We start from the raw sequence: 56,146 nt of genomic DNA on the forward strand, positions 1-56,146 counted from the left end.
CTGGAGGCGGATTGCCAGCACCTTGAAGCCGCCGGCTGCGATATCGTATTCGCCCCCAAAGAGTCTGAGCTGTACCCGCAGGCACAAACCTTCAAGGTGCACCCGCCTACGGAGTTGGCCGACATTCTCGAAGGCCACTTCCGGCCCGGCTTTTTCATTGGCGTCTGTACCGTCGTCATGAAGCTGCTGGCCGTGACCCAAGCGCGTACGGCGCTGTTCGGTAAAAAAGATTACCAGCAACTCATGGTGATCCGCAATATGGTCAAGCAGTTCGCCCTCCCGATCGACGTGGTGGGTGGCGAGACCCAACGCAACGAGGCGGGATTGGCACTGTCCAGCCGCAACGGTTACCTCACCCCCGCGCAACGCGAAGAGGCTCTGTTGCTATCGGCCACCCTGCGCGGAATCGTGCAAGCCGTGCGCTCCGGTGAAACAGACTTGGCCCGCCTGGAGCACGAGGGCATGCAAGCGCTGCGCGCCGCCGGGTGGATGCCTGACTATGTGGCCGTACGCCGTCAAGCAGACTTGCAAACCCCTCAGGTTGGCGATGCCAAAGTGGTGCTGGCCGCAGCCAGGTTGGCGAGCACGCGCCTGATCGACAACTTGGAAATCTGAATAGCGCCCCATGAACGGAAACATGGACATGCAGCGCCGCCGTTATCTTGCCAGTGGCGTGGGCTTGGCCACACTGGCAACGACCGGCAGCTTGACGGCATGCGCCGCCGGCCAGAACCGGGCCTTGCAGTTCAGCACCTTGGAACAAGCGGCCCAAGAGCTCCAGAGGCTCAGCGCAGCCCCTTTGGACTCGCAGGCCGTGTGGTCCTGGAGTCAGACGCTGGAGCACTGCGCCCAGAGTATTGAGTTTTCCATGACCGGCTATCCTGAATCCAAATCAGCGCTGTTTCAAAAAACTGCAGGCGCAGCGGCCTTTGGCTTTTTCCAGTGGCGCGGCCGCATGTCGCACAACCTGGCTGAACCTATCCCGGGTGCACCAGCGCTCACAGTCGACACGCCCGCCGCCTCAGCCTTGGCCAGACTGCAAAATGCGATGGTCGCCTTTGCGGACTGGACCGCGCCGCTGCAACCGCACTTTGCCTACGGAGCACTCGGCAAACCAGACTACGAACAAGCCCACGCCATGCACCTGGCGCAGCATTTGTCCGGGTTCACTCTCAAACTTTGACCCACCCGGGCAAGCGCAAAGGCTGCTTGGCTGAACCTGTAGCGCTACAAAAAGCGGTCCAGGATTTTTTTGCTGTGGCTGTCCATCGCAAACTGGTCGCGCACGAGGTACTGAATTCCATGCGCATCCGCGATGAGCAAAGCGTTGCCTTTGCCGATGCGACGGATGTCTTCATCTCCGCGCAAAACGAATTCGGTCTGCCCGCGGTTGGTTTCTACGGTCCAGGTGCTGGGCGTTGAATAGCTTGTGACCGCCACAATGCGCTCGACAACCGGCATGAACTCACGGGTGGCGAGCTCGGCGCGGATCAGTTCTTGCGCCGGCTGCGGAACATCCGCCAATTGGTCGACCCACGCCACTTCCTTGCCATCCATACTAACGAGCGAAATTCCATCGTCCGGCGACTGAATCGGAAATGCCCGAACGGGTACGACCCCTTCAAAGCGATCTCCGGCTGCATTGGTGAGCACCAGTTTCCCGAAGGCGGTGCGCTCCAACGCAAAGCGACTTGCTGTCACGGTGTAAAGCGCGCTCATGCGGCCTCCTCGATCATGTTGTTGCGGGCCTGGGCCTGGTAGAGGTTGAAATAGGCGCCCTCTGTGGCCATCAGCGCATCGTGGGTGCCCTCTTCCACCACCCGGCCGCGGTCCAGCACGACCAGGCGATCAGCACGATGCAAGGTGGAGAGGCGGTGGGCAATTGCGATGGTGGTGCGGCCTTGCACCAGGTTCTCCAGCGCCTTCTGAATTTCTTTCTCAGTTTCCGAGTCCACCGAAGAAGTGGCTTCATCGAGTATCAAAATGCGCGGGTCAATCAACAGGGCCCGCGCAATCGAGATGCGCTGACGCTCGCCGCCCGACAGCCCCTGCCCCCGCTCTCCCACCATGGAGTCGTAGCCCTGGGGAAGCCGCAGAATGAATTCATGGGCATGGGCGGCCCGCGCCGCGGCAATGATCTCAGTCCGGGTCGCATCCGGCTTGCCGTAGGCGATGTTGTCGGCAATGGTGCCGAAAAACAAAAACGGCTCTTGCAACACCAGCCCGATGTTCTGCCGGTAATCCGAAATGGCGTAGGAGCGGATGTCCACACCATCCACCAGAATCGCGCCTTCGGAGACGTCGTAAAAGCGGCAAATCAGGTTCACCAAGGTACTCTTGCCCGAGCCGCTGTGGCCCACGAGCCCGACCATTTCGCCGGGTGCGATTTTCAGACTGATTCCACGATTCACCTCGCGGTTGCCATAGCGGAAACCGACATCACGCACTTCGATACTGCCTTGAACCTTGCCCATCGGAATGGGGTTGACCGGCTCCGGCACGCTGGAGACATGGTCCAGAATGTCAAAAATCCGTTTGGCAGCGGAAGCGGATTTCTGGGTCACCGACACAATGCGGCTCATGGAGTCCAGGCGGCCATAGAAGCGACTGATGTAGGCAATAAACGCCGTCAACACGCCCACCGTGATTTCGCCTTGGGAGACCTGCCAGATACCGAAGGCCCAGACCACTAGCAAACCCAGCTCGGTCAAAAAAGACACACTGGGCGAAAACAGCGACCAGATTTTGTTGATGCGGTCGTTCACGACCAGGTTGTGCTTGTTAGCCTCGCGAAAACGACTGGCTTCACGGGTCTCTTGGGCAAAAGCCTTGACCACCCGGATACCGGGAATGGTGTCTGCCAGCACGTTAGTGACCTCGCCCCAGACACGGTCGATTTTCTCGAACCCCGTGCGCAGTCGGTCGCGCACAAAGTGAATCATCCAGGCGATGAATGGCAGGGGAACCAAGGTCACCACCGCCAGCCACGGATTGATAGAAAACAAAATGATGGCGGTCATGGTGAGCATGATCACGTCGGTCGCGAAGTCCAGCAAATGCAAGGACAGGAATACACAAATCCGGTCACTTTCACTGCCAATGCGCGACATCAAGTCGCCCGTCCGCTTGCCACCAAAATACTCCAAGGAAAGGCGCAATAGGTGTTCGTAGGTGGTAGTGCGCAAATCGGCACCGATACGCTCAGACACCAGGGCAAGGATGTAGGTCTTGGCCCAGCTGAGCACCCAGGCCAGCAAAGAAGACCCCAGCAACCCGCCCATGTACATGCCTACCACCATCGGATCAATTTTCTGACCGTTCTGGAAGGGGATGAGTACGTTGTCCATCAAAGGCATCGTCAGGTACGGCGGCACCAGATTGGCCGCAGTGCCCAGCAATGTCAGCACGAACCCCAAGAGCAATTGCCCACGGTAAGGTCGGGCGAACCGCCAGAGACGGAACAAGGTCCAGGTGCTGGGAGGCGTGTGAACGACTTTGGTACACACCGGGCACTCTTCTTGTTCCGGCTCCAAAGGCGCCTTGCAGCTTGGGCACACCTGGGTGAGCGCTTGGGCGAGGGGCTTGCCGGATACGGTGCTCTCGAGCTGGGACTGGAACTGGTCAACCAAGCGGATCGCCTGGAGGTTTTGCCCGAGCGTAAATCTCCAGCTACCGAGCAAGGCGCTGGCGTCCAGCAAGTTCAAATGCCCCACTCCCGCGTGGTCGTGGTGGTGCAAAGTCTGTCCGGCCTGCAATTCCCACGTGGACCAGACTTGCGATTTGCCTTCGCAGGCCAGTAGTCTCTGGTTAGTGAGTAAGACCAGGCCCTTCACAAAATGCAGTTGCAGGTCTAGGTCAACCTCCAGAACCGCCAGAACGTTCTCATGGGGATGGAGCTGTTTCTGAACCGCCTCGCGCCAGAGAGTCGGCAGATCGCCGGAAGGCGCGGGAAATGCAGGAGCTTCAGAAGTCATGGATCGCAAAAAAGGGTGAATTTGATTCAGTTTTTCAAAGTGGCGGGCCTACGGCGCCCCAACTTCAGGCCGACGATACTACGCGCAAGCGCACACATGTCGTTCGGATCTTCATCTGTGAGCGAAAATACACAACGCACTACGCGTAACAATGGTGGACCGCTCCTTTCCAACAAGCCATGACAGCCAAGAAAAATATTGAAATCCTGCGGGTCACCCACCTTCGTGGCCCCAATATCTGGACCTATCGCCCGGTGATCGAAGCGTGGGTTGACATTGGTGAGTTGGAAGATTTTCCTTCCAACACGCTGCCCGGCTTTTACGACCGACTCACGACCTGGCTTCCCGGCTTGATTGAGCACAAGTGCAGTCCTGGGGTGAGAGGCGGCTTCCTGGAGCGCTTGCGGGAGGGCACCTGGGCTGCGCACATCATGGAGCATGTGGCTTTGGAGATTCAAAATCTCAGCGGCATGCAAACGAGTTTCGGCAAGGCCCGCCAGATGTCCAAGCCTGGCATCTACAAAATAGCGTTCCGTACCCGGCAAGAGCAGATCGGCCGCAAAGCACTCGTCGTTGCACGAGACCTGATCATGGCCGCGATCAATGACACGGCTTATCCGCTGGAAGCCCAGCTGCTTGAGTTGCGCGACATGGTGGACTCCCTGTGCTTGGGGCCCAGCACTTCTAACATTGTGGATGCAGCCACCGATCGCGGTATCCCCTCCATACGCCTGACCGATGGCAACCTGGTCCAGCTCGGCTACGGTATTGCCCAGCGCCGCATATGGACCGCAGAAACCGACCAGACTTCAGCGATTGCCGAAGAAATCGCCAGCGACAAAGATTTGACCAAGAGCCTGCTCAAGGCGTGCGGGGTGCCCGTGCCGGAAGGCACTTTGGTGAACTCCCCCGAAAAAGCTTGGGAAGCTGCACAAGACATCGGCTTGCCGGTTGCAGTCAAACCCTACGACGGCAACCATGGCCGGGGAGTGACGCTCGACCTGTCGGACCAGGCCAGTGTGGAAACAGCTTTTCATGTGGCCAAAGAGCAAAGTGGCGGCAGTGTCATTGTCGAGAAATTCATTCCGGGGAATGAGCACCGCTTACTGGTGGTAGGCAAGCGGGTCGTGGCTGCGGCGCGCGGCGAGTCGGCCTGGGTCACCGGCGATGGTCAGTCCACCGTGACGCAGTTGGTGAACACCCAGATCAATAGCGACCCGCGTCGCGGAGAAGCCGAGGAGTTGCCACTCTCCCCTATCGAACCCGAAAAAAGCCCTGAGGTGCAGCTCGTGCTACGCCGGGCCGGGCTCACACCCGAATCCGTTCCCGCCCTTGGGCAGCGCGTTTTGATCCAGCGCAATGGCAACGTGGCATGGGACGTTACCGACGAAGTGCACCCCACCGTTGCAGCTGCGGCTGCCTTGGCGGCACGTGTCGTGGGATTGGATATCGCCGGCATCGACATGGTTCTGGAAGACTGCTCCAAACCCCTCAAGAGCCAGCGCGGAGCAGTGATCGAGGTCAACGCCAGTCCGGGCTTGCTGTTCCACATCAAACCCGCCGTGGGTACGCCGCGCAATGTCGGCAAGGCCATTGTGGAGCACCTGTTTGCGCCGGATGCCGAAGCGCGCATTCCCGTCATTGGTGTCACAGGTACCCAGCACACCGGCCGCCTGGCGCGCCTGATTGCCTGGTTGGTTCACATCAGTGGCAAGCATGTCGGGCTGGCTTGTACTGAAGGGCTGTACCTGGATGGACGCCAGATTGATTCTCGCGCCAGCGCACACTGGGAAGCCAGTCAGCGCATCCTGATCAATCGCTCCGTGCAAGCGGCCGTGTTTGAAAACAGCAGCAAGATGATTCTGGCGGAAGGCCTGGCCTATGACCGTTGTGCCGTGGGCGTGGTGACCGACATCTGCAACACACCTGGGCTCGCTGAGTTCGACATTCTGGATGCAGAGCAAACCTTCAAGGTCGCTCGAACCCAGGTCGATGTGGTGCTGCCCAGCGGCACCGCCGTGCTCAACGCCGCAGACGCCCAAGTGGTCGAGCTTGCGGAGCTCTGCGACGGCCGGGTCATTTTCTATGCTTTGGATGCTGACACGCCGGCCCTTCAGGCACACCGCCAAAAGGGTGGCCGGGCCGTGTTCCTGCGCGGTGCAGACATTGTGCTCGCAGGGGGCGATCAGGACATTTCAATGATCCCGCTCTCGACCCTGAAGCCCGCCAAAGCCGAGAAACCCGAAATGGTCATGGCCGCTATCGGGGCGGCATGGGCGCTCGATATTCCGGTGGAATTGATTGGTGCCGGTTTGCGCACCTTCGAATCCAACCCCAAGAAAACACCTTACTGAGCTCAGATATGGAAGTCTCCCGCATTCGCGCACTACGCGGCCCCAATCTGTGGAGCCATCACACCGCCATCCAGTCGGTCGTGACATGCACCCCCGAAGAAGCTGCCGTAACCTCCATTCCGGGCTTTGAAGCCAAACTCCGGGCCCGCTTTCCCGAGATCAGCCCGTTCCAACCGGTGGGGCACGCAGAGAGCGTGTCCTTAGCCCAGGTTCTGGAGCTGGCCGCATTGGGCTTGCAGGCGCAGGCCGGTTGCCCCGTAACCTTCAGCTGCACCACACCTACGGTAGACGCCAACATCTACCAAGTGGTAGTGGAGTACAGCGAAGAAGAGGTCGGACTCCTGGCCATGGAGTGGGCCGAGAAGCTCTGCAACTCTGCACTGAATGACACAGCGTTCGACCTGCAAGCCGCTCTAGACGCTTTGCGCGAGCTCGATGAAGATGTCCGCTTAGGGCCCAGCACCGGCTCTATTGTCGATGCGGCCGTGGCAAGGGGCATCCCCTACAGCCGCATGACAGAGGGCAGCATGGTGCGCCTCGGCTGGGGCAGCAAACAACGCCGTATTCAGGCAGCTGAAATGGACATCACCAGCGCCATCGCAGAAGCCATTGCCCAAGACAAAGAGCTCACTAAAAAATTGCTTTCCGCAGCTGGCGTGCCGGTTCCCGGAGGGCGGTCCGTCGTCGATGCCGATGACGCTTGGGCGGCCGCCATGGAAATTGGCTTGCCCGTTGTGGTCAAGCCCAATGATGGCAACCAGGGCAAAGGGGTGACCGTCAACATCACCAGCCGCGAGCAGCTGAACCGCGCCTTTGAGGCTGCTAAAAATTTCCGTGACGACGTTCTGGTGGAACGCTTCATGCCCGGCAACGACTTCCGCCTGCTGGTTGTCGGCGACAAGCTGGTGGCAGCCGCCCGCCGCGACCCACCCAAAGTGGTGGGCGATGGCGTGCACACCATTGCCGAGTTGGTGGCGCAAGTCAACGCCGACCCGCGACGTGGCTCGGGTCACGCCACCTCACTCACCAAAATTCGTTTTGACGACATCGCCAAAACGACTCTCGCCAACCAGGGCTTTGAAGCGGACTCGGTCCCCGCCAAAGGCCAGCGGGTCAACTTGCGGAACAATGCCAACCTGTCGACTGGGGGCTCTGCCACCGACGTTACAGATGATGTGCACCCCGACGTGGCTGCGCGCGCCATTGCCGCTGCCCACATGGTGGGACTCGATATCTGCGGAGTGGATGTGGTGTGCGACACCATCTTGCGCCCGTTGGAAGAGCAAGGCGGCGGTATTGTGGAAGTCAATGCCGCACCCGGATTGCGCATGCATTTGTCTCCATCTTTCGGCAAAGGCCGGGCGGTGGGCGAAGCAATCATCGGCAGCATGTTCAAAAAGGGCCAGAACGGGCGCATCCCCATCATTGCAGTGACCGGTACCAACGGCAAGACAACGACGGTGCGTTTGATTTCCCATTTGCTGAACCAGAACGGCTTGCGCGTCGGAATGACCAACACCGATGGTGTTTATGTCAACGGAGATTGCATTGACACCGGTGACTGCAGCGGGCCCAAGAGTGCCAAGAGCGTTTTGTTGCACCCCGATGTGGATGCGGCTGTGCTGGAGACCGCGCGGGGAGGCATTCTTCGTGAAGGTTTGGCTTTTGACCATTGCGACGTAGCCGTGGTGACCAACATCGGTAGCGGTGATCACCTTGGCTTGAACTTCATCACCACGGTCAATGAGCTCGCTGTACTCAAGCGCGTCATTGTGCAAAACGTGGCTCCCACAGGCGCTGCTGTTCTCAACGCAACGGACCCGATCGTGGCAAAAATGGCGGCCAAATGCAAAGGTGAAGTCATCTTCTTCGCAGCCGACATTACGCACCCCGTCATGGCCACGCATCGCGCCCAAGGGCAAGCTGTGGTTTATGTCGAAGGAGGAACCCTCATTGCCAGCAAGGGGGATGTGCAGCAGTCCATTCCACTGTCCGAGGTGCCGATCACCCTTGGCGGGGCGATTGGTTTTCAGGTAGACAACGTGATGGCGAGCGTAGCGGCTGCATGGTCACTCGGCGTGCCTTGGAGTGTGATTCGCCAAGGTCTGGCGAATTTTTCCAACGACAGCCACAACGCCGCTGGGCGATTCAATCTATTCAAGTACCGGGGCGCCACCGTCATTGCGGATTACGGGCACAACCCGGATGCGATGCTGGCCCTGGTGCAGGCCGTGCAAGCCTTGCCGGCGTCCCGTCGCTCAGTCGTGATCAGCGGTGCCGGCGACCGCCGTGACCAGGACATCCGCCAACAAACCGAAATCCTAGGCGATGCCTTTGATGAAGTGGTGATGTTCGAGGACCAATGCCAGCGTGGCCGCAGCGACGGCGAGGTACTGGCCCTGCTCCGCCAGGGCCTGGCGAATGCCAAGCGCACCACCCAGCAGTCGGAAGTTTTCGGAGAGTTTCTGGCCATTGACGCCGCGATGGACAAACTCCAGCCCGGCGAGCTGTGCTTGGTACTGGTGGATCAGGTCGAAGAGGCCATGGCCCACATTGCTGCCAAAGTGGCCTCGGCCACCTGACGCTAGTACACCTCGGAAGCAGGCCCCCGTCCCATCAGTGCAGCGACTGCCTGATGGGCTTTTAACTGCCCGTCAAGCAAACCCACCACTGCCTGGGTAATCGGCATAGGCACACCCAAACTCACGGCACGCTGCCACACCGTGCGGGCGCTGTAGACACCCTCAGCTACATGCCCCAGCTCAGCAACCGCCTGTTCCAGTGTTTTACCGGAGGCGAGTGCCAGCCCTACCTTGCGGTTGCGGGACAAGTCCCCTGTCGCGGTAAGCACCAAGTCCCCGAGGCCACTCAAGCCCATAAAGGTTTCGGCCTTTGCCCCCATGGCCATGCCAAGGCGGGTCATCTCTGCCAAGCCACGGGTTATCAGTGCGGCTCGGGCATTCATTCCCAAGTCCAAGCCGTCACACAAACCGGTGGCAATCGCGAGCACGTTTTTGACGGCACCGCCGACTTCCACGCCAGCGACATCCTCATTCGCATACACCCGCAGATCCGGGCTGTGAAAGGCGTCCACCAACAGAAGGCGCACTGACTCATGAGGGCTGGCTGCTACCAAGGCAGTAGGCTGCCCCGCGGCAACCTCCTGGGCAAAGCTGGGGCCGCTCAAAACGCCAGCCTGCACACAGGGGGCCACCGACTGCAGGACCTCGTGGCCCAGCAAACCCGGCGCACCCTGCACCAGAGGCGCCTCGAACCCCTTACACAGCCACGCCACAGGGCAGGCAGCGGCGGCCACCTGAAGCAAGGTTTCGCGCAATCCGGCCATCGGAGTCGCAATGATGATGAGGTCGAAACCGCCTCCATCACTCGAAGCGAGCAGAGAAGACAAATCGCTGGCGCTCACACGCAGCGAGGGCGGAAACCCACAGCCCGGCAGGTAGCGGCTATTGCATCGCTCCGACTCCATGCGGTCCACCGCCGAGGCATCGCGAGCCCACAGAGTGACCGCATGGGCTTGCCGGGTATTGCGGGCTGCGCTGATGGCCAGCGCTGTACCCCAGGCACCAGCGCCTATTACTATGATTTTCATAGCTACTCGCGCTTATAAAACGTGGGCTGGAGGCCAAAACCTCCTGCAACCAGCTTACTGGGGCAGCGTGCCTGCCGCTGCGCCGGCAGCTTCCAGTTGCTGCTGCTCGTACATGGCTTGGAAGTTGATTTCCGACAAGTGCACCGGAGGGAACCCGCCGCGCTGAATCAGATCCGCCACGTTGCCGCGCAGGTAGGGGTACACGATTTGCGGGCAAGCAATGCCCATAATCTGGCCCAGTTGCTCCTGGCCTAGGTTGCGAATCTCAAAGATGCCTGCCTGCTTGGCTTCGACCAGGAACACGGTTTTGTCTTTGATTTTGGTTTGCACAGTGGCAGTCACACAGACTTCGTACACGCCTTCCGCCACGGGAGCGGCTTCGACGCCGAGCTGAATGTCCACAGACGGCTGCTCTTGCTCCAACAGAATGGCAGGAGAGTTGGGTTGCTCCAACGAAGCCTCTTTGAGGTACACGCGTTGAATTTGGAAAACGGGATCTTGGTCAGCCATGGCAAAAGTCTCTTTAGATAAACAGAAGCCCGCCGGCACAACACCGACGGGCTACGAAAACGGAATTCGCTGACGGGAATTATGTCAGGCTGTAGCGCCCAACAAAGGCAGCAACCCACCGTTGCTGTCCAGCGCCATCAAATCATCACAACCGCCGACATGGGTGTCGCCAATGAAAATCTGAGGCACGGTGCGCCGGCCGGTGAGCTCCATCATCTTCATGCGCTCCTCGGGATTGGCATCCACCCGGATTTCTTCAATCACGTCAACGCCCTTGGATTTAAGAATGCGCTTGGCCTGCACACAGTAGGGGCAGACAGCGGTGGTGTACATCTTGACAGCTTGCATAACGCAGATTCCTTATGTTCAGCAGCCCGGATCAGGCTTTCTCAACAGGGAGATTAGCTGCTTTCCAAGCTTTGAGTCCGCCCTGCATCGATTGGGCCTGCTCGTAACCCAGTTTCTTGGCCAACTCAACCGCTTTGGCGGAGCGGGCACCGCTTTGGCACACCAGCACCAATGGCAAGCCCTTGTTTTTGACCGCACCCGCGAGCTTGGCTTCCAAATCCGCGAAGGGCAGATTTTTGGATCCCACAATGTGACCGGCAGCAAACTCGGACGCATCGGAAACATCCACCACATTGGCTTTTTCGCGGTTGATCAACTGAATAGCCCTCGCTGAGTCAATTCCCACTGCGGTTGCGCCCTGGAAGACCGGCCAGAGCAGCAAGCCGCCGGACGACAGTGCAATGGCAATCAACATCCAGTTATCCATAATAAATTTCACTTTGTTCCTTCTTGGTTACTTGACTCGAAGCTGCCATTTTAGAATGGTGAGTCTCCAGCCGCTGCACAGACCGGCCGGTTTTCTCAACGATCGAACGCATCCTCATGTACAAATTAGTTCTCGTACGCCACGGCGAATCCACCTGGAATCTTGAAAACCGCTTCACCGGCTGGACCGATGTAGACCTCACACCTACCGGGGTTGAACAAGCCAAAAACGCCGGCCGACTCCTCAAAGCAGAAGGTTTTGAATTCGATGTGGCCTATACCAGCGTACTCAAGCGGGCGATTCGCACCCTGTGGCACACCCTGGACGAAATGGACCGCACCTGGCTGCCGGTCGTCCACAGCTGGCGTCTCAATGAGCGTCACTATGGCTCGCTTCAGGGCCTGAACAAGGCGGACATGGCCAAACAATACGGCGACGCACAAGTCCTGGTTTGGCGCCGCAGCTACGACACACCACCACCCGCGCTGGAAGCGACTGACCCCCGTAGTGAACGCGCAGACATCCGCTATGCCAAGCTTCCTGTCGAACAAGTCCCGCTCACCGAATGCCTGAAAGACACCGTAGACCGTGTCATTCCTTTCTGGAACGAATCTATTGCGCCGGCTATCAAAGCGGGCAAGCGCATCGTTCTGGCAGCGCACGGCAACTCGATCCGCGCATTGATCAAGTACCTGGACGAGATTTCGGACGATGACATCGTGGGCGTTAACATCCCCAACGGCATCCCTTTGGTTTACGAGCTGGACGAAAACCTCAAACCGATCCGTCACTACTACCTCGGTGATGCAGAGGCTGCCGCCAAGGCCGCCGCCGCGGTGGCTTCCCAAGGCAAGGCATAACTACAAACCCGCCCTTCTAAACGCCCGCAATTGCGGGCGTTTTTGCAGGACTTCGGGGAACCGGGCAAACCAGCCGCACTCCAAGGTGTATATTGGTGCGGCACAGGAAGAACTATGGGTCACAAACTGAAAATCACCGGCTGGATTGCTTTGGGCGTCGTTGCAGGGGCACTCACCACCGTATCGTTGCAAACCGTTGCACGGAACTCCTTGGCCCCGTTGCCATTGGAAGAGTTGCAACAGCTCGCCACGGTTTTCGGTATGGTCAAGAGTGACTATGTGGAGCCTGTCGATGAGAAAAAACTGATCACCGATGCCATCACCGGCATGGTGGCCAGCCTCGACCCCCACTCACAGTACTTTGACAAAAAGTCGTTCAAGGAATTCCGTGAAGGCACCTCCGGCAAGTTTGTCGGTGTGGGCATTGAGATCACCCAAGAAGATGGCCTCGTCAAAGTGGTTTCACCGATTGAGGGCTCCCCTGCCTTCCGTGCGGGCCTGAAAACCAACGACCTGATCACCAAAATTGACGACACCGCGGTCAAAGGCCTGACGCTCAACGAAGCCGTCAAGCGCATGCGCGGTGAGCCCAACACCAAAGTGTTGTTGACGATTTATCGCAAAGATGAGAATCGCACTTTCCCGGTCACCATTACCCGGGAAGAAATCAAACAACAATCTGTGCGCGGAAAAGTCGTGGAGCCGGGATACGCATGGATCCGCGTCAGCCAGTTCCAGGAACGCAGCTTTGAAGACTTTGCCAAAAAAGTCGAAGATATTTACAAGCAAGACCCCAAAATTAAAGGCTTGGTTTTGGATTTGCGTAACGACCCGGGCGGCCTGCTGACCTCTGCGGTAGCGATGTCAGCAGCCTTCCTGCCCGAGAACGTCACCGTGGTGTCCACTAACGGGCAGACGCCTGAAAGCAAGCAGGTGTTGCGTGCCTCCGCCAGCGACATCCGGGGCTTGTCCGGTGCAGAGGCACTGAAAACATTGCCTGCAGCACTGAAAAAGGTGCCCATGGTAGTGCTGGTCAACGAGGGATCTGCTTCAGCCAGTGAAATCGTGGCAGGCGCATTGCAGGACCACAAACGCGCCACCATCATGGGTAGCCAATCGTTTGGCAAAGGCTCGGTGCAGACTTTCCGCCCGCTCGGACCGGATACCGGTTTGAAAATCACCACCTCCCGCTACTACACCCCGAGCGGACGCTCGATCCAAGCCAAGGGCATCGTTCCCGACGTGATGGTGGATGAAACCGAAGAAGGCAGCCCCTACGCAGCACTGCGCATGCGGGAAGCCGACCTTGAAAAGCATCTATCCAGTGGCCAAGGCGAAGAAAAGAAGGACGCTGTCCGCGAAAAGGCACGGGAAGATGCGCTCAAGCGCTTGGAAGAGGAGTCACGTAAGCCCGCATCCGAACGCAAAGTGCCCGAGTTCGGCTCGGACAAAGACTTCCAACTGATTCAGGCGATCAACCACCTCAAAGGCAAGCCCGTACTGGTCAGCAAAACCCAGATGGAACGCAAAGAAGAGGCCAAGGACAACTGATCCGCTGATGCATGACGATGCTTTGCTGCGCTATTCGCGGCACATTTTGCTCAACGAGATCGGTATTGAAGGCCAAGAGCGAATCTGTAATAGCCATGTACTGATCGTAGGTGCCGGAGGACTTGGAGCGCCTGCAGCGCTGTACCTGGCGGCTGCGGGCGTAGGGCAAATCACGCTGGTGGACCCGGACGTGGTTGACCTGACCAATCTGCAGCGGCAAATAATTCATTCGACAGCAAACATTGGCCAGCCCAAAGTGGAGTCTGCCGGCTTGCGACTGGCCGCTATGAATCCACTCACCCGTGTCCATGCCTTCCAGACAGCTGCAGATGCCCCTTGGCTCGCGGAGCATTTGGAGAGCGTGGATGTCGTTCTTGATTGCAGCGACAACTTCCCCACCCGGCAACTCATCAACCACGCCTGCGTGGCCCAGTGCAAACCGCTGGTCTCCGGCGCCGCCCTTCGTTTTGATGGGCAAGTCTCGGTGTTTGACCCGACCCGGCCCGAGGGTCCTTGTTACGCCTGCCTGTTCCCGCCCGACGCAGCGCCCCCGGCCACCCAGTGCTCGACGATGGGCGTTTTCTCTCCCTTAGTCGGCATCATTGGCGCCACACAAGCCGCAGAGGCACTGAAGCTGATTCTCCGGCTACCGGGCATCTTGAGCGGGCGCATGCTGCTGCTCGATGCACTGAGTATGGAATGGAGCAGCTTGACCCTTCGCCGCAACCCGACCTGCACCGTATGCGGCCCCCACCATGGTTAGAAATAAACTGTGAAGCACCGCCTTTTTACGCCCACCGGGGCTGGTTCGCTTCCCAAGCAATGCATGCTTCCTGTTAGACTTTGAAGGACTAAACGACCTCACCGTGGCACAACCGCACCCTTCGCCCCTCGTTGACCTGCAGCGCTTACGCTTGGACGATGCCCGGGCGCTGCTGGAGCACGACGCCACTGTCTCACTCCCCTCCAGCACAGAGTCCCCCACGGCGTATTTGCAAGCCGTGATCGACGGTTTGTGCGAGCTCTCCCTGAAGGATCCCCTCACCGGCTTGGCCAATCGTCGCCATTTCAGGGGAGTTTTAGGGCGTTCCATTGACATGGTGGCCCGCTCTGGAGAGCCGGCCCTGCTACTGATGCTCGATATCGACCACTTCAAAAAAGTGAACGATACCTACGGGCACCAAGCTGGCGACCAGGTTCTGCAAGCCATCGCAAAAACACTCACTGGCTGCGTGCGCCCTATGGACACAGTGGCACGCTTCGGAGGCGAAGAGTTTTCCGTCATGCTTCCCAGCTGCCACACTGGCTATGGAACCGTCGTGGCTGAACGTATTCGGACCCAAATTGAGGCACTGTCGATCCAGATTGCGCCGGGCTTGAGTATTCAAGTGACGGTCAGTATCGGTGGCGCGTTTGCGCCGGAGTGGGTTCGGTCCACTGCCACCTTGTGGACCGAGCGCGCTGACATGCAGCTCTACCGGGCGAAAAAAGAGGGCCGCAACCGCGTCTTTCTAGACCAACAACAAGAAATCTATGTCAGTGCAGAGGAGAAAAATCTCTTGTTTGGCCACCTCTCTTTGGGTGATCCCGCATGGATCGAAAGTGTTTCCAGCGATGCGGCCGGTAGCCCTGCTTCCGGCGCCATGCAGAGGGTATTTTGATGTCTGACGTGTTAAACCCACCCGAATCGGTCGAAGGCAGCGCGGGAGTCCCCTTGAAGCCGTCCGGCAAAGTGATTGCCGTGACAAGCGGTAAAGGTGGCGTGGGCAAGACCTTTGTATCTGCCAATCTTGCAGCCGCGATGGCAAAACGGGGACAGCGGGTGCTGGTGCTGGATGCCGATCTCGGACTCGCCAACCTCGATGTGGTGCTCAACCTATATCCCAAAATCACCCTGCATGATGTCTTTACCGGCAAGGCGAAGCTGGAAGAAGCCATCATCCGCGCCCCTGGTGGCTTTTCTGTCCTGCTAGCTGGCTCAGGCATGGTGGAATATTCACGCCTGACACCGGAAGTTCGCGGTGATTTTTTGCGCATCATGAACGGCTTGGTCCCGCATTACGATGTGGTCATCCTGGATACCGGTGCCGGTATTTCCGACGTGGTGCTCTTTGCAGTGTCTCTAGCTTCTGAAGTGCTGGTCGTTGCCACACCAGAACCCACCTCGTTGACCGACGCCTACGCCACGATCAAAGTATTGGTAGGCCAACAAAAACGCCAGACGATCCGGCTGGTGATCAACCAAACCGCACGTTTGGGCGACGGCCGCGCCATTACAACGCAACTCCAACAGGTGCTGGACCGTTTTGTCACGACCGATACCGGTAAGCCGGTGCGCTTGGTGCACATGGGGGATATTCCGGCGGATCAAGCTGTCCGCCAGGCGGTCATGCGCCGTCAGCTCCTATTGCAAGCCATGCCTGGTAGCCCAGCTGCACTCGCGATTTCTCAGTTAGCCGCCAAAGTCGAAGAAACGATCAAGCTCAAAACGAGCTGAATATCACCCGGGCACCGGCTCCCGATCAAATGCTGCGCGTCTGCCGGGTTTCAAGCAGACACTATCCAACCTTCCAGAGGATCTACCTTCTGAGGAAGTCCGTACCGCAGATCACCACCTTGGTGCTGCACTTCGGCCCACGCCGCCAGGGTCAGGCAAAGAGCAGCATCCAAGGAATCACCACTCGGGTCATCCACCAGAGCGTCACGCTGGGCGTGAGTTAACTTCAGCCGTATCCCCCAGCGGGTTTGGCCCATTTCTAACGCATGGACCAAGTCTTTTCGGGCAATGAGTCGCTCGGGGGTCTGCTTGGCTTTGTCGTCACTTTTGTAACTCCGGCTCCCCAGCACCGCTTTGGAAATCAACCCCGGGTAACCCTCCAAGGCAATGCGGCCCAGTGCTGCATGGCCGCTTGTTGGCGATTGCAGACCGGGGAAATGCGCACCCGCGTCCAACAAGCGGGGCACACCGGCGTGCAGCATCCAGGCCACCGGCGGATTCACCCACTTCATCGAGGAACTGGACTGGGCCGGACCATCGGTGGCACGATGCGCAAACTTGCTTCCTACGGGCCGGGCATTGCAAAACGAGACGAACTCCGACCGGATTTCCTCACGACTCAGGGACGCGAAGTGCCGGATACACGGCTCCCACTCCACCGGCCACCCCAACGCAGTGACGAGCTCCCTGGGCAAGCCGAACGGCAGATCAAACGCGCCAATCCAAGAAGGCTCGCGCACGAGGTAGTCTGAAAACTCTTTCAATGATGCGAGCCGCTCTATCCCTTGAAGTACCAGGCGGCCACCCACCTGCTCCCCCTTTGCGCACACTATGTTTTTTCGCCGGGTCGGGCTACTGGAAAAATCACACCCTATCAATAAGCTCATAGTCACCCCAACGCCAACGCTACAACGCCTGTGGCAATACAGACCGCGCCAGCCAGACGCGCCAGCCGATCCCCCTCGCCCAACAATTGGCCACCTAACAAGGCCGCAAAAAGCATAGACACCTCACGGGCAGGCGCCACATGACCCATGGGCGCAGACTGCATTGCGTAAAGCACCAACACATAAGAAACCGGGCTGATGATCCCCCCCAGCAGGGCGAACTTCCATTGCTGTTGCCATAGCACCCGCGCAGTCGGTATGTCACGCACTACGGCCGGCATCAGCAAAGCTACTCGCACAAAATTGCCCATGTAATCCACCAGAATTGGGGACAAAAGCAGCACCTTGACCGCATAACCGTCCACCACGGTGTAGCTTGCAATGCACACCCCGGTCAAAAGGCCATAGACCAGCCCTTTGCGCACGCGAGCATGGCGCTGTGCATCGTCCAGTGTGCGAAAAAGGGTGGGGCCTCCCGCCACCATGAATACCCCTGCAACCACGGCCACAATCCCCGCAACGCCCAATGCAGAAATTTGCTCGCCCAGCACCAGAATGGCAAACAGGGAAGACATCAGAGGCCCGGAACCTCGCGCCAGCGGGTACACCACAGTCAAATCTGATTTCCGGTAACCGCGAAGAAGCACCGTGTGATACAGCACGTGGATGACGCCGCTCGCAGCCACAAATGCCCAGGGCCGCGCTCCCCACCCCGGAATTTGTTGCCAACCCAGCCACAGGCCCACCGGAGCCCAGAAGACCATGATGACCACAGCGGTAAAAAAAGCAAAGCGGGAGTCACCCCCCGCTTTCTTGGCTGCAATATTCCAACTCGCGTGGATCAGCCCTGCAAAAATGACTAGCCCTAAGGCCGTCAGTGTCATGTGCGTCCGTCAAGCACGCCCGATGATGGAAGCGGTCGCCATGAGTTCTTCCAACAGCGCCAGAGACACCTTCCCGGACACAGAGTAAGGGTCCAACTCAGGGCGCTCTGCGTACTTCAGCAAAATGTTGGTGTTGATTTTGGACATGTTGACCTGGCCCATCGTCCAACCGCCGAAACGACGCTCTGTGATTTCTTCGTAGTGCAACAGCACGACATCTTTGTGCCGAGCGTCTTTTTGAATGTGCCCGTAGAGCTCACTGACGGCCATGCGGCCACCCTCTATGGCTTGCAAAAAGATACCTCCGCCGTAGCACAGAATTCCGGTAATGCCACAGGTCGGGTTATAGTTGCGTGATTGGGAGAGGATGGCCTCAATCGCTTCGGGATTGGAGTCAAGCGCGCGGCTGGCATAAAGCAAACGAACCAACATGGCATTAGCCTTTCTGGGGAATGAGGGATAGGAATTCACGGCGAAGATTAGGGTCTTTCAAGAAAACACCCCGCATCACCGAGTTAATCATCTTGCTGTCCATGTCTTTGACGCCGCGCCAAGCCATGCAATAGTGGCTGGCCTCCATGACAATGGCCAAGCCATCGGGCTGGGTCTTTTCCTGAATCAGATCGGCTAGCTGCACCACCGCCTCTTCCTGAATTTGAGGGCGGCCCATGATCCACTCGGCCAGTCGCGCGTACTTGGAGAGCCCGATCACATTGGTGTGTTCATTGGGCATCACGCCAATCCAGATCTTTCCGATCACCGGGCAAAAGTGGTGGCTGCAAGCACTGCGTACCGTAATGGGGCCTACGATCATCAGCTCGTTCAGGTGGCCAACATTGGGGAACTCTGTGATGGTTGGCGCTGGCACGTAGCGGCCGCGGAACACCTCGTTGAGGTACATCTTGGCAACCCGGCGCGCAGTGTTGTCCGTGTTGTGATCGTTCTCAATGTCAATCACCAGACTATTCAACACACCGCGCATCTGCACTTCAACTTCATCCAACAGTGTCTCCAGCTCACCGGGCTGGATGAACTCGGAAATGTTGTCATTGGCATGGAAGCGCTTGCGTGCCGCCTTCAATCGGTTGCGGATTTGAACGGAAAGCGGTGTTCCTTCCAAGGCGTCTGTAGAGCTCATATCGGATATTAGTTTCATGAAAGTCGGACGATGTTACCAGCGATTGGAATTTAGGGTTTTTGGAAATTAGCCCCGGTAAACACTAACCAAAGCGCTATGAAATTAATAGCGACGGCCGCTTATAAGCAGGATCAGACGCATTGCGCCGTAAGCAATCCGGTCAAACAAGCGCTGGAACCACGGTCTTCGTAGATCTGCCGCCACATCCCACGGACGGGTATGGGCCCGGATGACGCCTTCCAAGGCACCACCCAACCGGGCCGCAAAACCGGCGTCGTGCACCACCACGTTGGCTTCTCTGGCCAGGAGAAGACTGAGCGGGTCGAGATTGGAGGAGCCTACGGTGGCCCACACTCCGTCCATCACCGCCACTTTGGCATGCAAGAACCCGGGCATGTACTCGCAAACCTCGACTCCATGTGCGGCGAGCTGCCCCAACACCGGACGGGACGCGTGGTACTGCATGAAATATTCGTACTGCCCTTGCACTACAACCTGCACATGAACACCCCGACGAACCGCATGAATCAAAGCCCGCCGCAAGCGACCACCGGGCAAAAAGTAGGCATTTGCCAGAACAATATGCTGCCGCGCTTCGCCTATGGCTTTGAGATAGCTTCTCTCAATGCGAGTCCGGTTCCGGACGTTATCGCGCAGCAAAAGCGCCGCCAACACGCCCTCCTCTAATTCAGATGCAAGGGTTCCCGCCTCTTTACGCGACGGCAACCAGCGCAGAGCCCCCCAGTTTTTACGCACAGCAGCCCACTGCAAGGTTTCCAGCTGGCGCGTCGCCTGCAAACGGGCCCAAAACTGAGCGAGTACTTCATGGCATTGACTCACCAGCGGCCCCGTCACCACCACGGCATAGTCCAGGCGGGCCACGGCAAGGGCTCCGAAGTGCGGGTCTATCCAGTCGTCCAGAATATTGATGCCACCACAAAATGCCCGGCTACCGTCCACTACGCAAAGCTTGCGGTGAAGACGACGCCAGCGCCCCGGGATAAGCAGCCCCGCGTAGCCGAATGGCGCATAACGGTGCCACTGCACACCACTGTGGTTCCAGCGCGAAATCCATTCAGCAGGCACTTCGGGGGTGCCCACCCCGTCCATAACCACAAAGACCGCAACATCACGCAGAGCAGCGCGGGCCAGCGCTTCGGCGATAGCCGCGCCTTGGCCACGAAAATCAAAAATGTAGGTTTCCAGCCGGATTTCATGACGGGCGGAGTCCATCGCACCCAGTAACGCGGGGAAAAACTCTGCACCACCGCTCAACAGCTGCACGGTGTGTCCCGGTGCGACCTCAGTGGGCTTCAGCATGCTTGAGCCTCGGGCGGCAAATTCCAGTCAGTGAACAAAGGCAAATGGTCTGACATGCGCGCCCACAAACGGCCGCGCGGTACCTGCGAAGCAAGGGGGACCAAGCCACGTCCGAGCACATGATCGAGTTGCACAAGAGGCAGCCGCGAAGGGAAGGTCGCGCACCTTTGCGCGGCTGGGGCTACCAGCGCTGGCCCCACCAACTGGCGGGCCACCCACGGCCCAAGGTCATTGAAGTCACCCGCAACCAACAAGGGGGACAAGGGAGGAATTTCGCGGGCAACATAGCGCGCCAGTTGTTTCAGCTGACGCTCCCTGCTGGCTCGGATCAGACCCAGATGGACGACCAACACATGCACACTCCGACCATGCACATCCAGCTCCACATGCAACAGGCCCCGTTGCTCCAATCGATGGTCTGACATGTCTTCATGGCCGTGCATGAGCACTGGCCAACGACTCAGCAGTGCGTTGCCGTGTTCGCCATGACGAGTCACCGCATTGGTGCGGTACACCGCGTGATAGCCCTCCGGTGCCAGGAAATCGGCCTGCGGAGAGTCCGGCCAATGCGGAAAATGCCGGGACTCAACGTGATGCATTTTCCGGACCTCTTGCAAGCAGATCACGTCTGCCTCCATATCAGCTATCGCCTGGCTGAGGTTGTGAATTTCCAAGCGGCGCAACGGACCCAAGCCTTGCACCCCTTTGTGGATGTTGTAGGTGACCACGCGCAAGGGAGTCATGCGTCCACCCCGCTGGCGTTCACCCTGCCTCGGTGCATAAGCTGCAGGATTGCCTCTGCATTGGAGGGGGAAAAACAAAGGTCTGCCGCCTCCGCCATGGGCAACCAGCACCAATCCGTGTGCTCGGCGGGGCTCAGCCGGACCTCCATCCTGCCGGGAACGCTGAGTCCAAACACCCGCTCGACGTTGTGGGTCACACCTGCAGCGTAGCGGTGCAACCAACGCGGATAGATGGCATAGATATTCTCAAGGCCCCAATCGTCCAGGCCCTGAGCGCACATGCCGCCCGGGCGGCAATCAATACCTGTTTCTTCCCACACTTCGCGGGCGGCCGTCACGGCCCACGGTTCACCCTCAGTATCTTTGGCGCCTGTCACGGATTGCCAGAATGCGGGCGCTGCAGCATCTGCCTCGACGCGGCGTATCAGCAGCACCTCGTGGTCGGGGGTGTAAATGACCACCAACACGGACTGGGGAATTTTGTATTGCAAGGTCATGGGCCCCGTCATGAAAAAGGGCGCTCTGAGAGCGCCCTTTCATTGTGCATGACCCACTAAGGGGTACGCGAGGTATCAGGCCGATTTCGCCAGATCCACATTGCGCAGGCGAATGTGCAATTCGCGCAGCTGCTTTTCGTCCACAGGGCTCGGGGCCTGGGTCAACAAGCACTGGGCACGTTGGGTCTTGGGGAATGCAATCACATCACGAATCGACTCAGCGCCGGTCATCAGGGTCACAATACGGTCCAAGCCGAAGGCCAGACCACCGTGGGGTGGTGCGCCGTACTGCAACGCATCCAGCAGGAAGCCGAATTTCAACTGCGCCTCTTCCGGTGTGATCTTCAAGGCATCGAACACCTTTTGCTGCACGTCAGCACGGTGAATACGGACGGAGCCGCCACCCATTTCCCAACCGTTCAAGACCATGTCATAGCCCTGGGAAATGCACTTCTCAGGTGCGGAGACCATCCAGTCCTCATGACCGGCCTTGGGCGCAGTGAAGGGGTGGTGCACGGCGGTGTAACGCTCATTTTCTTCATCGAACTCGAACATCGGGAAGTCGACCACCCACATCGGGCGCCAGCCAGCTGTGAACAAGCCGTTCTTCTTACCGAACTCGCTGTGACCGACTTTCAGGCGCAAAGCACCGATGGCGTCGTTCACGATCTTTTCTTTGTCTGCCCCGAAGAAAATCAGGTCACCGTTTTGGGCGCCGGTGCGCTCCAGGACGGCCGCCAATGCTGCATCGTGAATGTTCTTCACGATCGGGCTTTGCAAGCCGTCACGCCCCTTGGACAAGTCGTTGACACGGATATACGCCAAGCCTTTTGCGCCGTAGATCTTGACGAACTCGGTGTACGCGTCGATTTCGCCACGGCTGATGCCGCCACCTTCGACCGAACCGCCGGGGATACGCAGCGCCACTACGCGGCCACCCTTCATAGCGGCGGCGCCGGAGAACACCTTGAAGTCCACGTCCTTCATCACGTCGGTGAGTTCTGCGAACTCGAGGTTCACGCGCAAATCCGGCTTGTCGGAACCGTACAGGCGGGCTGCGTCCTGGTAGGTCATGACGGGGAACTCTCCGAGGTCCACACCGATGGTGTTCTTGAACACGGTGGTGATCATGCCCTGGAACATGTCACGGATGTCTTCTTCGCTCAGGAACGAAGTTTCGATATCGATCTGGGTGAACTCAGGCTGGCGGTCAGCGCGCAAGTCTTCGTCGCGGAAGCACTTGGTGATCTGGTAGTAACGGTCGAAACCGGCCACCATCAGCAGCTGCTTGAACAGCTGGGGCGACTGGGGCAGCGCGAAGAACTGGCCATCGTGCACACGGCTGGGCACCAGATAGTCGCGCGCGCCTTCGGGCGTGCTCTTGGTCAGCATCGGAGTTTCGATATCGACAAAACCGTTGGCGTCCAGGAACTTGCGCACTTCCATGGCCACGCGGTAGCGCAGCATGAGGTTGTTTTGCATGTAAGGTCGACGCAGATCCAACACGCGGTGGGTCAGACGGGTCGTCTCAGACAGGTTGTCTTCATCAATCTGAAACGGAGGGGTCACCGAGGCGTTCAAGACCGTCAGTTCATGGCACAGCACTTCAATCTTGCCGCTCTTGAGGCCGTCGTTGGTGGTGCCTTCAGGGCGGGCGCGCACCAGGCCTTTGATTTGCACGCAATACTCGTTGCGGATTTCTTCTGCCACTTTGAACATGTCGGCGCGGTCAGGGTCGCACACCACCTGCACATAACCTTCGCGGTCACGCACATCGACAAAAATCACGCCGCCATGGTCGCGGCGACGGTTCACCCAGCCGCACAAGGTAACAGTTTGGCCCAGCAGGGCTTCGGTCACAAGACCGCAATAGTGAGTACGCATAGCCATAGAGTGCTTTCAATTCGCCGCAAGACCTGCGACGGGTTAGTAATAGGGGTTATTGCGTTTCGCTACCCGACTTTGCGGGGAGTGAACCGGGGGCTACAGAGCCCATGGAAATCACGTAGGTCAGTGCCTCGTCCACGCTCATTTCCAGCTCGATCACATCTTTGCGCGGCAGCATCAAAAAGAAGCCGCTGGTCGGGTTTGGAGTTGTCGGCACATAAACGCTGACGAAGTCCGAGCCGAGGTGCGTGGCCACTTCGCCGCCGGGATTTCCGGTCTGGAACCCAATTGTCCAGCTGCCCGCGCGGGGGTACTGAATCAGCAAAGCCGTCCGGAACGCATTTCCATTGCTGGAGAACAAGGTGTCCGAAACCTTTTTGACGCTGTTGTAAATGGACTTGACGATCGGGATGTTGGTAAACAGCTTGTCCCACTGCTTGACCCACCAACGTCCGGCCACGTTGGACACCAAAGCGCCGGTTATCAGCAAGGCTGCAAACACCAGCACTACTCCCAGGCCGGGAATACTGTGCAAGCGCTCAATGGTCGGGGCCGAGCTGATGGGAGTAACCGCCGAGACTCCGCTCAGGAAACCGGCAAACACCGCATCCAGCAAGCCCACCAACCACAGCAAAACCCAGATGGTGATCGCCAGCGGCAACCACACCATCAAACCGGTCAGCAAGTATTTTTTAATGGGCACAGATGCTCCGGGTCAGGTGGGGGTCGACGGCGTCGGCGTGGCAACAGGCGCTGCCGCAGGTGCCTCAGTTTTCGCGTCCAACTTCGCGCTGGTGCTTTCCGTGGCTGCAGGTGCGACACCTGTTGCCGGTGCGCTGCCACCCTTGAAGTCGGTTACGTACCAGCCGGAACCCTTGAGTTGGAAACCGGCGGCGGTAAGCTGCTTTTTGAAGGCAGGCGCTTGGCACTGGGGGCAATCCTGCAGCGGTGCATCAGAAATTTTCTGCAATACATCCTTGGCAAACCCGCAGGACTCGCATTTATAGGCGTAAATGGGCATGGAAGTAGGTTTCAGACCTGAAGTTGCAAAACTCTCAATTATAAGTGTGCCGTCAGAACCAGCGGATTCTCGCCCACAGCTGCAGGACCACCAGCCCCACCGCAAAGCCGATCACCACAGACACCAGGGTTTGGAGCAAACGGTTGGTCCGCTTTTGCTCGACCAAGAGCTCGCGAATCAGTACGTCGTTGCTGCCCCCCGGACGTTGCAGGTACTGGTGAAGCAGGCCGGGCAGTTCGGGTAACAGCTTGGCGTAGCGGGGTGCCTGGGCCTTGAGCTCATGGACCAGCCTCTGCGGCCCCACCTGCTTGAGCATCCATTGCTCAAGAAACGGCTTGGCGGTAGCCCAGAGGTCCAACTCGGGGTCGAGGTCACGCCCTAGGCCTTCGATATTGAGCAGGGTTTTTTGCAATAGCACCAACTGTGGCTGAATTTCGACCTGAAAGCGCCGTGAGGTTTGAAACAAACGCATTAGAACCATGCCAAGGGAAATTTCTTTCAGCGGCCGGTCAAAGTAGGGCTCACAGACAGCGCGCACAGCCGCCTCCAGCTCATCGACCCGCGTGGCAGCTGGCACCCACCCGGACTCTATGTGCAACTCGGCGACACGCTTGTAGTCGCGGCGGAAGAAGGCCACAAAGTTCTGGGCGAGATACTCTTTGTCGACTTCGGTCAGGGTACCGACGATTCCGAAATCCAGCGAAATGTAGCGACCAAACGTTTCCGGCGCGACACTTACCTGGATATTGCCGGGGTGCATGTCCGCATGAAAGAAGCCGTCGCGGAAGACTTGGGTAAAGAACAAGGTAACCCCGTCCCGGGCCAGCTTGGGAATGTCCACACCGGCCGCACGCAAGGTGTCGACTTGGCTGATGGGCACGCCATGCATGCGCTCCATCACCAACACCTCGGTGGTGCAAAGGTCCCAGTGCATTTCCGGAATCAACACCAGGTCCAAGCCTTCCATGTTGCGGCGCAGCTGCGCTGCACTGGAGGCTTCACGGACCAGGTCCAGCTCGTCATGCAAATACTTGTCAAATTCCGCCACCACTTCGCGCGGCTTCAGGCGCTTGCCGTCGGCGGACAGGCCCTCCACCCAGCCAGCCATCAGGCGCATCAGGGCCAAGTCTTTGTCGATGACCCGCAACATGTCAGGGCGCAAGACTTTCACCGCCACTTCGCGCTCACGCCCCTGCCGGTCCCGCAGCACTGCAAAGTGCACCTGGGCAATCGATGCACTGGCCACAGGAGTCCGCTCAAAGGACACAAACAACTCAGATACCGGCTTGCCCAGCGCCCGCTCAATGGTGGACACCGCCACCGCCGAGTCAAACGGCGGCACCCGGTCTTGCAACTTGGCCAACTCGTTGGCGATATCCAAGGGCAACAAGTCACGGCGGGTGGAGAGAACCTGACCGAACTTCACAAAAATCGGCCCCAATCGCTCCAGCGCCTCCCGCAAACGTTGCCCGCGCGGCTCGTCTAACGAGCGCCCCACCGAGACAATGCGGGCCAGCAAGCGCAGCCATGGCTTCTGGAAACTGGTGAGCACCAGCTCGTCCAGCCCGTAACGCAGGACAACCCAGACGATGAAAAAACCGCGGCCGAGGCGACTCATGCCGTCGTGCCCGCAGAACCCGCTGGCGCGCGTTGGGCCACGAACTGCTGCAAGGCCTGACCGGCAGTGCGGCAGGCTTGCATGAACATGTGGGCAGGCGCATCACCCATGATTTTGGAGAGGTCTTCCTCTACATCCCAGCGCACATGGTCCGCCAGCCAGTTAACTTCGGCGGCTAATTGCACATCACCTTCAATACGCACCGTGGGTTTGCCACCCTGCATGACCGCCTGCGCAATCGCAAAAGGTGAATCTTCGGTGATGGTGAGGGAGAGGTCTGGCTTGCTCTCGGCATCCGCCAGATCGAGTAAACCGGCGGCGGTAGCCTGCACGCGGAACGTGAACTCGCGCCATTGCACATGAATGACACGGCCCTTTTGCCGCGCCAGGCGCTCGGTCGCCTGGGGTTCCTGCTGCAGCACATGATTGAGCAGAAGGACTACGCGCCGGTGGCCCTCCTCGATCGCCCAAGCCGGCGGTGTGAGTGGAATGGAGAAGTTCTGGAAGAGGCCTTCCAGCATAGAAAAAGGGGACTGTGTTGCCATAGTCCCCCATTATCTGCCCGAAAAATGACCGGCTTTACTGCAGGGCCTGAACCCCCGCGACCAACCAGCCGCTGCTGCCATTTTTGGCCTTGGTCATGTTCCAGACTTCGCGGAAGGGGCTCGGCCCGGCCGACAGCTCTTCGCGGATCATTCCGGAGAATTCCACGCTGGCCATGTACTCATCGGGCAGCTCTTCAATGCCCAGCAGGCGGGCTTCTATCATGACCACATCGGTATGGTTGGAACCGGCTCCGGTGTGCGTTTCCCGCTCCGCCAGCTGGGACTGAATTTCCCGGGTCATGTCATCGGTCATCATGGCGCGCAGGGCCGCCACATCCGAGCGGTCCCATGCTGCTTGCAGGGTGATGAAATTCGCTTTGGCGGATTTCAAGAAACCTTCGGTATCGAAGCCTGCAGGCACTCCCCACGACTGGGATCCGAGCAAGGCCGAGCCGATCATGGATCCGCCCTGCGCAGGTGCTGCAGGCGCCTCAAACCCCATGGTGTTTCGCTCCCACGGGCGGGCTGATGCGTCGTTGCCCACGTTTTCAGCGCGGTATTGCTTCACATCCTGCACAGGTGCAGGGCCAGCGCCAGCACCGGCCCCCTGAAATGCAAACGGAGACGCGCCTTGGACGGCCGGTTTGCGGCTGCGCATGAACCAGCCCACCAGCATCATCACGCCCAGCGCCAACAGGCCAAACATCAGCATGTTGCCGAACGCTTCGCCCATTCCAAGAGAATTGGCGAGCCACGCCAGCCCCAGACCTGCGGCCAGCCCGCCCAGCATAGCGCCCCATGGACGCTTAGGTGCTTGGGCCGCGGCGGGAGCAGCTGCAGGAGCGGGTTTGGCCGCGGTGTTGTTGGCGCTTTGCGCCGGAGCGGCCGGCGCAGGGCTCGCGGAGTCACGCTGCGTGACGTTGCTCGACTGCTTGCCGAAGGATTTCCCACCGCCCAGGCGTTTGGCGGCTTCAGCGTTAAAACCCGAAAGGGATAGCGCGAGTGTCAGTGCCAATGCCCACAATTTCATAGTTGTCTCCTGCGTATTAGGTGCTTCAGCATTTGATTCCAACATGCAAAGCAGCAATGCCGCCAGTCAAATTGTGATAGTCCACATGACCAAAGCCCACTTTATGCATCAGGGTCTTTAGCTCTTTCTGGCCCGGGTGCATCCGGATGGACTCAGCCAAATAGCGGTAACTCGCGTCATCACCGGCGATCATCTTGCCCAAACGGGGTAGCACCTTGAAGGAGTACCAGTCGTACACCTTCTCCAGCGGCGGGGCCACCTTGGAAAACTCCAACACCAGCAGCTTGCCGCCGGGTTTCAACACCCGTTGCATTTCTGCCAACGCCACATCTTTGTGGGTCATGTTGCGCAGGCCGAAGGCAACGCTGACCACGTTGAAGTGCTTGTCGGGGAAAGGCAATTTTTCTGCATCGCACACCAGAGTGGGCAACACGATGCCGGCGTCCAGCAAACGATTGCGCCCGGTGGACAGCATGGCTTCATTGATGTCGGTGTGCACCACCTGACCCGATTTACCCACCTTTTTGGAGAAGGCCATAGCCAAATCGCCCGTGCCGCCGGCGATATCCAGCGCCTTGTCGCCCTCTTTCAGGTTCGCCACCAACACGGTGTACGCCTTCCAGGCACGGTGCAGGCCGGCCGACATCAGGTCGTTCATGATGTCGTATTTGGGAGCCACGGAGTCGAACACACCCCGCACGTGGCGGGCTTTTTCAGACTCGTCGACCGATGTGAAGCCGAAATGGGTAGTACTCATAATTTATCAATCAAAACAGGCTCTAGCCCTCGTGGAATATGCGCTAGTAGCTCCTGAAACAATAGCAATCAAAGCCTGGAGGTCAGTGGCTTGCACACCCGTGGCCGCCTTTGGGCACCATGGCGGCATCCCGCTGGAGTCCGGCGGCTTGCAACTTCTGCTCGTAATCCTGCCACAGGCGCTCTTGCTGCGAGCCCAAAAAGTACAGGTAATCCCAGGTGTAGATACCGGTGTCGTGCCCATCCGAAAAACGGGGTTGAACGGCATAGTTGCCCACCTGCTCCAGCGCCTCCAGCGTGACCTCGCGCTTGCCGGTTTGCAAGGTCTCCTGACCCGGCCCGTGGCCCTGCACTTCAGCAGATGGGGACAGTACCCGCATCAGCTCAAACGGAATGCGGAACCGCGCCCCGTCGGAAAAAGCTACTTCCAGAGCGCGGCTCTGTCCGTGGACCGTGATGTCCGTGGGTACCGGGGTGTTCGCCTGCAGGCCTGCCATGGTCGGCTCCTTACACCAGTACGCGCTCAATGCCACCGGCATTGGCGGTTTGCACATAGTCGGGCAACCAGTCCTTACCCAGAATCTGGTTGGCCATCTCGACCACGATGTAGTCGGCCTCCAGCAAGCCGTTGTTCAGGTCGTTGCCGTAGCGGCTCAAGCCCTGCAAGCAGCTCGGGCAGCTGGTCAAAATTTTCACGTTGGCATCCGGTGCCACGGCGCCGCTCTCGCGCAACTTGGCCTCGCCCTTCTTCAGCTCTTCTTCCTTGCGGAAGCGAATCTGGGTCGAAATATCGGGACGGGTCACGCCCAGCGTGCCCGACTCGCCGCAGCAGCGGTCGTTTTTCAGCACCGCGTCACCCACCAGCGCCTTGACCGTTTTCATCGGGTCCTGCAGCTTCATCGGGCTGTGGCAGGGGTCGTGGTACAGGTAGCCTGTGCCCGCGCCACCGTCCTGGGCCAGGGTGATGCCCTTTTCCAGCAGGTATTCGTGGATGTCGATGATGCGGCTGCCGGGGAAAATCTTGTCGAACTCGTAGCCCTGCAGCTGGTCGTAACAGGTACCGCAGCTCACCACCACGGTCTTGATGTCCAGGTAGTTCAGGGTGTTGGCCACACGGTGGAAGAGCACCCGGTTGTCGGTAATCATCTTCTCGGCCTTGTCGGCCTGCCCGCTGCCGCGTTGCGGGTATCCGCAGCACAGGTAGCCGGGCGGCAGCACGGTTTGCACCCCTGCGTGCCAGAGCATGGCTTGGGTCGCCAGGCCCACCTGGCTGAACAGGCGCTCCGAGCCGCAGCCGGGGAAGTAAAACACCGCCTCGGTTTCCGCCGTGGTGGCGCGCGGGTTGCGGATGATGGGCACGTAGTCCGCATCTTCAATGTCCAGCAGAGCGCGCGCCGTTTTCTTCGGCAAACCACCGGGCATCTTTTTGTTGATGAAGTGAATCACCTGCTCTTTGATGGGCGCTGTGCCCACCGTGGCCGGTGGCTTGGCCGTTTGCTTTTTGGCAGCCAGACGCAGCACTTGGTTGGCCAGGCGCTGGGCCTTGAAGCCCACACCCACCATGGCCGTGCGCATCAGCTTGATGGTCTCGGGGTTCGTCGCGTTCAGGAAGAACATGGCCGCCGCATTGCCGGGGCGGAAGCTCTTCTGGCCCATCTTGCGCAGCAGGTTGCGCATGTTCATGGTCACGTCGCCGAAGTCGATCTTCACCGGGCAGGGCGACTCGCACTTGTGGCAGACCGTGCAGTGGTCGGCCACGTCTTCAAACTCCTCCCAGTGCTTGACGCTGATGCCCCGGCGGGTCTGCTCTTCGTACAGGAAGGCTTCGACCAGCAGTGAGGTCGCCAGAATCTTGTTGCGTGGGCTGTAGAGCAGGTTGGCGCGCGGCACGTGGGTGGCGCACACTGGCTTGCACTTGCCGCAACGCAAGCAGTCTTTCACGCTGTCGGCAATGGCCCCGATATCGCTCTGCTGCATGATCAGGGACTCGTGCCCCATGAGGCCGAACGACGGGGTGTAGGCGTTGGTCAGGTCGGCATAGATGGCGGAGCCGTCCGCAGTCAAATGCGGCGCGAACCCGCTACCAGGCTGCGCAGGCAGCTCCTGATTCCGTAGCAACTTGCCCTTATTGAAGCGGCCTTCGGGGTCCACCTTGGCCTTGTAGGCAATGAACGGAGCCAGCTCCGCCTCGCTCAAAAACTCCAGCTTGGTGATGCCGATGCCGTGCTCACCCGAGATCACGCCGTCCAGACTGCGGGCCAGCGCCATGATGCGCTTGACCGCACCGTGGGCGGCTTGCAGCATGTCGTAGTCGTCGCTGTTGACGGGAATATTGGTGTGCACATTTCCGTCACCGGCGTGCATGTGCAAAGCGACCCAGACGCGGCCTTTAAGCACGCGCTTGTGGATGGCGGTGCACTCGGCCAGAATGGTGTCGAAGGCTGCCCCGGTGAAGATGCCTTGCAGCGGCGTGCGGATTTGGGTTTTCCAGCTGGCGCGCAGGGTGTGGTCTTGCAACTGGGGGAACAGAGTCTCCACCCCGTCCAGCCAGCCCTGCCATTCGGCACGGACTGTTGCCACCAGCTCCAGGGCCTGGGCCACACGGTCTTCCAGCAACTCGGCGCTCGGAATGTCGTTGGCATCGTCGCTCTTGCCCAAGGGCAGGTCGCTGCGCTCAAAGAAGGCGGTCAGCGCATCGCACAGGGCCAGCTTGTTGTGCAGGCTCAGCTCAATGTTGATGCGCTCAATGCCGTCGGTGTACTCCGCCATGCGGGGCAGCGGAATCACCACGTCTTCGTTAATCTTGAAGGCGTTGGTGTGCTTGCTGATGGCGGCGGTGCGCTTGCGGTCCAGCCAGAACTTTTTGCGCGCCTCGGGGCTGATGGCCACAAAGCCTTCGCCACTGCGGCCATTGGCCAAGCGCACCACTTCGCTGGTGACGCGAGCCACATCGTCGGGGTTGTCGCCGGCAATGTCGCCAAACAACACCATCTTGGGGAAGCCGCCGCGCTTGCTCTTGGTGGCGTAGCCCACGGCTTTGAGGTAGCGGTCGTCCAAGTGCTCCAGGCCCGCCAGCAACACGCCACTGCGCTTTTGCTCGGCAAACATGAAGTCCTTGATGTCCACAATACTCGGCACCGCGTCTTTGGCATTGCCAAAAAACTCCAGGCACACCGTGCGGGTGTGGGCCGGCATCTTGTGCACCACCCAGCGTGCGCTGGTAATCAAGCCATCGGTGCCTTCTTTTTGAATACCGGGCAGGCCGCTCAAAAACTTGTCGGTCACGTCTTTGCCCAGACCTTCTTTGCGGAAGGTGGCGCCGGGAATGTCCAGCCGCTCGGTGCGCAAGGGCGTTTTGCCGTCGGCCTTGAAATACTGCAGCTCAAAGCTCGCCGCTTCCGCATCATGGATCTTGCCCATGTTGTGGTTGATGCGGGTCACCTCCAGCCACTCGGCCTGCGGCGTCACCATGCGCCAGCTGGCCAGGTTGTCCAGAGCCGTGCCCCAGAGCACCGCTTTTTTGCCGCCCGCGTTCATGGCAATGTTGCCGCCGATACACGAGGCCTCGGCAGAGGTCGGGTCCACGGCAAACACATAACCGCCGCGCTCGGCCGCATCGGCCACGCGCTGGGTGACCACACCGGCTTCGCTCCAGATGGTACCCACATCCCGGTCCAGGCCGGGCAGGCGCTTCATCTCCAGCTCGGTCATGGCTTCGAGCTTTTCGGTGTTGATGACCACGCTCTTCCAAGTCAGCGGAATCGCGCCGCCGGTGTAGCCGGTGCCGCCCCCACGGGGAATGATGGTCAGCCCGAGCTCGATACAGCCTTTCACCAAACCGGCCATTTCTTCTTCTGAATCCGGGCACAGCACGACAAAGGGGTACTCCACGCGCCAGTCGGTCGCGTCGGTCACATGGCTCACGCGAGAGAGGCCGTCGAACTTGACGTTGTCTTTGGCGGTGAGCTTGTAGAGCAGCTTCTGGGTCTTTTTGCGCAGCGCCCCGACCTCCACAAACGCCGCATCAAAGGCTTTGACGGCAGCACGGGCCGCCACCAGCAGCTGGCCCACCATCGCATCGCGCTCGGGATCGGCTTGGGGCGTGCGCCGCTTCTCGACCTCGCTCAGGCGGTGGTTCAAGGCATCGACCAACTGACCGCGGCGCTTGGGGTTGTCCAGCAAGTCGTCTTGCAGGTAGGGGTTGCGCTGCACCACCCAGACATCGCCCAGCACCTCGTACAACATGCGGGCGGAGCGGCCGGTCTGGCGCTCACCACGCAACTGGTTCAACAACTCCCAGCTCTGAGAGCCCAACAAGCGGATCACGATTTCCCGGTCGGAGAAAGACGTGTAGTTGTAAGGAATTTCGCGAATGCGCTCTTGCGCGTGCGCGCCCTGCTGGGCAGCGCTAAGGAGGTGATTGAGCGAAGTGGGAGCGTTCATCAGGGTGTGTAGTTGCTGCCAAAGGCCCCAAAAAGGCCTTTTTTGGTAGGTCTGCGATGGTACCGCACCGCCTATTCACGGACTTTTCTAATGGAAACCCCTGACCGAACGGTCAGAAACCTCAGTGTGTAATGGACGTGACACAAATTTGACATGCGGCAACCCTACATTCGCCGCATTCGCACATCAGGAGAGTTTTATGTCTATCACCCGCAGAGCCCTTTCGATCGCGGCGGTTACCGCAGCCGCCTTTTCCATCTCCACGCAGGCGCAGGCCCAAATGGATATCCAGTGGTGGCACTCCATGACCGCTGTCAACGGCGAATGGGTCAATGACCTCGCCAAAGAATTCAACGCCAGCCAAAAGGAATACCGCATTCTGCCGACCTTCAAAGGCACTTACGACGAGTCCATGACTGCCGCTGTGGCCGCCTTCCGGGCCGGTAACGCGCCCCACATCCTGCAAGTTTTTGAAGTGGGCACTGCCACCATGATGGCGAGCAAAAACGCTATCGTTCCGGTCGGTAAAGTCATGACCGACGCGGGTTACAAATTCGACCCCAAGGCCTATGTGCCCGCTGTGGCCGGCTACTACACCGCACCCAACGGCCAAATGTTGAGCTTCCCGTTCAACAGCTCCACGACCGTGTTTTATTACAACAAGGACGCGTTCAAAGCCGCCGGCCTGGACACCGAAAAAGCCCCATCCACTTGGGCCGAGGTGGCGCTGGCAGGTGCCAAACTCAAGGCCAGCGGCCACAAATGCCCGATTTCCATTGCTTGGCAGGGTTGGACCCAGCTGGAAAGCTTCTCCGCCTGGCACAACGTGGAGTTCGCCAGCAAGCAAAACGGCTTGGCCGGCATGGATGCGCGCCTGAAGATCAACTCGCCTTTGCATGTGCGCCACATTGAGAACTTGGCCAACATGGCTAAACAGGGTATTTTTGTCTACAAGGGCCGCGGTAACGTTCCGGAAGCGAGCTTTGTATCCGGCGAGTGCGCCATGATGACCACCTCCAGCGGCTTCTACGGCAACGTCAAGAAAAACGCCAAGTTCAACTTCGGCTTAGCACCCCTGCCCCACTACCAGGACGTGCCCGGCGCGCCGCAAAACACCGTGATCGGCGGAGCCAGCCTCTGGGTCATGTCGGGGAAAAAAGCGGAAGAGTACAAAGGCATCGCCAAGTTCTTTGACTTTTTGTCCAAGCCCGAAGTCCAGTCGGCCAGCCACAAACGCACTGGCTACCTGCCCATTACCACCGCGGCGTTTCAGCTGACCGAAAAATCGGGCTTCTACAAAGAAAACCCCGGCACGGATGTGGCGGTGAACCAGATGATCCGCAAGGTCACCGACAAATCCCGAGGTATCCGTTTGGGCAACTATGTCCAGATCCGCGCGATTGAAGACGAAGAACTCGAACAAGTCTGGGCTGGCAAAAAAACTGCCAAAGAGGCACTGGACTCCGTGGTAGCCCGCGGCGATGAGTTGCTTGCACGCTTCGAAAAAGCCAACAAGTAAACTCCCCCCCCCTCTCTTCAAGTGGCGGCTTGTGCCGCCACTTTGCATTTCTGATCGGAACCTATGGCTGCTGAAAAACGCGTCTTTTTCAAATCTGCATGGCTCCCTTGGGTGTTGATCGCCCCCCAGGTCGCTGTGATTTCCATCTTCTTTTTCTGGCCGGCAGCCCAGGCGCTGCTCCAGTCGGTGCAGCAGAGCGATGCCTTCGGCACCTCGGTGGAGTTTGTCGGCCTCGATAACTTCCGCAACCTCTGGAACGACGCCTCGTACCTGGCCTCCTTCAAAACCACTGCTATTTTTTCTGTGCTGGTGGCGGTATTGGGTTTGTCGCTGTCACTCACCCTCGCCATATTTGCCGACCGCGTGGTCAAAGGCTCGGGTGTCTACCGGACCTTTCTGATCTGGCCTTACGCCGTGGCCCCGGCCGTAGCGGGGGTGCTTTGGTTGTTCATGTTTGCGCCCAGCATCGGCATCGTGAGCTATGGCATTCGCGAACTTGGGATGTCCTGGGACCCGCTGCTCAACAGCAACCACGCCATGTCACTCATCGTGATGGCGGCCGTGTGGAAGCAAATTTCCTACAACTTCTTGTTCTTTCTGGCGGGCTTGCAAAGCATCCCCAAGTCGCTGATTGAGGCTGCCTCTATGGACGGTGCCCGCCCGTGGCGCCGGTTCTGGACGATTCAGCTCCCCCTGCTGTCGCCCACCACCTTTTTCTTGTTGGTGATCAACATCGTGTACGCGTTTTTTGACACCTTCGCCATCGTCGATGCGGCCACCAAAGGCGGGCCGGGCAAAGACACGGCTATTCTGGTCTACAAGGTGTATTTCGATGGCTTCAAGGCCATGGACCTCGGGGGCTCCGCCGCCCAGTCCGTGGTGCTCATGGTGATTGTGGTTGCGCTCACCGTGGTGCAGTTCCGCTTCGTTGAAAAGAAAGTGAATTACTGATGGTTGAACGTCGCCCCTGGCTGGACTTCCTGTCCCACGCCATCCTCATCATCGGCGTTCTGGTGGTGGCCTTTCCGGTCTACATCACGTTTGTCGCCTCGACCCACACCGCAGATGCTGTCGTGCAGTCGCCCATGCCTTTGTGGCCCGGCGCGCACCTGTGGGACAACTACCGCACTGCCCTGCTGGGTGGTCGCGAAGGCACCGGCTCCAAAGCCGCTGTCGGCGGCATGATGGTGGTGAGCCTGATCACCGCCTTGGTGATCTCACTGGGCAAGATTTCCATCTCGCTGCTCTCGGCCTTCGCCATCGTGTACTTCCGCTTTCCATTTCGCATGGCGTTTTTCTGGGCGATCTTTATCACCTTGATGCTGCCGGTGGAAGTGCGTATCGGGCCCACCTACCAGGTGGTGGCCGATCTCGGCATGCTCAATAGCTATGCCGGACTCACCGTGCCGCTGATTGCCTCGGCAACCGCGACCTTTTTGTTCCGGCAGTTTTTTCTGACCGTACCCGAGGAGCTGGTCGAGGCCGCGCGGGTCGACGGTGCGGGGCCGATGCGCTTTTTCAAAGACATTCTGGTGCCGCTGTCCACCACCAGCATTGCAGCGCTGTTTGTGATTCAGTTCATTTACGGCTGGAACCAGTACCTCTGGCCCCTGCTGGTCACCACTGAAGAAAACATGTACCCGGTGGTGATCGGCATCAAACAAATGATTTCCGGTGGCGACGCGCAGACCGAATGGAACATCGTCATGGCGACTGCCATGCTCGCCATGATTCCCCCCGCGCTCGTGGTCATGCTGATGCAAAAGTGGTTCGTCAAAGGCCTGGTGGATACCGAAAAGTAAACCCGCCCCCACGACGACACCTAACACAACCCACTTACGGTAATTTATGGCTTCCATCGAACTCCACAACATCATCAAACGCTACGGCACCGGCAAAACCGCCAACCAGGTCATCCACGGGGTGAATGCGCAGATCCAGGACGGTGAATTCATCGTCATCGTCGGCCCGAGCGGCTGCGGCAAGTCCACGCTGTTGCGCATGGTCGCCGGTCTGGAAGAAATCAGCGAAGGCCAGATCTCCATCGGTGGCCGCGTGGTCAACGACTTGGAGCCCAGCGAACGCGACATTGCCATGGTGTTCCAGAACTACGCGCTCTACCCGCACATGAGCGTGTTTGAGAACATGGCCTACGGTCTCAAAATTGCCAATGTGCCCATGGACGAGATCAAGCGCCGCGTTGACAAGGCCGCCAAGATTCTGGAGCTCGCGCCCTACCTGGAGCGCAAGCCCAAGGCCCTGTCGGGCGGCCAACGCCAGCGCGTGGCAATGGGTCGCGCCATCGTGCGCCAGCCCCAGGTGTTTTTGTTTGACGAGCCGCTCTCCAACCTTGACGCTAAGTTGCGTGCCCAGACCCGCCTGGAAATCCAAAAGCTGCACCGCGAACTGGGCATCACCAGCCTGTTTGTGACCCATGACCAGGTCGAAGCCATGACCCTGGCCCAGCGCATGATCGTGATGAACGGCGGCGTGATGGAACAGTTCGGCACCCCTGAAGAGGTCTACACCCGCCCGGCCAGCACCTTCGTGGCCAGCTTCATCGGCAGCCCGCCCATGAACCTGCTCAAAAATGCGCCCGATGCCCAAGCGGGCGTCATCACCGGCGTGCGACCCGAGCACCTCGACATCACCTCCAGCGGCTGGGCCCTGCAGGTTGAAGCCGTGGAAATGCTGGGTGCCGAGCGACTGATCTATGGCAAATGGGCGCACAAATTGCATGCGGCCGATGCGGACGAAACCGTCATCATCCGCATCGAAGAGTCCCAGCCGGTGCCCGCACTGGGTAGCACTTTGCATGTAACTCCGCGTGCGGATCGTATCCACCACTTCGACGCCACCACCGGCAAACGCCTCGCCACGGACTGAACCATGCACACCTCCGCCGAACCCGCTGCCCTGCCCGTCTGGCCCTACCCCCGCTGGGTCGCCCACCGGGGTGCCGGCAAACTCGCGCCGGAAAACACCCTGGCCGCCTTCCGTGAAGGGGCCGCGCACGGGTACCGGATGTTCGAATGCGACGTCAAACTCAGTGCAGACGGCGTTCCGTTTTTGCTGCACGACGCGACCTTGGCACGCACCACTGATGCATCCAACAAGACCTTAGCCCAGGTGGAATATGCGCCAGGCACTACAAAAAGCATAGCAAACAACCCTGGCGAAATAGCCGGCAATCACCCTTGGAGTACCTTGAGCCAGCTCGACGCCGGCAGCTGGCACAGCCGCCGCTTTGCAGGTGAGCCGGTGCCGACGCTGGACGCTATTGCGCGCTACTGCATCCGCAACGGGTATTTCCTGAACATCGAAATCAAACCCACCCCCGGCACCGAGCGGCACACCGGCGAAGTGGTGGCGCACCACGCCGCCCGCCTTTGGGCCGGGCAAGCGGTGCCGCCGCTGCTCACCTCGTTCGAACCCGAAGCGCTCGAAGGCGCCCTGGCCAAACAGCCCGACCTGCCCCGTGGCCTCCTGCTCGATACGCTGTGGAGCGGCTGGCTGGAAACCGCCCTGCGCCTGGGTTGCCGCGCCATCGTGTGCAACCACCAGCTCTGGGACGCTGGCACGGTGGTGCAAGCCAAAGCGGCCGGCCTGCGCACCCTGAGCTACACCGTGAACGAGGAGCCGGCCGCCCAACGCTTGCTGGCTCTGGAGACGGACGGCATCATCACCGACCGGGTCGACCTGTTCAGCCCGTCTTGAGCACCCAGTCCACCGCGGACGCCATGTCCGTCACCACCACGGTGGCGGCGCTGAAGTCCTGCACCGCGGACATCGCGGTTGGAATCGCCACACAGGCCAAGCCCGCAGCAACAGCGGAGGCGACGCCGTGCTCAGTGTCCTCAAACGCCACGGCTTCATGGCGCTGCAAGCCCATCTTCTCCAGCGCGAGCAAGTAGCAATCGGGTGCAGGTTTGCTGTGGACGACCTCGTCCGCAGAAATCACGATCTCAAACTCCGACGCCAGGGCATGGGAGCGCAAGGTGGCTGCAATGGCAAACCTGCGCGCCCCGGTCACTACGCCTCTGCGCAGGCCAGCCTTATGCAAGCGGGACAGTGACTCCCGCACGCCGGGCATCAACGGAAAGGCGTGAGTTGCAAGGTACTCGGCAGTGAGACGATTTTTAGTGTCCGCCAGTTCGACGGCGTCCGGAGCGAGCGCATAGCGCTTTTTGAGGTCATGACCGTTGGCAATAGCAGGTACGCCAGAAAAGTCCTCCATGAACAACGCCACAGGGATCTGCACACCATAAGGCTGCAACACCTCATTCCAGATGGCATGGTGCACCGCTTCAGACTCGACCAGGGTGCCATCGTGGTCAAACAGCACCGCTTTCAAACGTGAAGACATAGAAATCCGCCAAAAAAAGGCCGCGACGCCGTGCGGCCGGGTACCGGGAACTACCTGCGCATGGCCCACCATTGGCTACTGGCGCACGCCAAGACCATGAGCGCGTAGCTGGCCATCTTGCCGTCACGCCCGAAAAACAACAGACCAGCTACCAGGGCAGCCAAACCCGCTATCGAATTTATAGCTGCTTGCGCAGTCAATACGCGGGCTACAGTCACTTTTCTTATAAAAATAGGCGACAACACTGCTACCAGCAGGCCGACCACGGCCGCGGGAGCTACAAAGTTCAACAGGTGGGTGAGTAGATCAAGGGGGCCCATGGCGGTTATTGCAAAGGCCAATCGTGGCTTTGTCGTGGTGAGGTGTGGCGGGATTTTATAATCGCTGTCTAAACATATGGCAGTCTGGGCATTAGGCATTAACCACACCACCGCACCGCTGGATATGCGGGGCCGGTTTGCGTTCGCCAGCGACCAGATCGGCCCGCAGCTCCACGGGCTGCGCCAGAGCATGGCACGCCCCCCCGAAGCGGCCATTATTTCCACCTGCAACCGGACCGAAATTTACTGTGCTGGCGACGAAGCCGCGCTGGACCACACCCTGAGCTGGCTGGCCCAGAGCGGCGGTGTATCGGCCCACGAGCTGCGCTCCCACACCTACCGCCTGGAAGACCAGGAGGCCGCCCGCCACGCTTTCCGCGTGGCCAGTGGCCTCGACAGCATGGTGCTGGGCGAGCCCCAGATTCTGGGGCAGCTCAAAGACGCCGTGCGCGCGGCCGACGAGGCCGGTGCCTTGGGCACCACGCTCTCCCAGCTTTTTCAGCGCTCGTTTGCAGTGGCCAAAGAGGTGCGCAGCTCCACCGAAATCGGAGCACACAGCATCAGCATGGCCGCCGCCGCGGTGCGCCTGGCCGGTAATTTGTTTGAAGACCTGGCCCAGGTCAAGGTGCTTTTTGTGGGTGCCGGTGAAATGATTGAGCTGTGCGCTACGCACTTTGCAGCCAGAAACCCCAAGGCCATCGCCATTGCCAACCGCACGCTGGAGCGCGGCGAAAAGCTGGCCAGCCGCTTCGGCGGCGAGGTCATGCGCCTGGCCGACTTGCCCGAGCGGCTGCATGAATTTGATGCGGTGGTGAGCTGCACCGCAAGCACCCTGCCCATCATCGGCTTGGGCGCGGTGGAGCGGGCGCTCAAAAAACGCAAGCACCGGCCCATGTTCATGGTCGACCTGGCCGTGCCCCGCGACATTGAGCCCGAGGTCAAAGCCTTGGGCGATGTGTACCTCTACACCGTGGACGACCTCGCCAGCGTGGTGCAGACCGCCCAAGCCAGTCGCCAAGCCGCGGTCGCCCAGGCAGAGGCGATTGTGGACGCAGGGGTGCAAAGTTTCATGCACTGGGTAGACCAGCGCAGCGCGGTGCCCCTGATCCAGCAGCTCAACGCCCAGGCTGACGAGTGGCGCACGGCGGAGCTGGCCCGGGCGCGCAAACTGCTGGCCAAGGGCGAAGATGTTGATGCGGTGCTGGAAGCCCTTGCCAAAGGGCTCACCCAGAAAATGCTGCACGGCGCCATGGCCGAACTGCACGCCGGTGATGCAGCCGCCCGTGAGCGGGCAGGCAGCGCGATTTCGCACTTTTTCCTGCGCAACAAGCGTTAGCTGGGCTCTCGCTGAAAGGCCGGCCCCTGACGGGAGCCCGTGCCCCTCGCACGAGACGCCGCTAACCAGGCAACCCCCTTTTTTCTCTACTGCGGCCGCACTTTTTTCGCGGCGCTGCGTAACCCGATTTTCAGATTGCAGTCCCATGAAACCTTTTCTCCGCCAACAACTCGCCCGCTATGCCGACCGCCAGGGAGAGCTGGAGTTTTTGCTCTCGCGCGAAGACATCATGAAAGACATGGAGCAATTCCTGAAGCTCTCGCGCGAGCACACGGATGTGGCTGCCGTGGCCGGCCGTTGGGTGCGCTACCAGCAGCGCGAAGCCGATCTGGCCAGTGCGCAGGACATGAAGAGTGATCCCGACATGGCAGAAATGGCAGAGGAAGAAATTGCCAGCGCCACGGCAGAGCTGACCCAGCTGGAGACCGAACTGCAGCGCATGCTGCTGCCCAAAGACCCGGACGATGCACGCCCTGCGTTTGTGGAAATCCGCGCTGGCACCGGGGGTGACGAGTCCGCCTTGTTTGCCGCCGACCTCGCCCGCATGTACACCCGCTACTGCGATGCCCAAGGCCTGCGCACCGAGATCATGAGTGCCTCGGAAAGCGAGTTGGGCGGCTACAAAGAGGTCGTGCTGCGTGTGGAAGGCAGCGCGACCACCAGCGCCGGCTCTTGCGGGGCCTATGGCATGCTCAAGTTCGAGTCCGGCGGCCACCGCGTGCAGCGTGTGCCGGCTACTGAAACGCAGGGGCGCATTCACACCAGCGCCTGCACCATTGCCGTGCTGGCAGAGCAAGACGAAGTCGAAGCTGCCAAGATCAATCCATCCGATCTGCGCATCGACACCTACCGTGCCAGCGGCGCGGGTGGCCAGCACATCAACAAAACCGACTCGGCGGTGCGCATCACCCACATTCCCACCGGCATCGTGGCCGAGTGCCAGGACGGCCGCAGCCAGCACAGCAACAAGGCCCAGGCCTTGAAAGTGCTGACCGCCCGCATCCACGAAAAAGAGCGCTCGGAGCGTGCCGCCAAAGACGCCGCCGAACGCAAGAGCCTGGTGGGGAGTGGCGACCGCAGCGACCGCATCCGCACCTACAACTACCCGCAAGGGCGGCTGACCGACCACCGCATCAACCTCACCATCTACAAGCTGGAGCGTGTGATGGAGGGTGACCTGGGCGACGTGGTGGATGCCCTGCAAGCCTACGAGGCAGCCGATCAGTTGGCAGCGCTCGAAAACAGCCTGCCCTGAGCCCTTGGCAACCCTTGTGCCATGGCGTTTTGCACTTCGGGTAGCTCTTCACCGACACCCACCGCTATCCATAAGTGAGCAAATATGCCGACCATCGCGCAAACCATTGCCAGCCTGCAAAGCGCGGGCCTGGACCTGACAGACAGCCGTTTGCTGCTCCTGCATGCAATCGGGCAAGCCCGCGCCGGGCGTGCCTGGCTGCTCGCCCATGACACCGACCTGGTGGGCGAAGCCGCTTCGCTGCGGATTCAAGAATTGGCCGGCCGGCGTCTAGCGGGTGAGCCGGTGGCCTATATCGTGGGAACCCGGGAGTTTTTCGGGCTGAGCCTGCGAGTCACCCCGGATGTGTTGATTCCCCGGCCCGACACCGAAACTCTGGTGGACTGGGCGCTGGACGCGCTGGCCCCCACGCCGGGCGCCCGGGTGGTAGACCTCGGCACCGGCAGCGGTGCGATTGCGCTGGCACTCAAGGCCACCCGCCCTGCCCTGCAGGTGGAGGCGGTGGACTACAGCCATGCCGCGCTGGCGGTGGCGCAAGGCAACGCGCAACAGCTGGGGCTCGACATCCGGTTCAGCCACGGTTCGTGGCTGAGCGGCCCCAGCGGCTTGTTTCAGGTCATTGTGTCGAACCCTCCCTATATCCGGGAGGACGACGAACACCTGCCCGCCTTGGCCTACGAGCCGCGCACAGCGCTCACTGCCGGCAATGACGGGTTCAGCGACCTGCGCGCCATCATCGACCAAGCCCGCACCCGCCTGCTGCCCAGCGGCTGGTTGCTGCTGGAGCACGGCTACGACCAGGCCAGCGAGGTGCGCGCACTGCTCAGCGACGCGGGCTTCGGCACGGTGCAAAGCCGCCGGGACCTGGCCGGCATAGAGCGCTGCAGTGGTGGCCAATGGCACCCGGAAATATAGCCAAATAGGCCGCTAGCCCATGTAAATAATGCGCTAGCAGCTACTGAATTCATAGCAAACAGAAAGACCTCATGTCTACTCCCGCCTGCCCCCAGTGCACCCTGGAAAACACCTACCCCGATGGCAGTAACTTTGTCTGCGCCGACTGCGGCTTTGAATGGCCACAAGCCGCAGCCCCCGCGGAAGACGAAGACAACGCGGTCGTGAAAGACTCCAACGGCCAGGTGCTGCAAGACGGCGACGCGGTGGTGCTCATCAAAGACCTGAAAGTCAAAGGCAGCTCCACCGTGCTCAAGCAGGGCACCAAGGTCAAAAGCATCCGCCTGGTGGGCGGCGACCACGAGGTGGACTGCAAGATGGACGGCGGCAGCTTTATGCTGAAGGCTTGCTACTTGAAAAAGGCATAAAAAAACCGGGGCGCTTGCGCTGCCCCGGCTGTTCATCGCGTGGCGGGGTCAGGCCGCAAAAGGCTCTGCCGCATCCACGTCCACCAGCCCCAAGCGGTTCACACCGCTGATGAGCGCCTTGACCGAAGCGGTCACGATGTTGGTGTCCATACCTACACCGAAGCGCTCGCCGCCTTTCACGGCCTCGCCATGGGCCGACACCAGCTCCAAGAAAGCACAGGCCTGGGCGTCGCCCCCATCGGTGCTGGCTTTGGTGCTGCGCTCTTCATAGCTGCGCACTTGCACCTTCACGCCAATCGTCTGCAGGGCATGGACTGCCGCATCAATCGGGCCGTTGCCTTCGCCGGTGATCAACATGGGCTGGCCGTCCACTTCCACGCCGATGCGGATGCCCTGCACATGGGCCTTACCGGTCTGGCCGGGGTGGTCGAACAGGTGGTGCTCGACGTAGCGCACTTTGGCGTCGGCAGCGTTCAGGTAGGTGGCGTCAAACAGTTCCCAAATATTCTTGGCTGTCATTTCACCGCCATGGCTATCGGTGTAGTTTTGCACCTCGCCCGAGAACTCCACCTGCAGGCGGCGCGGCATGACCACGCCGAACTCCGCTTCCATCAAATAAGCCACACCACCCTTGCCGCTCTGGCTGTTGACCCGGATCACCGAGTCGTAGCTGCGGCCCACGTCGGCGGGGTCAATGGGCATGTAGGGCACATTCCACAGCGCGTCGGGGCCGGCTGCCTTTTGGGCGGCAAAGCCTTTCTTGATGGCGTCCTGGTGGGAGCCACTGAACGCGGTGAACACCAGGTCGCCCACATACGGGTGGCGCGGGTGAATGGGCAGCTGGTTGCAATGCTCCACGGTGCGGGCAATCGCGTTGATGTCCGAAAAATCAAGGCCGGGGTTCACGCCCTGGGTGTACATGTTGAGGGCCAAGGTGACCAAGTCCACATTGCCGGTGCGCTCGCCGTTGCCGAACAAACAGCCTTCCACGCGGTCCGCGCCGGCCATGAGCCCCAACTCGGCCGCCGCCACGCCGGTGCCGCGGTCGTTGTGCGGGTGCAGGCTCAAAATGACGCTGTCACGGCGGGCGAGGTGGGTGTGCATCCACTCGATCTGGTCGGCATAGATGTTGGGGGTGGACACCTCTACCGTAGCGGGCAAATTGAGGATGACCTTGTTGGTGGGCGTGGCACCCCACTCGGCCGTGACAGCGTCACACACTTCGCAGGCAAATTCGAGCTCGGTGCTGGTAAACACCTCCGGGCTGTACTGCAGCACCCACTCGGTCTCAGGCATGGTGGCGGTAATCTCTTTGATAAGCCGCACCGACGACACAGCCAACTCTTTCACCTCAGGCTTGCTCATGCCGAACACCACGTCGCGGAAGACGGGGGCGGTCGCGTTGTACACGTGCACGATGGCGCGGCGAGCGCCCTTGAGCGATTCAATAGTGCGGCGAATCAAGTGCTCGCGGGACTGGGTGAGCACTTCAATGGTCACGTCGTCGGGCACATGGCCGCCGACGATCAATTCGCGCACAAAGTCAAAGTCGGTTTGCGAAGCGCTGGGGAAGCCGACCTCAATTTCCTTGAAGCCCACTTGCAGCAGCGTGCGGAACATGCGCATCTTGCGTTCCGCATTCATGGGCTCAAACAGGGATTGGTTGCCGTCCCGCAGGTCCGTGCTCATCCACATGGGGGGCCGGGTGATGCTGCGTGTGGGCCACTGCCGGTTGGGCAGATCGATGGCAGGGAAGGCGCGGTATTTGGTAGCGGGGTTGGACAACACGGCAAAAACTCCTGAGGGGCATGACACCAATTTCGATCTTGGTATCGTAGCCCCACAGGTCAGGCAGCCGATTGCGTAGTTTGCCTATTTTGAAGATTTATTGGCATCCAATGCCAATAAATTGAGGTTTACAGAGATTTCAAGCAATCAAAACCTCAGGAACGGCAATCAGTGGTGGTGACCGTGGGCACCATGCACGTGGCCGTGGGCAATTTCTTCTTCGCTCGCCGCCCGCACGTCCAGCACTTTGAGCGCGAACTGTAACGACTTGCCTGCCAATGGATGGTTGCCGTCCAGGTGCACCACGGGGCCTTTGATTTTCACCACGTTGAACACAATGGTCTGACCATCTTCAGCGCGTCCTTCCAGCTGACCACCGACCTTCACGCCGGGTGGAAACTGGGTCTTGGGGATGGTTTGCAACAGCGCTTCGTTGTATTCGCCAAAGGCGTCAGCCGCTGCCAATTCCACGGTGGCGGCATAGCCTGCGGCCTGCCCTTCCAGAGCCTCTTCGATCTTGGGAAAGGTGTTGCCATAGCCGCCATGCAGGTAGGCGATGGGTTCCTGGCTCTGGTCCAGCAGCTTGCCGGTAGCGTCGGAAATCTTGAATTGCAGGGTGACTGCGGTGTTTTTGGTGATGTTCATGCGCGCAATTATCCTAAAAAGCCGTATGACCGGTACGCCCTGCGCGCGGCGTGGGGACAGGCAGCCTCGAAGGTGAAATAATCAGGGTATCTATCTACTCGGACGTATTGACATGAGCGACGCACAACAACGCATTGACGAACTGGTGAAATCCAACGAAATTTTGCTTTTCATGAAAGGCAGCGCCAGCTTCCCCCAATGCGGCTTTTCCGGCCGCGCGATCCAGATCCTGAAAGCCTGCGGCGTTGACACCAAAACCGTCAAAACTGTGAACGTGCTGGAAGACGACGGCATTCGCCAAGGCATCAAGGAATACAGCAACTGGCCCACCATTCCCCAGCTCTACATCAAGGGCGAATTCATTGGCGGCTCAGACATCATGATGGAAATGTACGAATCCGGCGAACTGGTTCAAGTGCTGGGCACCCAAGCCGGCTAAACCGCGCGGCGGACCGCCCGACCTGCGGGCTCGGGCGCCCGCTGAGCAGCGTTCTGCAAGGAGCCATCCGTTTCAACAGCCTTCACGGACGACCCGGAGGACATTGTTGTCCGGAGGCGTCGTGTCTTTCAGTTTGGCCTGCTGATCTTCATTGCCTTCACGGGAACGGCACTCCAATACAGCCTGAAATCCCGATGGGATGTCGTGCTCTCCCTCGGCATCGGGGCCGCGCTCATGCTTCCCGCGCAGTGGCTCAATCACCGGGGCCACCATGAAACAGCAGCGGTGTTGGTGCTCTCCACGGGCACCTTGTCGCTGTTCAGCATCATGTGGTTCAGCGACGGGCTGCGGGACTCGTCGCTGCTGGGATATCCGGTCATCTTGATTGGTGCCGGTCAATTGCTCAGACCCCGGCATTTCTGGATGCTGCTCACCCTCATGCTGACCTGCGTGTTGCTGCTGGGCTTGGGCACCCTCAATGGCTGGCGCACCGGGCTCACACCGGGCACCGAACTCGACAGGCTGACCGACAGCCTCTCTATTTTGTTGGTGAACGGCTTCCTGATCTGGTTTCTCACCTATGACATGCAAAACGCCTTGGTGCGCTTGCGGGCCCAGATCGCGCGCTTTCATGCGTCGGAGAAGAACCTTACCTACCTCGCCCAACATGACGGCCTGACCCGCCTGCCCAACCGGGTATTGGGCAACGCCCTCTTGACCGACGCCATGCGACAAGCTGCTGTCAACGGAACGCATGTGGCTCTCTTGTTTGTCGACCTCGACAACTTCAAAGATGTGAATGACTCCGCAGGGCACTCCGCGGGAGATGACTTCCTCATCCAAGTCGCGCAGCGGCTGCGCGAATCCGTGCGGCAAAGCGACGTGGTGTGCCGCCAGGGCGGCGATGAGTTTTTAATCGGCCTGACCGAACTCAGCAGCGAGAGCGACATCGGCCTCGTGAGCGAACAGGTCTTGCAAAGAATGCAAGCACCCTTCCGCTTGCGCGGACAGGAGGTGCTCGCATCCTGCTCCATCGGCGTCGCTATTTACCCGGCCCACGGCACCAGTTTCGATGAACTCCTGCGGCACGCCGACCTAGCCATGTACCAGGCCAAAGAAGCGGGGCGCAACACCTACCGGGTTTTCAGTGAAGACATCCGCAGCAGCATCACCGAGAACCTGCACCTGATCTCCAGCCTGCGCCAAGCGCTTCTCCAGGAAGAGTTTGTGCTGCACTACCAGCCCGTGCTGGACATTCGCACCGGCAAGCTGCTGGGGGCTGAGGCATTGGTCCGCTGGCAAAGCCCCAAGCTGGGCATGGTGGCACCCGGCCTGTTTATCGCGCTGGCGGAAAAGTCAGGCCTGATTGTTGACATCGGGGAGTGGGTGCTCAACGAGGCCTGCAGGCAAATGCAGGCCTGGCGCGCCATGGGGGCCAGCACCTTGTTTGTGTCGGTGAACCTGTCGCCCATCCAAATGAGTCGGGGCAATGTGGAAACCGTCATCGCCACCGCACTGAGGACCACAGGCCTGGACCCGGCCCAACTGGAGCTCGAAGTCACCGAATCCACCTTGGTTGCAGACACCGAGAAATTCATCGCCACACTCGCGCGGATTCAGGCCACCGGGATTCGCCTGGCGATTGACGACTTCGGCACTGGTTACTCCAACCTGTCGTACCTGCAGCGCTTCCCGGTGCACAAGCTGAAGATCGACCAATCCTTCGTGCGCCGCCTCCTGCAAGGGGAGAAAGATGTGGCCATGGTCAGCGCCATCATTCACTTGGCGAAAAGTCTGGATCTCACCGTGACTGCCGAAGGCGTGGAAAACGAAGCGACCCACAAAGCACTCAAAGGCATGGGCTGCGACCAGGGGCAAGGCTACCTGTACGCCCGGCCCATGCCGGCCAGTGACTTTGAAGCCTATTGGCGCCAACGGGCCTAAGGCGCCCAGTCCCAGATACGCTTGTTGGCCATGACCGCGTTCGGGTAAGGCGACTTGCCCCGGGAACCGTTGTACCGCCCCAAAGCCATGAACATATCGCCACGCTCGCGCTCAAGGTAGTGACGCAAGATCACGCAGCCGAAGCGCAGATTGGTCTGCATGTGAAACAGCTTTCCCGCGTCGCCATCGCCCAGCACGCGGGTCCAGAAGGGCATGACCTGCATGTAGCCACGGGCGCCTACGCTGCTGACCGCAAACTTTCTGAAGTTGCTTTCCACCTGGATCAGGCCCATGACCAGCGACACGTCGAGGCCGGCCCGTTTGCTCTCGTACCAGACGGTCTGCAAGAACTCCCGCCGCACATCCCACTCCGGCTTTTTCCTCTTCAGGCGCTCGCTCATGGCACCCAGCCAGCGCAGGTAGTTCAACCGGGAATCGGTATCTTGAAACTCGGGAATCGGAGGCGCCGAGTTAGATATGGCAGACGACAGCGCGGTGCGCACCGAGTCCACCAGCGGCTCTTCGAGCTGCCTGCCCGCCACCGCCTTTTGCTGCGATAACGATAGCAAGCCACCCAGTAAAAACAAGCGCTGCAGCCCGATCCGGCGGCTAACACCGGATGCGGCTACCGGCATATTCATGCCTTCAACTTGCCCAGCAACAGCGCAGCGATATCGGCGACCGCCACACTGGTGGCTGCGCTCTCACGGCGATGCTGGTACTCCACCACGCCTTCCTTCAAACCGCGGTCACCAATATTGACACGGTGCGGCACACCGATGAGCTCCCAGTCTGCAAACATGGCGCCGGGACGCTCGTTGCGGTCATCCAGAATCACATCCACGCCGGCGGCCAACAGTTCCTCGTAGAGCTTGTCAGCAGCGGCCTTGACTTCGGGGAAGCGGTCCGGATTGATCGGGCACAGCACTACAGTAAATGGCGCCAATGCATCGGGCCAGATGATGCCCTTGTCGTCGTGGTTCTGCTCAATAGCGGCCGCAGGCAACCGGGTGATGCCGATGCCGTAGCAGCCCATTTCCATGAACTGGGGTTTGCCGTTCACATCCAGGAAGGTGGCGTTCATGGCCTTGCTGTACCTGGTGCCCAGGTAGAACACATGACCCACCTCAATGCCGCGCTCGATAGCCAAAACGCCCTTGCCGTCAGGCGATGCATCGCCCTCCACCACATTGCGCAGATCGGCAATGACATCGGGCTCAGGCAGGTCACGGCCCCAGTTCACGCCGGTCAGGTGGAAGTCCACTTCGTTGGCGCCGCAGATCATGTCTGCCATCAACGCCACTTCGCGGTCTGCCACCACTTTCAGGGGCTTCTTCAAGCCAACCGGCCCCAGGTAACCCGGCTCGCAGCCGAAGTGCTCATCAATTTCGCCCAGCGTCGCAAAACGGAAATCCGCCAAGCCCGGAACCTTGCCGACCTTGACCTCATTCATGCTGCGGTCGCCGCGGATCAACAGCAGCCACACCACCGATTTGACGATCTCGCCTTTGTCGTCGCGCACATCGGTCGCCACCACCAAAGACTTCAAGGAGTTTGCAAGTGGAAACTTCAAGTATTCCGCCACATCCGCGCAGGTGCTCTTGCCTGGCGTTGCTACCTTTTCCATAGCAGCTTGCGCAGACGCTCTGGGGGCTACCGGCACTAATGCCTCTGCTTTTTCCATGTTGGCCGCGTAGTCGCTGGTCGGGCAGTAGACGATGGCGTCTTCCCCCGTGGCCGCAATCACTTGAAACTCTTCACTCAAATCGCCGCCGATAGCACCACTGTCGGCCGCCACCGCGCGGTAGGTCAGGCCGAAGCGGTCGAAAATTCGGCGGTAAGCCTTGGCCATGACCTGGTAGCTGGCCTTGGCGGAATCCTGGTCGCGGTCAAAGCTGTAGGCATCCTTCATGATGAACTCACGACCGCGCATCAAGCCAAAGCGGGGGCGACGCTCGTCGCGGAACTTAGTCTGGATTTGGTACAGGTTCTTAGGCAGCTGCTTGTAGCTTTTGATTTCCTGGCGGGCAATGTCCGTCACCACTTCTTCGCTGGTCGGCTGGACCACGTAGTCGCGGTCGTGGCGGTCTTTGATGCGCAAGAGCTCAGGGCCCATCTTGTCAAAGCGACCTGTTTCCTGCCACAGCTCTGCGGGCTGGACCACCGGCATGGTCAGCTCGACGGCACCCGCGCGGTTCATTTCTTCGCGAACAATCGCCTCGACTTTGCGGATTACCCGCAGTCCCATCGGCATGTAGTTGTAAATGCCGGCACCCAACTTTTTGATCATACCCGCACGCATCATGAGCTTATGGCTCACCACTTCGGCATCGGTGGGCGCTTCTTTGAGGGTGGAAATCAGAAATTGGGAGGCTTTCATGGGTCGCTCGGTGAACTACAGGGAGCTTCAGACCTTGATGCACTGCTTTCGCTGTGCATAATGAATGAAGTTTAAAAATTGGGGTTTGATTATGCTTGACCGGGACGGATTTCGGCCCAATGTCGGCATCGTCCTGCTCAACCAGCGAAATCAGGTATTTTGGGGCAAACGCATACGCACACACTCGTGGCAGTTCCCGCAAGGTGGCATTGACCGGGGAGAGACTCCCGAGCAGGCCATGTTCCGTGAATTGCATGAAGAGGTGGGCCTCCAACCGGAGCATGTAAGCATTGTTGCCCGTACCCGCGACTGGTTGCGCTACGAGGTGCCGGACAGGTTTGTCCGCAGAGATGCGCGGGGACATTACAAGGGACAAAAGCAGATCTGGTTTCTTCTGCAGCTGGTCGGGCACGACTGGGATTTGAACCTGCGCGCCACCGACCATCCGGAGTTTGACGCGTGGCGCTGGAATGACTACTGGGTCCCTTTAGACGCTGTGGTCGAGTTCAAACGCGGGGTCTATGAAATGGCCCTCACGGAGCTGTCCCGCTACCTGCCGCGCCATGAGAGCCGCAACCGCTACCTGCGGCACACCGGTGGCCGCACGCGCGAGGCAGACAGCGGTTTCGACCGACTGCAACCCAACCATATGGAGCTGCCCCCGGGCGCCTCTTTTGAACCGGATCCGGGCACCCATGCGGCCCCACACCATGATTAAGCTGCGAATTACGCTCACCCTTTTGTCCCTGGCGTTTGGAAGCAGCTTGTGCGTAGCCCAAAACACCTTGGACAACCCGGATTGGGCGGAAGAAAAAGAGCCTCCACCCCCTGCTTTTTCCGCAGCGAGGGTTATGGCTCTGGACATGCCCAATTTCGTGACAGTGAAGGTGGGTATCGATCCTGCCACCATCCTGGTCGGTGCAGACGGTATCGTGCGCTATGTGGCGGTCATGACGAATTCCACCGGTACAAGCAACGCGGTCTACGAAGGCATCCGCTGCCTGACCGGCGAAGTCAAGACCTACGCTCGCGCAGGCTCCAGCGGAAGCTGGTCACTGATCAGCACCCCGACGTGGCGCGACTTGTTGGACAACATGCCTTCTCAGCACGCCCGCGCTTTCGCACGACAGGCCGCGTGCGACACGCGTGTTGCCAGCAGCAAAGCCGAGATTCTCAACGCCTTGAAGTTCGGGAAAAAATCGCCCACTTTCCGCGGGACCAGCGAGCAGTAATCGGGGCACTGGCTCGCTGTTCAGCGAGTTAGTACCAAGTTATCGCGGTGCAGCATTTCCGGCTCAGCAGCGTAGCCTAGCAAGCGCTCGAACTCCGTAGAGGGTTTGCGGCAGAGCAAGCGAGCCTCTGCGCTGGCGTAGTTCGCCAGCCCCCGCGCGATCTCCAAGCCGGTCTCATCGCGGACTGCGATAACGTCGCCACGAGAAAACTCGCCTTCCACGCTCAACATGCCGATCGGCAACAAGCTCTTGCCTTCGTCCCGCACTTTGGCGGCAGCACCGGCATCCACCACCACAGCACCACGCATTTGCAAGTGGTCGGCCATCCACTGCTTGCGGGCTTGGTTCTTCTGAGTCTGGGCGATTAGCAGCGTACCGATAGCGTCACCCTGCGTTAGCCGGATCAACGCGTCCGGCTCACGCCCCCACGCGATGACGGTGGACGCACCAGAGCCCGCAGCACGTTTGGCGGCCAGAATTTTGGTCAGCATTCCGCCACGCCCGATGCTGCTTCCCGCGCCACCGGCCATGAGCTCCAACGCTGCGTCGCCCGCCAGCGCTTCACTTACAAAAGTAGCACCCGGGTCTTTGCGCGGGTCGGCGGTAAACAAGCCCTTTTGGTCGGTGAGAATCACCAAGGCGTCCGCCTCCACCAGGTTGGCCACCAGGGCACCCAAGGTGTCGTTGTCGCCGAATTTGATTTCGTCGTTCACCACCGTGTCGTTTTCGTTGATAACGGGCACCACACCCAGCTTCAACAAAGTCAACAAGGTTGAGCGAGCGTTCAGGTAGCGCTCGCGGTCTGCAAGGTCGGCGTGGGTCAACAACACTTGGGCACTGCCCAGATCGTTGGCGCGCAGCTTGGTCTCATACATTTGCGCCAGACCCATCTGACCGACAGCCGCTGCTGCTTGCAGCTCTTGCACCGCTTTCGGCCGGGTCGCCCAACCCAAGCGCTTCATCCCCTCGGCAATGGCACCGCTCGACACCATGATGACTTCGCGGCCATCACGAATCAAATACGCCAGCTGCCGGCACCACTCACCAATCGCCTGCTCGTCCAAGCCACGGCCGTCGTTGGTCACCAGACTGGAGCCAACTTTCACCACCACACGCCGCGCATCGCGCAGTACGGTTGAGCTGAATTTTTGAGTCATTTATGCCTGTAGCCCTTGAGGAATATGCGCGAGTAGCTATAAAAACCGTAGCAACCAACCGGCCAAACTGGCTTTATGCCGCTGGAGTATCCGGATCACTGGAGCCCGGAGCAAACCGTGGGTCCACCTCCACATGGGGCATTTCAGCGATCTGCTGCGCCTTGATGTGCTTGTAGATTTCCTTGATCAGCGGCTCACAGCCTTCACGGGTCAGGGCAGAAATTTCGAACACCGGGCCTTTGAATTTGTAGCGCTTGATGAAATCTTTGATCAATGCAACACGCTCATCGCCCGGAACCATATCCAACTTGTTGAGCACCAGCCAGCGGGGCTTTTTGTACAAGTTTTCATCGTATTTTTTGAGCTCATTGACGATGGCTTTGGCCTGTGCAACCGTGTCCACGCCGTCGTCAAAAGGCGCCATGTCAATCACGTGCAGGAGCAAACGGGTGCGCTGCAGGTGGCGCAAAAACTGGTGCCCCAAGCCCGCGCCTTCTGCCGCGCCTTCAATCAAGCCCGGCAAATCCGCCACCACAAAGCTCTGCTCAGGTCCCACACGCACCACGCCCAAGTTCGGGTGCAGTGTCGTGAAGGGATAGTCGGCAATACGCGGGCGCGCATTCGACACCGCAGAAATAAAGGTCGACTTACCCGCATTGGGCATGCCGAGCAAACCCACATCAGCCAGAACCTTAAGCTCCAGCTTCAGGTTGCGCTTTTCGCCGGGCCAGCCGGGAGTCTTCTGGCGAGGTGCGCGGTTGATAGCGCTCTTGAAGCGCAAATTGCCAAAGCCGCCATCACCACCTTTGGCAATGGTGATGACCTCACCGGGCTGCAACAGCTCAAACAACACTTCGCCAGTTTCAGCGTCGGTGATGATGGTGCCCACCGGCATTTTGAGGGTGATGTCGTCGCCCGCTGCGCCGAACATGTCGGAGCCCATACCGTGTTCACCGCGCTTGGCGTCATAACGACGCGCGAAGCGGTAATCCACCAAGGTATTGAGGTTGGAGTCCGCTACTGCGAACACATGGCCGCCACGGCCGCCATCGCCCCCGTTGGGGCCACCGAATTCTTTGTACTTCTCATGCCGGAAGGAAACGCAACCCGCGCCGCCATCTCCCGCGGAGATATCAATGTAGGCTTCGTCAACAAACTTCATGGTCGTACACCGAGGTTAGAAATGAAAAACCCCGCGCGAAGGGCGCAGGGTTTCTCGGGGGAGCCTGTGCAGATTACGCTGCAGTAATGCTCACTGTGTGCTTGTTCAACGCACCCTTGACTGCGAACGACACTTTGCCGTCCACCAGTGCAAACAAAGTGTGGTCCACACCCATGCCGACGTTGTCGCCAGCGTGGAATTTGGTACCGCGTTGACGCACGATGATGGAACCAGCGCTGATCAATTCACCGCCGAAAGCCTTCACGCCGAGCATCTTTGGCTTGGAGTCACGTCCGTTGCGCGTAGAGCCGCCGCCTTTTTTCTGTGCCATGACCTATTCCTTTAAGCCTTGATCGCGCCGATTTGCAGCTCTGTGAACTGCTGACGGTGACCTTGACGTTTTTGGTAATGCTTACGACGACGCATTTTGAAAATGCGCACTTTGTCGTGCTTGCCGTGGGAAATTACTGTGACCGTAACGGTCGCACCGGACACCAAGGGAGTGCCGACTTTCAGTTCAGCGCCGTTTCCGACTGCCAGAACCTGGTCGATCACGATCTCTTGGCCTACGTCCGCAGCAATCTGTTCTACTTTAATTTTTTCGCCAGCAGCAACGCGATATTGCTTGCCGCCGGTTTTTATGACCGCGTACATGTTGACCTCTTCGACTAGGAAATTCTGCAAATGAATTTTTACAGAGCCTTGGAGTATAACATTCCTCCGCAAATCGTCAAAGCCTGCCATAGCGGCGCATCACGAGCCCTTGCCGCGCTCTCTATAATCGGGGAAAACAAACCGGTCTAACGCCTTGCAAGTCTCTACTCCTGCTTCTTCGACGGGGCTCTCCATCGTCGAACCCGATATGCGCGAAGTTGACGGGGTTATCGCCCAGAGACTGGACTCCGGCGTACCCTTGGTTGGCACCGTATCCCAATACATCATCTCGGCGGGCGGCAAGCGCCTGCGCCCTGCCTTGCTGCTTTTGTGCTGCGGCGCACTGGGCTTCAAGGGTGCACAGCGCTTCAACATGGCGGCCGTGGTGGAGTTCATTCACACCGCCACCCTGCTTCACGACGATGTAGTGGACGAGTCCGAGCTGCGGCGCGGCGCCCCTACGGCCAACGCCCGCTTCGGCAATCCGGCGAGCGTTTTGGTTGGTGACTTTCTCTATTCGCGGGCTTTCCAGATGATGGTGGACGCCCAGAGCATGCGCATCATGCAAGTGCTGGCCGACGCCACCAACATCATTTCCGAAGGCGAAGTGATGCAACTCATGAACATGCACAACGCCGCACTCGATGAGGCCGGCTACCTGCAAGTCATTCGCTCCAAAACCGCCAAGCTCTTCGAGGCCAGCGCGCGCGTGGGCGCCATCCTTTCCGGGGCAACGTCTGCACAAGAAGAAGCCTGCGCCGAGTACGGCCAGGCCATGGGCACCGCGTTCCAGGTCATTGATGACGTGCTCGACTATGCGGGTGACGCTACCGTCATGGGGAAAAACCTCGGGGATGATCTTCGTGAGGGCAAAACCACCCTCCCCTTGATCGCAGCCATGCAGCGCGGGTCCAATGCTGAGCGCACCACGATTCAAACCGCCATTGAAACCGGCGACCTGAGCATGCTCGAAGCAGTAGTCGCCATCGTGAACAAAACCGGAGCTTTAGAAGTCGCCATGGCATCCGCACGCGGCGAAGCCGAGCGCGCTATCCAGGCCGCCAAACAACTACCTGCGAACGACTATTCAGCCTGCCTTGTCAACCTAGCCACGCAACTACTGGAACGCAACCACTGAGCTGTACACGAGCGCACCCACCCAACGAAAAAGGGCCTGTCAAACGACAGGCCCTTTTTATTGCGCTGAACGCAAATCAGGCAGCTTGCTTGCGGCGGCGGGCGATAGCACCCATCACGCCCAGACCAGCCAACAACATGGCGTAGGTCTCTGGTTCTGGAACTGCCGTCACTGTAGCAGTAGACACCTTCCAGGACTCATCACCAAAGCTCTGACCACCACGATTGTCAGAGCCTGCAGGCGTGTAAGCGAACGCAATGCTGTTGCTACCCGCATTCAATTTAACGCCGACATTGCTAAAGGTCACAGTACCACCATTGCCGGTAATAGCAGCGCTGGAGCCATTGCTATTTACTGCAGTACCTGTGCCAAACCAACCCGAACTGCCACCGCCACCCAGATTGAAGCTACCCCAACCAATAGCAACATTGTTCACCTTTACAGTGAACACATCAGCGTAGCTATTGAAACCGTCGACAGTATTGAAGCCCTTCAGAACGAAGTCCAGCGTTGCAGCAGGATCGGCCGCAACTGCATTGAAAGACCAGCTGTAGGTCGCCGGAATAGCCAATTGCGCAGAACCGGGAGC

At 59.5% G+C, this 56,146-nt stretch carries 56 protein-coding genes (2 of these 56 cut by a window edge); 23 read left to right on the top strand and 33 right to left on the bottom strand.

Annotated elements, in window-relative coordinates:
• Nucleotides 1–615, top strand: the 3' portion of a protein-coding gene (gene panC, locus QZW03_RS06280; RefSeq protein WP_296509126.1) for a pantoate--beta-alanine ligase. 210 nt of this gene lie to the left of the window's left edge; the window shows 615 of its 825 coding nt (coding positions 211–825); the start codon falls outside the window, past its left edge; it ends in the stop codon at nucleotides 613–615.
• A gap of 10 nt (nucleotides 616–625) precedes the next feature.
• Nucleotides 626–1,183: a DUF1569 domain-containing protein gene (locus tag QZW03_RS06285; protein WP_296509127.1), complete on the top strand. Its 558-nt coding sequence runs from the start codon at nucleotides 626–628 to the stop codon at nucleotides 1,181–1,183.
• Between the two features lie 44 nt (nucleotides 1,184–1,227).
• On the opposite strand, the gene QZW03_RS06290 is transcribed toward QZW03_RS06285, so the two are convergent.
• Both QZW03_RS06290 and QZW03_RS06295 read right to left on the bottom strand, forming a co-directional pair.
• Nucleotides 1,228–1,719 carry a DUF1854 domain-containing protein gene (locus tag QZW03_RS06290; RefSeq protein ID WP_296509128.1) on the bottom strand — a complete coding sequence of 164 codons (492 nt, stop codon included), beginning with the start codon at nucleotides 1,717–1,719 and terminating at the stop codon, nucleotides 1,228–1,230.
• On the bottom strand, nucleotides 1,716–3,974 hold the full coding sequence (locus QZW03_RS06295; RefSeq protein ID WP_296509129.1) for an ABC transporter ATP-binding protein: 2,259 nt from the start codon (nucleotides 3,972–3,974) through the stop codon (nucleotides 1,716–1,718). Before QZW03_RS06295 ends, QZW03_RS06290 begins: the two co-directional genes overlap by 4 nt.
• 179 nt (nucleotides 3,975–4,153) lie before the next feature.
• Between QZW03_RS06295 and cphA (QZW03_RS06300) the strand changes: the two genes are divergently transcribed.
• Together cphA (QZW03_RS06300) and cphA (QZW03_RS06305) are read left to right on the top strand one after the other, a co-directional pair.
• On the top strand, nucleotides 4,154–6,328 hold the full coding sequence (gene cphA / locus QZW03_RS06300) for a cyanophycin synthetase (protein WP_296509130.1): 2,175 nt from the start codon (nucleotides 4,154–4,156) through the stop codon (nucleotides 6,326–6,328).
• Between the two features lie 8 nt (nucleotides 6,329–6,336).
• Nucleotides 6,337–8,910, top strand: a complete 2,574-nt coding sequence (cphA, locus tag QZW03_RS06305) for a cyanophycin synthetase (protein ID WP_296509131.1) — start codon at nucleotides 6,337–6,339, stop codon at nucleotides 8,908–8,910.
• A gap of 2 nt (nucleotides 8,911–8,912) precedes the next feature.
• Here cphA (QZW03_RS06305) and QZW03_RS06310 read toward each other — a convergent pair whose 3' ends face one another.
• The 4 genes from QZW03_RS06310 to QZW03_RS06325 form a co-directional block, all read right to left on the bottom strand.
• Nucleotides 8,913–9,938, bottom strand: coding sequence for an NAD(P)H-dependent glycerol-3-phosphate dehydrogenase (locus tag QZW03_RS06310; RefSeq protein ID WP_296509132.1), 1,026 nt, complete (start codon nucleotides 9,936–9,938; stop codon nucleotides 8,913–8,915).
• 54 nt (nucleotides 9,939–9,992) lie between these two features.
• Nucleotides 9,993–10,448, bottom strand: a complete 456-nt coding sequence (gene secB / locus QZW03_RS06315) for a protein-export chaperone SecB (RefSeq protein ID WP_296509133.1) — start codon at nucleotides 10,446–10,448, stop codon at nucleotides 9,993–9,995.
• Nucleotides 10,449–10,532: 84 nt separating this feature from the next.
• Entirely contained in the window at nucleotides 10,533–10,796 is a 264-nt protein-coding gene (grxC, locus tag QZW03_RS06320; protein WP_296509134.1) for a glutaredoxin 3, read from the bottom strand.
• Nucleotides 10,797–10,827: 31 nt separating this feature from the next.
• Nucleotides 10,828–11,235: a rhodanese-like domain-containing protein gene (locus tag QZW03_RS06325; protein WP_296509135.1), complete on the bottom strand. Its 408-nt coding sequence runs from the start codon at nucleotides 11,233–11,235 to the stop codon at nucleotides 10,828–10,830.
• A 104-nt stretch (nucleotides 11,236–11,339) separates the two neighbouring features.
• Between QZW03_RS06325 and gpmA the strand changes: the two genes are divergently transcribed.
• From gpmA to QZW03_RS06350, 5 genes are all read left to right on the top strand, one after another.
• Nucleotides 11,340–12,083, top strand: a complete 744-nt coding sequence (gpmA, locus tag QZW03_RS06330) for a 2,3-diphosphoglycerate-dependent phosphoglycerate mutase (RefSeq protein WP_296509136.1) — start codon at nucleotides 11,340–11,342, stop codon at nucleotides 12,081–12,083.
• A gap of 114 nt (nucleotides 12,084–12,197) precedes the next feature.
• Nucleotides 12,198–13,634 (top strand): S41 family peptidase, encoded by a 1,437-nt coding sequence (locus tag QZW03_RS06335; protein ID WP_296509137.1) that lies wholly within the window; start codon nucleotides 12,198–12,200, stop codon nucleotides 13,632–13,634.
• 7 nt (nucleotides 13,635–13,641) lie between these two features.
• A complete protein-coding gene (gene moeB, locus QZW03_RS06340) occupies nucleotides 13,642–14,397 on the top strand; it encodes a molybdopterin-synthase adenylyltransferase MoeB (protein WP_296509138.1) in 756 nt (251 codons plus the stop codon).
• 103 nt (nucleotides 14,398–14,500) lie between these two features.
• Nucleotides 14,501–15,295 (top strand): GGDEF domain-containing protein, encoded by a 795-nt coding sequence (locus QZW03_RS06345; protein ID WP_296509139.1) that lies wholly within the window; start codon nucleotides 14,501–14,503, stop codon nucleotides 15,293–15,295.
• Nucleotides 15,295–16,131 (top strand): MinD/ParA family protein, encoded by an 837-nt coding sequence (locus QZW03_RS06350; protein ID WP_296509140.1) that lies wholly within the window; start codon nucleotides 15,295–15,297, stop codon nucleotides 16,129–16,131. The genes QZW03_RS06345 and QZW03_RS06350 overlap by 1 nt, the downstream gene beginning before the upstream one ends.
• A 50-nt stretch (nucleotides 16,132–16,181) precedes the next feature.
• Here the strand turns inward: QZW03_RS06350 and QZW03_RS06355 are convergent, their stop codons facing one another.
• The 16 genes from QZW03_RS06355 to QZW03_RS06430 form a co-directional block, all read right to left on the bottom strand.
• The gene (locus tag QZW03_RS06355) at nucleotides 16,182–17,018 is read right to left on the bottom strand and encodes a DUF429 domain-containing protein (RefSeq protein WP_296509141.1); all 837 of its coding nucleotides are present in this window, start codon (nucleotides 17,016–17,018) and stop codon (nucleotides 16,182–16,184) included.
• A gap of 2 nt (nucleotides 17,019–17,020) precedes the next feature.
• Entirely contained in the window at nucleotides 17,021–17,902 is an 882-nt protein-coding gene (locus QZW03_RS06360; RefSeq protein ID WP_296509142.1) for a DMT family transporter, read from the bottom strand.
• A gap of 9 nt (nucleotides 17,903–17,911) precedes the next feature.
• Nucleotides 17,912–18,334, bottom strand: a complete 423-nt coding sequence (locus QZW03_RS06365) for a BLUF domain-containing protein (RefSeq protein WP_296509143.1) — start codon at nucleotides 18,332–18,334, stop codon at nucleotides 17,912–17,914.
• A gap of 4 nt (nucleotides 18,335–18,338) precedes the next feature.
• Nucleotides 18,339–19,058: a GTP cyclohydrolase I gene (gene folE, locus QZW03_RS06370; RefSeq protein ID WP_296509144.1), complete on the bottom strand. Its 720-nt coding sequence runs from the start codon at nucleotides 19,056–19,058 to the stop codon at nucleotides 18,339–18,341.
• Between the two features lie 84 nt (nucleotides 19,059–19,142).
• On the bottom strand, nucleotides 19,143–20,360 hold the full coding sequence (gene clsB / locus QZW03_RS06375; RefSeq protein ID WP_296509145.1) for a cardiolipin synthase ClsB: 1,218 nt from the start codon (nucleotides 20,358–20,360) through the stop codon (nucleotides 19,143–19,145).
• Nucleotides 20,354–21,103, bottom strand: a complete 750-nt coding sequence (locus tag QZW03_RS06380; RefSeq protein WP_296509146.1) for an endonuclease/exonuclease/phosphatase family protein — start codon at nucleotides 21,101–21,103, stop codon at nucleotides 20,354–20,356. The genes clsB and QZW03_RS06380 overlap by 7 nt, the downstream gene beginning before the upstream one ends.
• Entirely contained in the window at nucleotides 21,100–21,600 is a 501-nt protein-coding gene (gene nudB / locus QZW03_RS06385; RefSeq protein WP_296509147.1) for a dihydroneopterin triphosphate diphosphatase, read from the bottom strand. The genes QZW03_RS06380 and nudB overlap by 4 nt, the downstream gene beginning before the upstream one ends.
• Before the next feature lie 75 nt (nucleotides 21,601–21,675).
• Nucleotides 21,676–23,490 carry an aspartate--tRNA ligase gene (gene aspS / locus QZW03_RS06390; RefSeq protein WP_296509148.1) on the bottom strand — a complete coding sequence of 605 codons (1,815 nt, stop codon included), beginning with the start codon at nucleotides 23,488–23,490 and terminating at the stop codon, nucleotides 21,676–21,678.
• A 49-nt stretch (nucleotides 23,491–23,539) separates the two neighbouring features.
• Nucleotides 23,540–24,184, bottom strand: coding sequence for a DUF502 domain-containing protein (locus QZW03_RS06395; protein WP_296509303.1), 645 nt, complete (start codon nucleotides 24,182–24,184; stop codon nucleotides 23,540–23,542).
• Between the two features lie 18 nt (nucleotides 24,185–24,202).
• Nucleotides 24,203–24,508: an FmdB family zinc ribbon protein gene (locus tag QZW03_RS06400; protein ID WP_296509149.1), complete on the bottom strand. Its 306-nt coding sequence runs from the start codon at nucleotides 24,506–24,508 to the stop codon at nucleotides 24,203–24,205.
• 52 nt (nucleotides 24,509–24,560) lie between these two features.
• Nucleotides 24,561–26,126 (bottom strand): ubiquinone biosynthesis regulatory protein kinase UbiB, encoded by a 1,566-nt coding sequence (gene ubiB / locus QZW03_RS06405; protein WP_296509150.1) that lies wholly within the window; start codon nucleotides 26,124–26,126, stop codon nucleotides 24,561–24,563.
• Complete coding sequence (locus tag QZW03_RS06410; RefSeq protein WP_296509151.1) at nucleotides 26,123–26,671, bottom strand: SCP2 sterol-binding domain-containing protein; 549 nt, start codon at nucleotides 26,669–26,671, stop codon at nucleotides 26,123–26,125. Before QZW03_RS06410 ends, ubiB begins: the two co-directional genes overlap by 4 nt.
• Nucleotides 26,672–26,705: 34 nt before the next feature.
• A complete protein-coding gene (locus QZW03_RS06415) occupies nucleotides 26,706–27,701 on the bottom strand; it encodes a Tim44-like domain-containing protein (protein WP_296509152.1) in 996 nt (331 codons plus the stop codon).
• Nucleotides 27,702–27,726: 25 nt separating this feature from the next.
• The gene (gene ubiE, locus QZW03_RS06420) at nucleotides 27,727–28,458 is read right to left on the bottom strand and encodes a bifunctional demethylmenaquinone methyltransferase/2-methoxy-6-polyprenyl-1,4-benzoquinol methylase UbiE (RefSeq protein WP_296509153.1); all 732 of its coding nucleotides are present in this window, start codon (nucleotides 28,456–28,458) and stop codon (nucleotides 27,727–27,729) included.
• Nucleotides 28,459–28,540: 82 nt separating this feature from the next.
• On the bottom strand, nucleotides 28,541–28,954 hold the full coding sequence (locus QZW03_RS06425; RefSeq protein WP_296509154.1) for a DUF971 domain-containing protein: 414 nt from the start codon (nucleotides 28,952–28,954) through the stop codon (nucleotides 28,541–28,543).
• A gap of 10 nt (nucleotides 28,955–28,964) precedes the next feature.
• Entirely contained in the window at nucleotides 28,965–32,900 is a 3,936-nt protein-coding gene (locus tag QZW03_RS06430) for an FAD/FMN-binding oxidoreductase (protein ID WP_296509155.1), read from the bottom strand.
• A gap of 205 nt (nucleotides 32,901–33,105) precedes the next feature.
• Here QZW03_RS06430 and ugpB point away from each other — a divergent pair, with 205 nt between their 5' ends.
• From ugpB to QZW03_RS06455, 5 genes are all read left to right on the top strand, one after another.
• The gene (gene ugpB, locus QZW03_RS06435; protein WP_296509304.1) at nucleotides 33,106–34,419 is read left to right on the top strand and encodes a sn-glycerol-3-phosphate ABC transporter substrate-binding protein UgpB; all 1,314 of its coding nucleotides are present in this window, start codon (nucleotides 33,106–33,108) and stop codon (nucleotides 34,417–34,419) included.
• 63 nt (nucleotides 34,420–34,482) lie between these two features.
• Complete coding sequence (gene ugpA / locus QZW03_RS06440) at nucleotides 34,483–35,370, top strand: sn-glycerol-3-phosphate ABC transporter permease UgpA (RefSeq protein ID WP_296509156.1); 888 nt, start codon at nucleotides 34,483–34,485, stop codon at nucleotides 35,368–35,370.
• Nucleotides 35,370–36,221: a sn-glycerol-3-phosphate ABC transporter permease UgpE gene (gene ugpE / locus QZW03_RS06445; RefSeq protein ID WP_296509157.1), complete on the top strand. Its 852-nt coding sequence runs from the start codon at nucleotides 35,370–35,372 to the stop codon at nucleotides 36,219–36,221. The genes ugpA and ugpE overlap by 1 nt, the downstream gene beginning before the upstream one ends.
• Nucleotides 36,222–36,267: 46 nt before the next feature.
• Nucleotides 36,268–37,305 carry a sn-glycerol-3-phosphate ABC transporter ATP-binding protein UgpC gene (gene ugpC / locus QZW03_RS06450; RefSeq protein ID WP_296509158.1) on the top strand — a complete coding sequence of 346 codons (1,038 nt, stop codon included), beginning with the start codon at nucleotides 36,268–36,270 and terminating at the stop codon, nucleotides 37,303–37,305.
• 3 nt (nucleotides 37,306–37,308) lie between these two features.
• On the top strand, nucleotides 37,309–38,136 hold the full coding sequence (locus QZW03_RS06455) for a glycerophosphoryl diester phosphodiesterase (protein WP_296509159.1): 828 nt from the start codon (nucleotides 37,309–37,311) through the stop codon (nucleotides 38,134–38,136).
• Here QZW03_RS06455 and QZW03_RS06460 read toward each other — a convergent pair.
• A complete protein-coding gene (locus QZW03_RS06460; RefSeq protein WP_296509160.1) occupies nucleotides 38,123–38,785 on the bottom strand; it encodes an HAD family phosphatase in 663 nt (220 codons plus the stop codon). The genes QZW03_RS06455 and QZW03_RS06460 overlap by 14 nt on opposite strands.
• A gap of 50 nt (nucleotides 38,786–38,835) precedes the next feature.
• Entirely contained in the window at nucleotides 38,836–39,105 is a 270-nt protein-coding gene (locus QZW03_RS06465) for a hypothetical protein (RefSeq protein WP_296509161.1), read from the bottom strand.
• Nucleotides 39,106–39,181: 76 nt separating this feature from the next.
• Between QZW03_RS06465 and hemA the strand changes: the two genes are divergently transcribed.
• The 4 genes from hemA to QZW03_RS06485 all read left to right on the top strand — a co-directional run bounded on the left by hemA (nucleotide 39,182) and on the right by QZW03_RS06485 (nucleotide 43,018).
• Complete coding sequence (hemA, locus tag QZW03_RS06470; RefSeq protein ID WP_296509162.1) at nucleotides 39,182–40,441, top strand: glutamyl-tRNA reductase; 1,260 nt, start codon at nucleotides 39,182–39,184, stop codon at nucleotides 40,439–40,441.
• A 145-nt stretch (nucleotides 40,442–40,586) separates the two neighbouring features.
• Complete coding sequence (gene prfA / locus QZW03_RS06475; protein ID WP_296509163.1) at nucleotides 40,587–41,696, top strand: peptide chain release factor 1; 1,110 nt, start codon at nucleotides 40,587–40,589, stop codon at nucleotides 41,694–41,696.
• Between the two features lie 84 nt (nucleotides 41,697–41,780).
• Complete coding sequence (gene prmC / locus QZW03_RS06480) at nucleotides 41,781–42,611, top strand: peptide chain release factor N(5)-glutamine methyltransferase (RefSeq protein WP_296509164.1); 831 nt, start codon at nucleotides 41,781–41,783, stop codon at nucleotides 42,609–42,611.
• A 71-nt stretch (nucleotides 42,612–42,682) separates the two neighbouring features.
• The gene (locus QZW03_RS06485; RefSeq protein WP_296509165.1) at nucleotides 42,683–43,018 is read left to right on the top strand and encodes a zinc ribbon domain-containing protein YjdM; all 336 of its coding nucleotides are present in this window, start codon (nucleotides 42,683–42,685) and stop codon (nucleotides 43,016–43,018) included.
• Nucleotides 43,019–43,066: 48 nt separating this feature from the next.
• Here the strand turns inward: QZW03_RS06485 and leuA are convergent, their stop codons facing one another.
• Together leuA and QZW03_RS06495 are read right to left on the bottom strand one after the other, a co-directional pair.
• A complete protein-coding gene (gene leuA, locus QZW03_RS06490; protein ID WP_296509166.1) occupies nucleotides 43,067–44,806 on the bottom strand; it encodes a 2-isopropylmalate synthase in 1,740 nt (579 codons plus the stop codon).
• 168 nt (nucleotides 44,807–44,974) lie between these two features.
• Nucleotides 44,975–45,451 (bottom strand): peptidylprolyl isomerase, encoded by a 477-nt coding sequence (locus tag QZW03_RS06495; protein WP_296509167.1) that lies wholly within the window; start codon nucleotides 45,449–45,451, stop codon nucleotides 44,975–44,977.
• Between the two features lie 112 nt (nucleotides 45,452–45,563).
• On the opposite strand from QZW03_RS06495, the gene grxD reads away from it, so the two are divergent.
• Both grxD and QZW03_RS06505 read left to right on the top strand, forming a co-directional pair.
• A complete protein-coding gene (gene grxD, locus QZW03_RS06500; RefSeq protein WP_296509168.1) occupies nucleotides 45,564–45,890 on the top strand; it encodes a Grx4 family monothiol glutaredoxin in 327 nt (108 codons plus the stop codon).
• 204 nt (nucleotides 45,891–46,094) lie between these two features.
• A complete protein-coding gene (locus tag QZW03_RS06505; RefSeq protein WP_296509169.1) occupies nucleotides 46,095–47,834 on the top strand; it encodes an EAL domain-containing protein in 1,740 nt (579 codons plus the stop codon).
• On the opposite strand, the gene QZW03_RS06510 is transcribed toward QZW03_RS06505, so the two are convergent.
• Both QZW03_RS06510 and QZW03_RS06515 read right to left on the bottom strand, forming a co-directional pair.
• Entirely contained in the window at nucleotides 47,831–48,469 is a 639-nt protein-coding gene (locus tag QZW03_RS06510) for a lytic transglycosylase domain-containing protein (RefSeq protein ID WP_296509305.1), read from the bottom strand. The two genes, QZW03_RS06505 and QZW03_RS06510, sit on opposite strands and share 4 nt — an antisense overlap.
• A gap of 2 nt (nucleotides 48,470–48,471) precedes the next feature.
• Nucleotides 48,472–50,214, bottom strand: coding sequence for a proline--tRNA ligase (locus QZW03_RS06515; RefSeq protein ID WP_296509170.1), 1,743 nt, complete (start codon nucleotides 50,212–50,214; stop codon nucleotides 48,472–48,474).
• A 91-nt stretch (nucleotides 50,215–50,305) separates the two neighbouring features.
• On the opposite strand from QZW03_RS06515, the gene QZW03_RS06520 reads away from it, so the two are divergent.
• Nucleotides 50,306–50,932: an RNA pyrophosphohydrolase gene (locus QZW03_RS06520; RefSeq protein ID WP_296509306.1), complete on the top strand. Its 627-nt coding sequence runs from the start codon at nucleotides 50,306–50,308 to the stop codon at nucleotides 50,930–50,932.
• Nucleotides 50,925–51,446 (top strand): CNP1-like family protein, encoded by a 522-nt coding sequence (locus QZW03_RS06525; RefSeq protein WP_296509171.1) that lies wholly within the window; start codon nucleotides 50,925–50,927, stop codon nucleotides 51,444–51,446. The genes QZW03_RS06520 and QZW03_RS06525 overlap by 8 nt, the downstream gene beginning before the upstream one ends.
• 20 nt (nucleotides 51,447–51,466) lie before the next feature.
• Here the strand turns inward: QZW03_RS06525 and proB are convergent, their stop codons facing one another.
• The 4 genes from proB to rplU all read right to left on the bottom strand — a co-directional run bounded on the left by proB (nucleotide 51,467) and on the right by rplU (nucleotide 54,419).
• Nucleotides 51,467–52,603, bottom strand: a complete 1,137-nt coding sequence (proB, locus tag QZW03_RS06530; protein ID WP_296509172.1) for a glutamate 5-kinase — start codon at nucleotides 52,601–52,603, stop codon at nucleotides 51,467–51,469.
• A gap of 73 nt (nucleotides 52,604–52,676) precedes the next feature.
• Nucleotides 52,677–53,765 (bottom strand): Obg family GTPase CgtA, encoded by a 1,089-nt coding sequence (cgtA, locus tag QZW03_RS06535; protein WP_296509173.1) that lies wholly within the window; start codon nucleotides 53,763–53,765, stop codon nucleotides 52,677–52,679.
• Between the two features lie 73 nt (nucleotides 53,766–53,838).
• A complete protein-coding gene (gene rpmA, locus QZW03_RS06540) occupies nucleotides 53,839–54,096 on the bottom strand; it encodes a 50S ribosomal protein L27 (RefSeq protein WP_087496571.1) in 258 nt (85 codons plus the stop codon).
• A gap of 11 nt (nucleotides 54,097–54,107) precedes the next feature.
• Complete coding sequence (rplU, locus tag QZW03_RS06545) at nucleotides 54,108–54,419, bottom strand: 50S ribosomal protein L21 (protein ID WP_087496570.1); 312 nt, start codon at nucleotides 54,417–54,419, stop codon at nucleotides 54,108–54,110.
• A 208-nt stretch (nucleotides 54,420–54,627) separates the two neighbouring features.
• On the opposite strand from rplU, the gene QZW03_RS06550 reads away from it, so the two are divergent.
• Nucleotides 54,628–55,557: a polyprenyl synthetase family protein gene (locus QZW03_RS06550; RefSeq protein ID WP_296509307.1), complete on the top strand. Its 930-nt coding sequence runs from the start codon at nucleotides 54,628–54,630 to the stop codon at nucleotides 55,555–55,557.
• Nucleotides 55,558–55,633: 76 nt separating this feature from the next.
• On the opposite strand, the gene QZW03_RS06555 is transcribed toward QZW03_RS06550, so the two are convergent.
• Nucleotides 55,634–56,146: the 3' portion of a PEP-CTERM sorting domain-containing protein gene (locus tag QZW03_RS06555; RefSeq protein WP_296509174.1), read on the bottom strand. 75 nt of this gene lie beyond the right edge of the window; only the last 513 of its 588 coding nucleotides appear in the window; its start codon lies off the right edge, out of view; it ends in the stop codon at nucleotides 55,634–55,636.

The organism is Rhodoferax sp. (assembly GCF_013297935.1).
In the GTDB taxonomy this organism is placed as follows: Bacteria; Pseudomonadota; Gammaproteobacteria; order Burkholderiales; family Burkholderiaceae_C; genus Allorhodoferax.

Bases quoted from the DNA above. Each gene is read 5' to 3' on its own strand.
- ubiB (WP_296509150.1), bottom strand. From the start codon at position 26,126: ATGAGTCGCCTCGGCCGCGGTTTTTTCATCGTCTGGGTTGTCCTGCGT.
- QZW03_RS06460 (WP_296509160.1), bottom strand. From the start codon at position 38,785: ATGTCTTCACGTTTGAAAGCGGTGCTGTTTGACCACGATGGCACCCTG.
- ugpE (WP_296509157.1), top strand. From the start codon at position 35,370: ATGGTTGAACGTCGCCCCTGGCTGGACTTCCTGTCCCACGCCATCCTC.
- gpmA (WP_296509136.1), top strand. From the start codon at position 11,340: ATGTACAAATTAGTTCTCGTACGCCACGGCGAATCCACCTGGAATCTT.
- QZW03_RS06415 (WP_296509152.1), bottom strand. From the start codon at position 27,701: ATGAAATTGTGGGCATTGGCACTGACACTCGCGCTATCCCTTTCGGGT.
- secB (WP_296509133.1), bottom strand. From the start codon at position 10,448: ATGGCTGACCAAGATCCCGTTTTCCAAATTCAACGCGTGTACCTCAAA.
- moeB (WP_296509138.1), top strand. From the start codon at position 13,642: ATGCATGACGATGCTTTGCTGCGCTATTCGCGGCACATTTTGCTCAAC.
- ugpC (WP_296509158.1), top strand. From the start codon at position 36,268: ATGGCTTCCATCGAACTCCACAACATCATCAAACGCTACGGCACCGGC.
- QZW03_RS06455 (WP_296509159.1), top strand. From the start codon at position 37,309: ATGCACACCTCCGCCGAACCCGCTGCCCTGCCCGTCTGGCCCTACCCC.
- prfA (WP_296509163.1), top strand. From the start codon at position 40,587: ATGAAACCTTTTCTCCGCCAACAACTCGCCCGCTATGCCGACCGCCAG.
- QZW03_RS06355 (WP_296509141.1), bottom strand. From the start codon at position 17,018: ATGAGCTTATTGATAGGGTGTGATTTTTCCAGTAGCCCGACCCGGCGA.
- QZW03_RS06290 (WP_296509128.1), bottom strand. From the start codon at position 1,719: ATGAGCGCGCTTTACACCGTGACAGCAAGTCGCTTTGCGTTGGAGCGC.
- QZW03_RS06425 (WP_296509154.1), bottom strand. From the start codon at position 28,954: ATGGCAGGCCTGCAGGCGAACACCCCGGTACCCACGGACATCACGGTC.
- grxD (WP_296509168.1), top strand. From the start codon at position 45,564: ATGAGCGACGCACAACAACGCATTGACGAACTGGTGAAATCCAACGAA.
- aspS (WP_296509148.1), bottom strand. From the start codon at position 23,490: ATGGCTATGCGTACTCACTATTGCGGTCTTGTGACCGAAGCCCTGCTG.
- QZW03_RS06550 (WP_296509307.1), top strand. From the start codon at position 54,628: ATGCGCGAAGTTGACGGGGTTATCGCCCAGAGACTGGACTCCGGCGTA.
- nudB (WP_296509147.1), bottom strand. From the start codon at position 21,600: ATGACCTTGCAATACAAAATTCCCCAGTCCGTGTTGGTGGTCATTTAC.
- QZW03_RS06285 (WP_296509127.1), top strand. From the start codon at position 626: ATGAACGGAAACATGGACATGCAGCGCCGCCGTTATCTTGCCAGTGGC.
- clsB (WP_296509145.1), bottom strand. From the start codon at position 20,360: ATGCTGAAGCCCACTGAGGTCGCACCGGGACACACCGTGCAGCTGTTG.
- QZW03_RS06430 (WP_296509155.1), bottom strand. From the start codon at position 32,900: ATGAACGCTCCCACTTCGCTCAATCACCTCCTTAGCGCTGCCCAGCAG.
- cgtA (WP_296509173.1), bottom strand. From the start codon at position 53,765: ATGAAGTTTGTTGACGAAGCCTACATTGATATCTCCGCGGGAGATGGC.
- QZW03_RS06410 (WP_296509151.1), bottom strand. From the start codon at position 26,671: ATGGCAACACAGTCCCCTTTTTCTATGCTGGAAGGCCTCTTCCAGAAC.
- hemA (WP_296509162.1), top strand. From the start codon at position 39,182: ATGGCAGTCTGGGCATTAGGCATTAACCACACCACCGCACCGCTGGAT.
- QZW03_RS06335 (WP_296509137.1), top strand. From the start codon at position 12,198: ATGGGTCACAAACTGAAAATCACCGGCTGGATTGCTTTGGGCGTCGTT.
- QZW03_RS06365 (WP_296509143.1), bottom strand. From the start codon at position 18,334: ATGTTGGTTCGTTTGCTTTATGCCAGCCGCGCGCTTGACTCCAATCCC.
- folE (WP_296509144.1), bottom strand. From the start codon at position 19,058: ATGAAACTAATATCCGATATGAGCTCTACAGACGCCTTGGAAGGAACA.
- QZW03_RS06465 (WP_296509161.1), bottom strand. From the start codon at position 39,105: ATGGGCCCCCTTGATCTACTCACCCACCTGTTGAACTTTGTAGCTCCC.
- cphA (WP_296509130.1), top strand. From the start codon at position 4,154: ATGACAGCCAAGAAAAATATTGAAATCCTGCGGGTCACCCACCTTCGT.
- QZW03_RS06350 (WP_296509140.1), top strand. From the start codon at position 15,295: ATGTCTGACGTGTTAAACCCACCCGAATCGGTCGAAGGCAGCGCGGGA.
- proB (WP_296509172.1), bottom strand. From the start codon at position 52,603: ATGACTCAAAAATTCAGCTCAACCGTACTGCGCGATGCGCGGCGTGTG.
- QZW03_RS06310 (WP_296509132.1), bottom strand. From the start codon at position 9,938: ATGAAAATCATAGTAATAGGCGCTGGTGCCTGGGGTACAGCGCTGGCC.
- QZW03_RS06495 (WP_296509167.1), bottom strand. From the start codon at position 45,451: ATGAACATCACCAAAAACACCGCAGTCACCCTGCAATTCAAGATTTCC.
- QZW03_RS06360 (WP_296509142.1), bottom strand. From the start codon at position 17,902: ATGACACTGACGGCCTTAGGGCTAGTCATTTTTGCAGGGCTGATCCAC.
- QZW03_RS06380 (WP_296509146.1), bottom strand. From the start codon at position 21,103: ATGACTCCCTTGCGCGTGGTCACCTACAACATCCACAAAGGGGTGCAA.
- QZW03_RS06400 (WP_296509149.1), bottom strand. From the start codon at position 24,508: ATGCCCATTTACGCCTATAAATGCGAGTCCTGCGGGTTTGCCAAGGAT.
- QZW03_RS06295 (WP_296509129.1), bottom strand. From the start codon at position 3,974: ATGACTTCTGAAGCTCCTGCATTTCCCGCGCCTTCCGGCGATCTGCCG.
- cphA (WP_296509131.1), top strand. From the start codon at position 6,337: ATGGAAGTCTCCCGCATTCGCGCACTACGCGGCCCCAATCTGTGGAGC.
- QZW03_RS06485 (WP_296509165.1), top strand. From the start codon at position 42,683: ATGTCTACTCCCGCCTGCCCCCAGTGCACCCTGGAAAACACCTACCCC.
- ubiE (WP_296509153.1), bottom strand. From the start codon at position 28,458: ATGAGTACTACCCATTTCGGCTTCACATCGGTCGACGAGTCTGAAAAA.
- QZW03_RS06525 (WP_296509171.1), top strand. From the start codon at position 50,925: ATGATTAAGCTGCGAATTACGCTCACCCTTTTGTCCCTGGCGTTTGGA.
- QZW03_RS06510 (WP_296509305.1), bottom strand. From the start codon at position 48,469: ATGCCGGTAGCCGCATCCGGTGTTAGCCGCCGGATCGGGCTGCAGCGC.
- QZW03_RS06520 (WP_296509306.1), top strand. From the start codon at position 50,306: ATGCTTGACCGGGACGGATTTCGGCCCAATGTCGGCATCGTCCTGCTC.
- rplU (WP_087496570.1), bottom strand. From the start codon at position 54,419: ATGTACGCGGTCATAAAAACCGGCGGCAAGCAATATCGCGTTGCTGCT.
- ugpA (WP_296509156.1), top strand. From the start codon at position 34,483: ATGGCTGCTGAAAAACGCGTCTTTTTCAAATCTGCATGGCTCCCTTGG.
- prmC (WP_296509164.1), top strand. From the start codon at position 41,781: ATGCCGACCATCGCGCAAACCATTGCCAGCCTGCAAAGCGCGGGCCTG.
- QZW03_RS06515 (WP_296509170.1), bottom strand. From the start codon at position 50,214: ATGAAAGCCTCCCAATTTCTGATTTCCACCCTCAAAGAAGCGCCCACC.
- grxC (WP_296509134.1), bottom strand. From the start codon at position 10,796: ATGCAAGCTGTCAAGATGTACACCACCGCTGTCTGCCCCTACTGTGTG.
- rpmA (WP_087496571.1), bottom strand. From the start codon at position 54,096: ATGGCACAGAAAAAAGGCGGCGGCTCTACGCGCAACGGACGTGACTCC.